The 56,604-nt window shown below is 59.7% G+C and carries 52 protein-coding genes (2 of these 52 running past the window's edge); 23 read left to right on the top strand and 29 right to left on the bottom strand.

Annotated elements, in window-relative coordinates; genetic code table 11:
* Nucleotides 1-177 carry the beginning of an excinuclease ABC subunit A gene (locus ACO07T_RS14995; RefSeq protein WP_422050066.1) on the bottom strand. The gene continues 270 nt to the left of window position 1, outside the view, so only the first 177 of its 447 coding nucleotides appear in the window; the start codon lies at nt 175-177; the stop codon falls past the left edge of the window.
* Nucleotides 178-301: 124 nt separating this feature from the next.
* Between ACO07T_RS14995 and ACO07T_RS14990 the strand changes: the two genes are divergently transcribed.
* Nucleotides 302-1,069: a helix-turn-helix domain-containing protein gene (locus tag ACO07T_RS14990; RefSeq protein ID WP_422050065.1), complete on the top strand. Its 768-nt coding sequence runs from the start codon at nt 302-304 to the stop codon at nt 1,067-1,069.
* A 13-nt stretch (nt 1,070-1,082) separates the two neighbouring features.
* Here ACO07T_RS14990 and ACO07T_RS14985 read toward each other — a convergent pair whose 3' ends face one another.
* The 7 genes from ACO07T_RS14985 to ACO07T_RS14955 form a co-directional block, all read right to left on the bottom strand.
* The gene (locus tag ACO07T_RS14985; RefSeq protein ID WP_422050064.1) at nt 1,083-2,660 is read right to left on the bottom strand and encodes a Hint domain-containing protein; all 1,578 of its coding nucleotides are present in this window, start codon (nt 2,658-2,660) and stop codon (nt 1,083-1,085) included.
* A gap of 233 nt (nt 2,661-2,893) precedes the next feature.
* A complete protein-coding gene (mmsB, locus tag ACO07T_RS14980) occupies nt 2,894-3,766 on the bottom strand; it encodes a 3-hydroxyisobutyrate dehydrogenase (RefSeq protein WP_422050063.1) in 873 nt (290 codons plus the stop codon).
* A 14-nt stretch (nt 3,767-3,780) separates the two neighbouring features.
* Entirely contained in the window at nt 3,781-4,812 is a 1,032-nt protein-coding gene (locus ACO07T_RS14975) for an enoyl-CoA hydratase/isomerase family protein (protein WP_422050513.1), read from the bottom strand.
* A 20-nt stretch (nt 4,813-4,832) separates the two neighbouring features.
* A complete protein-coding gene (locus ACO07T_RS14970; protein WP_209086362.1) occupies nt 4,833-5,972 on the bottom strand; it encodes an acyl-CoA dehydrogenase family protein in 1,140 nt (379 codons plus the stop codon).
* Nucleotides 5,973-6,198: 226 nt separating this feature from the next.
* Nucleotides 6,199-8,145 carry a sensor domain-containing diguanylate cyclase gene (locus ACO07T_RS14965; protein ID WP_422050062.1) on the bottom strand — a complete coding sequence of 649 codons (1,947 nt, stop codon included), beginning with the start codon at nt 8,143-8,145 and terminating at the stop codon, nt 6,199-6,201.
* A 130-nt stretch (nt 8,146-8,275) separates the two neighbouring features.
* Nucleotides 8,276-8,695, bottom strand: a complete 420-nt coding sequence (locus ACO07T_RS14960) for a hypothetical protein (RefSeq protein WP_209062330.1) — start codon at nt 8,693-8,695, stop codon at nt 8,276-8,278.
* Between the two features lie 77 nt (nt 8,696-8,772).
* Nucleotides 8,773-10,272, bottom strand: coding sequence for a CoA-acylating methylmalonate-semialdehyde dehydrogenase (locus ACO07T_RS14955; protein ID WP_209078978.1), 1,500 nt, complete (start codon nt 10,270-10,272; stop codon nt 8,773-8,775).
* 101 nt (nt 10,273-10,373) lie between these two features.
* Here ACO07T_RS14955 and ACO07T_RS14950 point away from each other — a divergent pair, with 101 nt between their 5' ends.
* From ACO07T_RS14950 to ACO07T_RS14930, 5 genes are all read left to right on the top strand, one after another.
* Nucleotides 10,374-11,270 (top strand): LysR family transcriptional regulator, encoded by an 897-nt coding sequence (locus tag ACO07T_RS14950; RefSeq protein WP_209062334.1) that lies wholly within the window; start codon nt 10,374-10,376, stop codon nt 11,268-11,270.
* A gap of 57 nt (nt 11,271-11,327) precedes the next feature.
* Nucleotides 11,328-11,762, top strand: coding sequence for a CBS domain-containing protein (locus tag ACO07T_RS14945; RefSeq protein WP_422050061.1), 435 nt, complete (start codon nt 11,328-11,330; stop codon nt 11,760-11,762).
* 104 nt (nt 11,763-11,866) lie between these two features.
* Complete coding sequence (gene coaD, locus ACO07T_RS14940) at nt 11,867-12,364, top strand: pantetheine-phosphate adenylyltransferase (protein ID WP_209062338.1); 498 nt, start codon at nt 11,867-11,869, stop codon at nt 12,362-12,364.
* 284 nt (nt 12,365-12,648) lie between these two features.
* Nucleotides 12,649-13,629: a DUF808 domain-containing protein gene (locus tag ACO07T_RS14935; RefSeq protein ID WP_209062341.1), complete on the top strand. Its 981-nt coding sequence runs from the start codon at nt 12,649-12,651 to the stop codon at nt 13,627-13,629.
* 123 nt (nt 13,630-13,752) lie between these two features.
* Nucleotides 13,753-14,634 carry a lysophospholipid acyltransferase family protein gene (locus ACO07T_RS14930; RefSeq protein WP_209062343.1) on the top strand — a complete coding sequence of 294 codons (882 nt, stop codon included), beginning with the start codon at nt 13,753-13,755 and terminating at the stop codon, nt 14,632-14,634.
* Nucleotides 14,635-14,658: 24 nt separating this feature from the next.
* On the opposite strand, the gene ACO07T_RS14925 is transcribed toward ACO07T_RS14930, so the two are convergent.
* On the bottom strand, nt 14,659-15,405 hold the full coding sequence (locus ACO07T_RS14925; RefSeq protein ID WP_422050060.1) for a lysophospholipid acyltransferase family protein: 747 nt from the start codon (nt 15,403-15,405) through the stop codon (nt 14,659-14,661).
* Nucleotides 15,406-15,611: 206 nt separating this feature from the next.
* Between ACO07T_RS14925 and ACO07T_RS14920 the strand changes: the two genes are divergently transcribed.
* Complete coding sequence (locus tag ACO07T_RS14920) at nt 15,612-16,025, top strand: hypothetical protein (RefSeq protein WP_422050059.1); 414 nt, start codon at nt 15,612-15,614, stop codon at nt 16,023-16,025.
* Nucleotides 16,026-16,140: 115 nt separating this feature from the next.
* Here the strand turns inward: ACO07T_RS14920 and tkt are convergent, their stop codons facing one another.
* The gene (gene tkt / locus ACO07T_RS14915) at nt 16,141-18,162 is read right to left on the bottom strand and encodes a transketolase (protein ID WP_209078972.1); all 2,022 of its coding nucleotides are present in this window, start codon (nt 18,160-18,162) and stop codon (nt 16,141-16,143) included.
* Nucleotides 18,163-18,443: 281 nt separating this feature from the next.
* Between tkt and ACO07T_RS14910 the strand changes: the two genes are divergently transcribed.
* The 3 genes from ACO07T_RS14910 to ACO07T_RS14900 are packed head-to-tail and all read left to right on the top strand — an operon-like array spanning nt 18,444 to nt 20,220.
* Nucleotides 18,444-19,208, top strand: coding sequence for a hypothetical protein (locus ACO07T_RS14910; protein ID WP_422050058.1), 765 nt, complete (start codon nt 18,444-18,446; stop codon nt 19,206-19,208).
* Complete coding sequence (locus tag ACO07T_RS14905) at nt 19,208-19,603, top strand: cell division protein ZapA (RefSeq protein ID WP_209062353.1); 396 nt, start codon at nt 19,208-19,210, stop codon at nt 19,601-19,603. The genes ACO07T_RS14910 and ACO07T_RS14905 overlap by 1 nt, the downstream gene beginning before the upstream one ends.
* Entirely contained in the window at nt 19,600-20,220 is a 621-nt protein-coding gene (locus tag ACO07T_RS14900; RefSeq protein ID WP_422050057.1) for a YiiX/YebB-like N1pC/P60 family cysteine hydrolase, read from the top strand. The genes ACO07T_RS14905 and ACO07T_RS14900 overlap by 4 nt, the downstream gene beginning before the upstream one ends.
* A 73-nt stretch (nt 20,221-20,293) precedes the next feature.
* On the opposite strand, the gene grxD is transcribed toward ACO07T_RS14900, so the two are convergent.
* The 7 genes from grxD to ACO07T_RS14865 all read right to left on the bottom strand — a co-directional run bounded on the left by grxD (nt 20,294) and on the right by ACO07T_RS14865 (nt 27,779).
* Nucleotides 20,294-20,656: a Grx4 family monothiol glutaredoxin gene (gene grxD, locus ACO07T_RS14895; protein ID WP_209062357.1), complete on the bottom strand. Its 363-nt coding sequence runs from the start codon at nt 20,654-20,656 to the stop codon at nt 20,294-20,296.
* A gap of 106 nt (nt 20,657-20,762) precedes the next feature.
* Entirely contained in the window at nt 20,763-21,017 is a 255-nt protein-coding gene (locus ACO07T_RS14890) for a hypothetical protein (protein WP_422050056.1), read from the bottom strand.
* The gene (locus ACO07T_RS14885) at nt 21,017-21,253 is read right to left on the bottom strand and encodes a BolA family protein (RefSeq protein ID WP_209062359.1); all 237 of its coding nucleotides are present in this window, start codon (nt 21,251-21,253) and stop codon (nt 21,017-21,019) included. The genes ACO07T_RS14890 and ACO07T_RS14885 overlap by 1 nt, the downstream gene beginning before the upstream one ends.
* Nucleotides 21,254-21,331: 78 nt before the next feature.
* Nucleotides 21,332-21,787, bottom strand: coding sequence for a hypothetical protein (locus tag ACO07T_RS14880; RefSeq protein WP_422050055.1), 456 nt, complete (start codon nt 21,785-21,787; stop codon nt 21,332-21,334).
* Nucleotides 21,788-21,860: 73 nt separating this feature from the next.
* Nucleotides 21,861-24,020 (bottom strand): phosphoribosylformylglycinamidine synthase subunit PurL, encoded by a 2,160-nt coding sequence (purL, locus tag ACO07T_RS14875; RefSeq protein ID WP_209078968.1) that lies wholly within the window; start codon nt 24,018-24,020, stop codon nt 21,861-21,863.
* A 221-nt stretch (nt 24,021-24,241) separates the two neighbouring features.
* A complete protein-coding gene (locus tag ACO07T_RS14870) occupies nt 24,242-26,509 on the bottom strand; it encodes a mechanosensitive ion channel family protein (protein WP_422050054.1) in 2,268 nt (755 codons plus the stop codon).
* 364 nt (nt 26,510-26,873) lie between these two features.
* Nucleotides 26,874-27,779, bottom strand: a complete 906-nt coding sequence (locus ACO07T_RS14865) for a LysR family transcriptional regulator (protein ID WP_422050053.1) — start codon at nt 27,777-27,779, stop codon at nt 26,874-26,876.
* 370 nt (nt 27,780-28,149) lie between these two features.
* Between ACO07T_RS14865 and ACO07T_RS14860 the strand changes: the two genes are divergently transcribed.
* The 11 genes from ACO07T_RS14860 to ACO07T_RS14810 all read left to right on the top strand — a co-directional run bounded on the left by ACO07T_RS14860 (nt 28,150) and on the right by ACO07T_RS14810 (nt 41,617).
* Nucleotides 28,150-29,754 carry a putative bifunctional diguanylate cyclase/phosphodiesterase gene (locus ACO07T_RS14860; protein WP_422050052.1) on the top strand — a complete coding sequence of 535 codons (1,605 nt, stop codon included), beginning with the start codon at nt 28,150-28,152 and terminating at the stop codon, nt 29,752-29,754.
* A 224-nt stretch (nt 29,755-29,978) separates the two neighbouring features.
* Nucleotides 29,979-33,395 carry an indolepyruvate ferredoxin oxidoreductase family protein gene (locus tag ACO07T_RS14855; RefSeq protein ID WP_422050051.1) on the top strand — a complete coding sequence of 1,139 codons (3,417 nt, stop codon included), beginning with the start codon at nt 29,979-29,981 and terminating at the stop codon, nt 33,393-33,395.
* Between the two features lie 157 nt (nt 33,396-33,552).
* Complete coding sequence (locus ACO07T_RS14850; RefSeq protein WP_422050050.1) at nt 33,553-34,431, top strand: lysophospholipid acyltransferase family protein; 879 nt, start codon at nt 33,553-33,555, stop codon at nt 34,429-34,431.
* A gap of 19 nt (nt 34,432-34,450) precedes the next feature.
* Nucleotides 34,451-35,263 carry a glutamate racemase gene (locus ACO07T_RS14845; protein ID WP_209078962.1) on the top strand — a complete coding sequence of 271 codons (813 nt, stop codon included), beginning with the start codon at nt 34,451-34,453 and terminating at the stop codon, nt 35,261-35,263.
* Between the two features lie 139 nt (nt 35,264-35,402).
* Entirely contained in the window at nt 35,403-36,431 is a 1,029-nt protein-coding gene (gene argC / locus ACO07T_RS14840; protein ID WP_422050049.1) for an N-acetyl-gamma-glutamyl-phosphate reductase, read from the top strand.
* Nucleotides 36,432-36,458: 27 nt separating this feature from the next.
* A complete protein-coding gene (gene ccmE, locus ACO07T_RS14835; RefSeq protein ID WP_209062379.1) occupies nt 36,459-36,908 on the top strand; it encodes a cytochrome c maturation protein CcmE in 450 nt (149 codons plus the stop codon).
* A gap of 147 nt (nt 36,909-37,055) precedes the next feature.
* The gene (locus ACO07T_RS14830; RefSeq protein WP_422050048.1) at nt 37,056-37,667 is read left to right on the top strand and encodes a holin-associated N-acetylmuramidase; all 612 of its coding nucleotides are present in this window, start codon (nt 37,056-37,058) and stop codon (nt 37,665-37,667) included.
* Nucleotides 37,658-38,245 (top strand): holin family protein, encoded by a 588-nt coding sequence (locus ACO07T_RS14825; protein ID WP_422050047.1) that lies wholly within the window; start codon nt 37,658-37,660, stop codon nt 38,243-38,245. Before ACO07T_RS14830 ends, ACO07T_RS14825 begins: the two co-directional genes overlap by 10 nt.
* A 74-nt stretch (nt 38,246-38,319) precedes the next feature.
* Nucleotides 38,320-40,293, top strand: a complete 1,974-nt coding sequence (locus ACO07T_RS14820; RefSeq protein ID WP_422050046.1) for a heme lyase CcmF/NrfE family subunit — start codon at nt 38,320-38,322, stop codon at nt 40,291-40,293.
* Between the two features lie 8 nt (nt 40,294-40,301).
* The gene (locus ACO07T_RS14815) at nt 40,302-40,775 is read left to right on the top strand and encodes a cytochrome c-type biogenesis protein (protein WP_422050045.1); all 474 of its coding nucleotides are present in this window, start codon (nt 40,302-40,304) and stop codon (nt 40,773-40,775) included.
* A 65-nt stretch (nt 40,776-40,840) separates the two neighbouring features.
* Nucleotides 40,841-41,617 (top strand): enoyl-CoA hydratase-related protein, encoded by a 777-nt coding sequence (locus tag ACO07T_RS14810; protein WP_422050044.1) that lies wholly within the window; start codon nt 40,841-40,843, stop codon nt 41,615-41,617.
* A 53-nt stretch (nt 41,618-41,670) separates the two neighbouring features.
* On the opposite strand, the gene ACO07T_RS14805 is transcribed toward ACO07T_RS14810, so the two are convergent.
* The 4 genes from ACO07T_RS14805 to gltX form a co-directional block, all read right to left on the bottom strand.
* Nucleotides 41,671-42,180, bottom strand: coding sequence for a DUF2087 domain-containing protein (locus ACO07T_RS14805; protein WP_422050043.1), 510 nt, complete (start codon nt 42,178-42,180; stop codon nt 41,671-41,673).
* Nucleotides 42,181-42,444: 264 nt separating this feature from the next.
* Nucleotides 42,445-43,305 carry a calcium-binding protein gene (locus ACO07T_RS14800; protein ID WP_422050042.1) on the bottom strand — a complete coding sequence of 287 codons (861 nt, stop codon included), beginning with the start codon at nt 43,303-43,305 and terminating at the stop codon, nt 42,445-42,447.
* 336 nt (nt 43,306-43,641) lie between these two features.
* Complete coding sequence (gltA, locus tag ACO07T_RS14795) at nt 43,642-44,937, bottom strand: citrate synthase (protein ID WP_209078954.1); 1,296 nt, start codon at nt 44,935-44,937, stop codon at nt 43,642-43,644.
* A 100-nt stretch (nt 44,938-45,037) separates the two neighbouring features.
* Nucleotides 45,038-46,438 carry a glutamate--tRNA ligase gene (gene gltX / locus ACO07T_RS14790; protein WP_422050041.1) on the bottom strand — a complete coding sequence of 467 codons (1,401 nt, stop codon included), beginning with the start codon at nt 46,436-46,438 and terminating at the stop codon, nt 45,038-45,040.
* Nucleotides 46,439-46,525: 87 nt separating this feature from the next.
* On the opposite strand from gltX, the gene ACO07T_RS14785 reads away from it, so the two are divergent.
* A complete protein-coding gene (locus ACO07T_RS14785) occupies nt 46,526-48,562 on the top strand; it encodes a ComEC/Rec2 family competence protein (RefSeq protein ID WP_422050040.1) in 2,037 nt (678 codons plus the stop codon).
* Here ACO07T_RS14785 and lexA read toward each other — a convergent pair.
* The 7 genes from lexA to ACO07T_RS14750 form a co-directional block, all read right to left on the bottom strand.
* Nucleotides 48,556-49,269 (bottom strand): transcriptional repressor LexA, encoded by a 714-nt coding sequence (gene lexA / locus ACO07T_RS14780; protein ID WP_209062398.1) that lies wholly within the window; start codon nt 49,267-49,269, stop codon nt 48,556-48,558. The two genes, ACO07T_RS14785 and lexA, sit on opposite strands and share 7 nt — an antisense overlap.
* Nucleotides 49,270-49,395: 126 nt before the next feature.
* Nucleotides 49,396-50,571: a gephyrin-like molybdotransferase Glp gene (glp, locus tag ACO07T_RS14775; RefSeq protein ID WP_422050039.1), complete on the bottom strand. Its 1,176-nt coding sequence runs from the start codon at nt 50,569-50,571 to the stop codon at nt 49,396-49,398.
* Complete coding sequence (gene moaC / locus ACO07T_RS14770; protein ID WP_422050038.1) at nt 50,568-51,056, bottom strand: cyclic pyranopterin monophosphate synthase MoaC; 489 nt, start codon at nt 51,054-51,056, stop codon at nt 50,568-50,570. Before moaC ends, glp begins: the two co-directional genes overlap by 4 nt.
* Nucleotides 51,056-51,871 (bottom strand): indole-3-glycerol phosphate synthase TrpC, encoded by an 816-nt coding sequence (gene trpC / locus ACO07T_RS14765; protein WP_422050037.1) that lies wholly within the window; start codon nt 51,869-51,871, stop codon nt 51,056-51,058. The genes moaC and trpC overlap by 1 nt, the downstream gene beginning before the upstream one ends.
* On the bottom strand, nt 51,868-52,533 hold the full coding sequence (locus tag ACO07T_RS14760; protein WP_422050036.1) for a uracil-DNA glycosylase: 666 nt from the start codon (nt 52,531-52,533) through the stop codon (nt 51,868-51,870). Before ACO07T_RS14760 ends, trpC begins: the two co-directional genes overlap by 4 nt.
* 49 nt (nt 52,534-52,582) lie before the next feature.
* The gene (trpD, locus tag ACO07T_RS14755) at nt 52,583-53,602 is read right to left on the bottom strand and encodes an anthranilate phosphoribosyltransferase (RefSeq protein WP_422050035.1); all 1,020 of its coding nucleotides are present in this window, start codon (nt 53,600-53,602) and stop codon (nt 52,583-52,585) included.
* Complete coding sequence (locus ACO07T_RS14750) at nt 53,599-54,192, bottom strand: anthranilate synthase component II (protein ID WP_209062412.1); 594 nt, start codon at nt 54,190-54,192, stop codon at nt 53,599-53,601. Before ACO07T_RS14750 ends, trpD begins: the two co-directional genes overlap by 4 nt.
* Nucleotides 54,193-54,337: 145 nt before the next feature.
* Between ACO07T_RS14750 and ACO07T_RS14745 the strand changes: the two genes are divergently transcribed.
* Entirely contained in the window at nt 54,338-56,026 is a 1,689-nt protein-coding gene (locus ACO07T_RS14745) for a divergent polysaccharide deacetylase family protein (protein WP_422050034.1), read from the top strand.
* 161 nt (nt 56,027-56,187) lie between these two features.
* On the opposite strand, the gene ACO07T_RS14740 is transcribed toward ACO07T_RS14745, so the two are convergent.
* Nucleotides 56,188-56,604, bottom strand: partial view of an Lrp/AsnC family transcriptional regulator gene (locus ACO07T_RS14740; protein ID WP_209062445.1) — the 3' portion only. It continues 45 nt past the right edge of the window; 417 of the gene's 462 nt are visible here — the last part of the coding sequence; its start codon lies off the right edge, out of view; it ends in the stop codon at nt 56,188-56,190.

Here is a 56,604-nt window from a genome sequence, read left to right as displayed (position 1 = left end):
CTGATCCGTTTTGTCTGAAAAACGCTGCTGGTCATCCAGTGGCAGGTGGACCAGATCGCTGAACCAGCTGAGCAGGCCGAAGGATTGAGTGAGCAACGCGAGCAGGGCGCCGAGCCCCATGGCGATGGAGAGGCCGCAGCCGCATTTGAGAGAGGTGATGACGCGATCCTGTGTCATTTGAGGTGCTCCTTTGTCTGATGACCGAAGGCTGCGCGGCTTCATGCGGCAAAACAATTACCTCTGAGGTAAGTGCGCGGGCGCAGATCTGCGGTATGGTGACGGGAGAGCAGGGAGGGGCGCTGTGGGGCTGGAGTTTGGAGCAACCTTGAAGGAATGGCGGCAGGCACGGCGGGTGAGCCAGCTGGATCTGGGGCTGTCTGCCGGGGTGAGTGCGCGGCACATCTCGTTTCTAGAGACAGGGCGTTCGCGACCCAGCCGCGGGATGGTGTTGCGGCTTTGTGAGCAGTTGGATGTGCCGATTGCGCAGCGCAACCGCCTGCTGATGGCGGCGGGATTGAGCCCGGCTTATGCCAAGCGCGATTTGAGTGCCGAAGAAATGGCACCGGTTCAGGCGGCAGTGGACTGGACGCTGAAACGTCATGAACCTTATCCAGCGGTGGCGATCGACAGGCACTGGAATTTGGTGGCTGTCAATGGAGTTGCTGAGCGCATTCTGGCCGGGTTGGGAATGGCGCGCGGAGACAGTCTGATTGAGATGATGATCAACTCGAATGTCCTGAGGCAAGCCCTTGTGAATTATCAGGAAATTCTCGCGCATATGGTGGCACGCCTGCGTGTGGAAAGCGCGCATTTTGGGCATGACGATGTGCTGGAAAGTGCCATAACGCGGATGTCTGATCTGCTGACATCCGAAGGATGGGCTCTGGAAGGGATGAAGCCTGCGATTATCCCGGCGATTTATGAGTTCGGTGGAGTCAGGATGTCCTTTTTCTCCACCATCAGCCAGTTTGGCTCGACAGAGGATATTGCGCTTTCGGAACTGCGCATAGAGATGATGTTCCCGGCAGACGAAGAGACGAGGCTGGCGCTGGAAGCGATGGCAACTTGAGCGTTGTCGCTGATCAAGCCGCCATCAGCGCGCGCGTCTCGTAGCTGCGCAGGCTCGGGCGGGCTGAGATGTCGCTCAGGCCGATGCCGCGGCGGTTCATCACCGCGCGCAGGGAGCGGTTGGCGATCGGGTCAAAGCTGCGCAGGGTTTGCATGCCGGGTTGAAAGCTCTCGCTCCACTGGCCTTCGGACAGGAGCAGCTCATGCTGGGACATGAGGATGTGGAAATAGGTGACCGGAGATGTGCTCTCGCAGATGGTGACATCACGCCCGTCCACGAGGTCTTTGGCTTTGACCAGAACCTCATCACAGCCAAACAGCAGCTCCGCGCGCGCGCCATAGATCAGCACGCGATGTTGAGGGGAGACCACCAGATCGCGGTCGTTGTCCAGCACGCCGGCCTTGATGCGGATCGGCAGGGATTCCGGGCGGGGTGGCATTTCGGATTTGCCGATCCAGACAATGGGTTGCAGGCCGGAGTCTAATGTTTCCACCAGCATGCCTGCGCGCAGGTCCTCGACCAGAATATCGCCCTCTGCGGTACGGATCAGGGTGCCGGGTGTGAAACAGGGCGGGCGCTGTTCGATCTCCACAAGCGCGGTGTCGGTCTCGCCTGCGGAATCCTCAATGGTGTAGTTGAAATAGACGGTTTCATTGTCGGTGTCAGCATCCACGGTGAGGGTGCCATCGGGGTTGAGGGTCACCTCCTGACCGGTGTCGAGGATCACGCTGTCGGGAAGGCCGGTGGTGGGATCCGCGCTGACGGGAATGCCATTGATATGGGTGATGGTCAGGGTTGGGCCTGCGGTGGAGTTGTCGTTGTCCAAGACATCGAGGGTCTTGCTGCCGCCGAATTTGATGGAGACCTCGTCATCCTGCGCCACAATGGCGGTCTGCACCGAGCCGCCTGCGATCAGAAGGTTGGAGTCGTAGTTGCTGTCGGTTGCGTCCGCGATGCCGATGACCAGTTCGTTCACCCCGTCCTGTAGAGGAGCCACGAAGGTCAGGGTAACGGTGAAGCCGTCCATTTCGGTGTTGAACTGATCATTGCTGTTGTCGACGTAGATGTTTTCATTGGCGTCGTTGATGTTGCCGATGGAGGCTGAGCCGTCGCCGACGGAGATCTGGGCTTCCACCCCGTTCACCCAGACCCCGATGGCGTCATTGTAGCTGAGAAATTCGGGGTATTCTTCGGAGGAGAGCACGAAGTCGATGGTGAGCAGTTCCCCGGCGGAGCCGTTGAAATCAATCACCATATAAGAGGCGTCAAAGGTGTTGGTGCCAGCGGCGGCGTTGAACAGCGCGTTGTTGTTTTCGCCGGTGGTGTTGGTGGAGGTGTTGCCGCGCACATTGGTGTTGGTGGTGCCGCTGTTGTTGGTGAAATCACGCGCATAACCAGTGGAGAGGATGACCCCGCTGTCCGCCGGGGCGACGCCGGGGCTGGTGCTGTCGGCGCCGGTGTAGATGCCCGAGCTGAGCGTGTCTCCGACATACTGTGACGAGACGATGCGGGAGGGATCGCCGAAGATTTCGGCGGCCATGGCATCGGCGGTGGCCGATGTGTTGATGTTCAGTTCCGTTGCGATCGCCATCTGATGCCCCTCTCAGCGGTCTGCTCTTGTGCCGTGCGATTTTTGTTTCCGTTTCGGCAACAACAGCTATGCGGTCAAAAAAGGCGCAAAAGGGGCAATGGTAGGGAAAGATTAACCAATTTTGGGGGCAGGCACGGGATTTGGTAACCAAGAAACGGCCTGTAAAAATAAGAAAAGCCGCGCCTTTGGGGGCGCGGCTGTTAACTTTGACTGATCGCTGTGCTGGCGCTTTGTTAACCGCGTCCGCGTTTCTCAAAGCGTGGCAGCATGGCGGAGAAATCGGTGCCAAGGCCGCCTTCGTTTTCCACAAACTGCTCATAAAGCGCGGCGGCGGCTTGCCCCATTGGCGTGTCTGCATCCGCGCTTTCCGCGGCCTGTTGGGACAGACGAAGGTCTTTGAGCATGAGCTCGGAGGCGAAGCCCGGCTGATAGTCGTTGTCGGCCGGTGATTGCGGGCCAACGCCGGGGGCAGGGCAGTAGGCATTCATGGTCCAGCTGTAGCCCGAGGAGGTGGAGACCACGTCAAACATCGACTGACGGTCAAGCCCGAGCTTGTCGGCCAGCGCAAAGGCTTCGCAGGTGGCAATCATGGTCACGCCCAGGATCATGTTGTTGCAGATCTTGGCGGCCTGACCAGCGCCCGCGTCGCCGCAATGCACAGCCTTTTGCCCCATGATGTCAAACAGAGGATCGGCCTTGGCGAAAGCCTCTTGGGAGCCGCCCGCCATGAAAGTCAGCGTGCCACCGGCTGCGCCGCCAACACCGCCGGACACCGGCGCGTCCACGGGCAGGAGGCCAGCGGCAACGGCGTGGCCTGCGACCGCACGGGCGCTGTCCACATCCACGGTGGAGCAGTCCACAAAGCCTGCACCTGGGGACATCACGGGGATGATTTCCGCCGCCACAGCGCGCAGGATCGCGCCATTGGGCAGCATGGTGATGACCATATCAGCGCCCGCAGCGGCCTCGGCTCCGGAAGGGGCCATGGTGACGCCTTCGATGGCTACATCTGCCATGTCAAAGCCTGTGACCTCGTGGCCTGCCTTGGCCAGATTGGCCGCCATGGGGCCGCCCATGTTGCCAAGTCCAATAAATCCGATCTTCATGGCGATTGCCTCCCTTATTCAAACGTCAGCTTATCCGCGCCAAGGGGCAGCACCATATTGGTGACAGCCATGGGCGGGAGCGCTTGCAATGTGTATTTCCATTGCGGATTGCGGTCTTTGTCGATGATTTGTGCGCGGATGCCCTCCAGAAAATCGCCATTTTCCATGGCGCGGAAGGTGAAGCGGTATTCCTGATCCAGCGCGAAGCGGATTTCAGGCAGGCCGCGTACGCGGTGAATGATCTCAAGAGCCGCCCCCATGGCGATGGGAGAGTTGCGCGAGAGTTTCTTGAGCGCGTTTTTGGCAAAGTCGCTGTCACTGTCTTGCAGTGAAGTGAGAATGTCGCTCAGGCGCTCGCCGCCGAAATGGGCGTTGATCTGATCGCTCTGTTGTTTCAGCGGGCCGGAGGCCACGGGCTGTGCGGCGGCGTCGATCAGCTCCCAATCGCCGGTCTCTTCCAGCCGGGAGATGAGGTCTGGCCAGCTGTCTTCGGGGATGTAGTAATCGGCAAAACCTGCGTAGATTGCGTCTGCCGCGCTCAGACGGGCCGCGGTGAGGCCGAGGTATTCGCCCAGACGCCCCGGGGCCTGCGCCAAAATGAGCGAGCCACCCACATCAGGGACAAGGCCGATGCCAACCTCGGGCATGGCAATCTGGCTGCTGTCGCCCACAATGCGGTGGGAGCCGTGACAGCCGACGCCCACACCGCCGCCCATGGTGAAACCCTGCATGAAGCTGGCCACAGGCTTGGGGAACTCAAACAGCTTGGCGTTCATGCGGTATTCATCGGCCCAGAAGGTCTGGCCAAAGGCAAAATCGCCCTTGGTGCCGGTGTCATAAAGTTCGGCAATGTCGCCGCCCGCGCAGAAGGCTTTGTCGCCTTCCGCATCAATCACGATCATCTTGACCGCGTCATCCGCGCGCCATGTGTCCAACGCGGCCTCAATCGCGCGGCACATGTCATAAGACATAGCATTGAGCGCTTTGGTGCGGGTGAAGGTGATGCGGCCGGTCTGGCCAGCCTTGCGGATGTGGATGTCAGACACGTCTGCGCTCCGTCTTTGGGTCACGCCGCGATCATCTGGCGGGAAATGATCAGGCGCATGATTTCGTTGGTGCCTTCCAGAATCTGGTGCACGCGCAGGTCGCGCACGATTTTCTCGATGCCATAGTCCGCGAGATAGCCGTAGCCGCCGTGCAGTTGCAAACAGCCGTTGGCCACTTCAAATGCAGCGTCGGTCACCATGAGCTTGGCCATGGCGCAGAATTTGGTGGCCTCGTGGTCGCCGTTGTCGAGCTTCCATGCGGCTTGACGCAGGAAGGTGCGGGCGGCCTGAAGCTTGGTTTCATACTCAGCCAGACGGAACTGGAGCGCCTGAAACTGGTTGATGGATTTGCCGAAGGCTTTGCGCTCTGACATGTATTGCACGGTCATATCGAGTGCTTTCTGCGCGCCGCCAAGGGCTGAGGCGGAGATGTTGAGGCGGCCGCCGTCCAGACCGTTCATGGCGTAGCTGAAGCCTTTGCCTTCTTCGCCGATCAGATTGTCGGCGGGCACTTTGCAATCGTCAAACTGTACCTGAGAAGTGGGTTGGGCAAGCCAGCCCATTTTCTTTTCCAATGCGCCAAAGGACAGTCCTTCGCTGCCGTCTTCAACCACCACAGTGGAGATGCCCTTGGGGCCGTCCTCGCCGGTGCGCACCATGCAGACGTAAGCATCTGAATAGGAGCCGCCGGAGATGAAGGCTTTGGTGCCGTTGAGCACATAACCTTCGTTGCTGCGTTCAGCGCGGGTTTTGAGGGCGGAGGCGTCAGAGCCTGAGCCGGGCTCCGTCAGGCAATAGGAAAAGACTTTGTTCATGGCGCAGAGGTCGGGCAGCCATTTCTGTTTGGTCTCCTCAGAGCCGAATTTGTCGATCATGCCGCCACACATGTTGTGGATCGACAGGAAGGAGCCAACGGAGGGGCAGGACATGGCGAGGGCTTCAAAGACCAGTGTGGCGTCAAGGCGGGAGAGGCCGGAGCCGCCGTAAGCCTCAGACACATAGATGCCGCCCAGACCCAGCTCTGCAATTTGCGGCCAGAGGGTTTTGGGGATGGTGCCTGCGGCTTCCCAGTCTTGGGCAAAAGGGGCGATGTGCTCTTCGCCAAAGCCTTTGGCCATATCAAAGATCAGGGTCTGTTCTTCGGTCAGTGCAAAATCCATGTCTCTTCCTCTGGTCACAACCCGGGCGCAGGGTGCGCCGGATGCGGTGCTGATGCTGGAAGAGACCGAAGCCGCCAAAAGCTGCGCGCTTCGCGGCCTCCCCTCCGCGAATTGAACAGTTGTTAAATTAACACCGATCCCGATGCATTGCAAAGGGAGAAAGCGGCAAAATACCAAGGATTGCGCGGCGAAAACGCAGAGTGGTTTTGCAAAAATGCAGAGGGTGTTAGCTGGCCTTGGTCCAGCTTTGGCTGTGCTGTTCGACGTGTGCGGCCTCGATGTCACTGTTGGCTTCGAGCGAGGTCAGCCGGTAGTGCAGCCGCGCTTTCTGGGCGGTGGTCAGCGCATCAAAGCCCGCGATCATGCCAGTGCCACAGGTCTGGGCGTGGTCCAGTGCCAGCTGGGCCTGTTGGACCAACTGATGGCAGTGGCCTTCGGCATTGGGCTCGGCTGTGGCGTGGCCAAAGCTGGCCTGCAGGCGCAGGTGGACACCGGCGTCGAGGGTGACTTCGTGCAGTTTTATGCGGTGGCGCACCTGTTCGGCGATCTCTCGGGCTTTGCTGCCATTGGCGCAAGGCAACAGAAACATGAAAGAGGCCTCTTGGTAGCGGCAGATCCGATCGGTTTTGCGCAGCAGTGAATGGCTGAGCAGCTCGGCAACGCTGCGCAGGGTCATGTCGGCGGCTTCTTGGCCGTGGGTGGCTGCGATGGCCTGAAACGACTCGATTTCCAAAACCACAAGAGAGAGGCCATCGTCGCAGCTGTCTTTCTCCTGCCAGGCCAGTAGCAGCTCATCGTCAAAGGCGTGGCGGTCCAAGAGGCCGGTGAGCTGGTCGTGACGCGCGGAGGCCATGGCGTTTTGATGCAGCTCTGTGAGGTTCTTGCGGGCCTGACGCAGGAATTCCGCGCGGTTGAGTTCGGTGATCACGCGGTGGCCGACCTTCCAGCTGTAGACCGAGATGAAGATCACAAACGCCGGATTGGCGAGGTAGACGCCGCCAAAGTGGTTGCTGCTGTAGATGTCATGGAGACCAGCAGTCATCGGCAAAAGCCAACCAACGGAGTAGAACCATGCGTCCGGCTGTTTGAGCCTGATGGCGCGGGCGCTGGTGGCCAGGATCAGCACAAAGGTTGCGAAACAATAGAGATGCACCAGAGAGATGGCTTCGGTGACCTGCGGCAGAGGCGCAGTGAAGATGAAGGCCGCGCCGAGCATGCCCACCATACCGATCAGGATCGGGCCTTTCAGATTGCTGAAGCGACGCCACAGCAGGGCCTGATGCATGGCGTAGGTGGTCCAGGCAATGAGCAGGACGTCTGCGATTTCCAGCCGTGTCAGGAAGCTGCGCAGGTTCATGCCAAGGATGATCTCCAGCGTGCCGGTCATGGTGAGCGCGCGCAAAAACAGCGCGAAGCCACCCAGCGCCAGGATCAGCGTGGCCGGGTCTTTGCGGTAGAGCAGGAACAGGAACAGGTTGAAGATGGAGACAAAGAGCGTGATGCCCATGACCATGCCGTCACTGAGGCGCAGCATCTGCAGATAGTTCTGATACGCGCCGGATTGCGCGATATAAGGCGCGCGGAGAATGCCGCCGTAGCTTTGCAGCTCTTTGCGCACATGTACCATGAGGTAGCCGTCGCTAAAGTCTTCGAGGCTGTAGGCGCGCATGGTGTGGGCGGGCACAATGGGGCCGCTGAGGGTGCCATCTTCGCCAAGTTCGTGCCAGTTCGCGGGATCATTCGCGGGGATCCAGTAAACCACATAGGCGTCGGCCACGCGGGGCAACACGAGGATCAGATGGTTGTGGGGATCATCCGGCAGGGAGATGCGGCTGAGATAGGTGGCGATGCCGTGGGAGAACGGGTTGGTGTTGGCCTCAGTGAGCGTGTCGCGCCAGTCCGATGGCACCGCAATGGCGTCCAGATTGTCTGCTATGAAAGCATCATGGGCCTCTTCCGGTGTCAGATGCGCGCCAAATTCAAACCACCAGTCGCCGTTGAGCATCGCATAAGGCGTTTCGTGAAAGTCACGCTCTCTCAGATCAAAATGCGCGCCGGAAACGGCGTTTTGCGCCTGCGCGGACTGGGGCAGGCTGAACATGAGGGCAGAGAGCAGAAACGCCTGAATGAAGGCTGTGACTGTGGAGAGGTTTGGGAGTGTCGCGCGCGCCATAGGGACTCTTCGTGTGGTGACGAACTGGCGATCACTACTGAGGTGGCGGGTTTAACGCCACCTTAAAACGCAGGGGTATGGGCGCTCCAATACGGACAAAATGTCTAAAAGTTTAAGAGCTGACGGGCGCTCAAACAGCGCGGCTCAACAGCTGGTTGATCGTGTCATATGGCAGGCCAAGGATCGACAGGGCGGGCTGCTCTTTTTCCTGCACCATGGGCACCACGGCGGGGAAAGGCTCCCAGCTGCGCAGGGCGATGCGGGCGAGTTTCTGGCCTGCGGGTGTGGGGGCGAGGTAGACGATCAGGGTCTGGGCGTTGTTGCCGGTGAAGGCGTCGGCCTTTTGGGCCTGAATTTTCATGAGTTCGAGAAAGTCTTCGTCCCATCCGGTGAGATGGGTGAGATCCACCAGTTGTTTTTGGCCGGGGCGGAACTCCGGATGTTGGGCGTATTCGGCAAAGGCGGTCAGCGTGTCAGACATATTGGCAAAGCCCTCATAGCGTACATAGACCACGCCCAGAGAGGACAGTATTTTGAAAGAGACCGACATTCACACCCCATGTTTGACCCCAAAAAGGGGCGGCCAAGCCGCCCCTTCCGGTAGATGAACACAGATTGGTTTTTCGATCAATCCATCTGCTTAAAGTGGAACTCGCCGCCTTCTTTGATGCCGGATGGCCAGCGGGAGGTCACGGTTTTGGTGCGGGTGTAGAATTTGAACGCATCCGGGCCGTGCTGGTTCAGGTCACCAAAGGCGGATTTCTTCCAGCCACCAAAGGTGTGGTAAGCCAGTGGCACAGGGATTGGCACGTTCACACCCACCATGCCGACGTTCACGCGGTTGGCAAAGTCACGGGCGGCGTCGCCGTCACGGGTGAAGATCGCGGTGCCGTTGCCGTACTCGTGATCCATCGCCAGACCCAGCGCTTCCTCATAGGATTTTGCGCGCACCATGGAGAGGACCGGGCCGAAGATCTCGGTTTTGTAGATGTCCATGTCTTTGGTGACATTGTCAAAAAGATGCGGCCCCACAAAGAAGCCGTCTTCATAGCCCTGCAGGTTGAAGTCGCGGCCATCAACCACCAGATCCGCGCCCTGATCCACGCCGGATTGCACCAGACGCAGGATGTTTTCTTTGGCGGCGGCGGTCACAACCGGGCCGTAGTCCACATCGTCACCGGCGGTGTAAGGCGCGATTTTGAGCTTTTCGATGCGTGGGATCAGCTTGTCGCGCAGCTTGTCTGCGGTCTCTTCGCCCACAGGCACGGCCACGGAGATCGCCATGCAGCGTTCGCCTGCCGCACCGTAGCCTGCACCAACCAGCGCATCTGCCGCTTGGTCCATGTCAGCGTCGGGCATGATGATCATGTGGTTCTTGGCGCCGCCGAAGCACTGTACACGTTTGCCTTGTGCGCAGCCGGTGCCGTAGATGTATTCGGCAATCGGGGTGGAGCCCACGAAGCCAACAGATTGGATCACGTCATCATAGAGGATCGCGTCGACGGCTTCTTTGTCGCCGTTCACCACCTGAATGATGCCTTTTGGCAGACCCGCTTCTTCGAGCAGTTCGGCAAGCATCAGAGGCACGGATGGGTCGCGCTCAGATGGTTTCAGGATGAAGGCGTTGCCGCAGGCGATGGCCGGGGCAAACATCCACATCGGGATCATGGCGGGGAAGTTGAACGGGGTGATGCCCGCGGTCACGCCCAGCGGCTGGCGCATGGAGTAGATGTCGATGCCCGGGCCTGCGGCGTCGGTGTATTCACCTTTGAGCATCTGCGGTGCGGAAATGCAGTATTCCGCCACTTCCAAACCGCGCTGGATGTCGCCTTTGGCGTCCGGGAAGGTCTTGCCGTGCTCAGAGGACAGCGCTTCGGCCAGCTTGTCCATGTCGCGGTGCAGCAGGTCCACAAACTTCATCAGCACACGTGCGCGGCGCTGCGGGTTGACCGCGCCCCATGCAGGCTGCGCGGCGGCGGCGGCGGCCACGGCGGCGTCCATTTCCGCCTTGTTGGCCAGCGGCACTTTGGCCTGAACTTCGCCTGTTGCCGGGTTGAAAACATCGGCAAAGCGGCCGGATGTCCCTTTGACGTGTTCGCCGTTGATATAATGCGTGAGCTCTTTCATGGCATCCTCCATTGAACTTTGGCGACACAATAGGCTTGCAAAAATGTGTGGAAAAGAGACAACTGTTCAAAACTGTTTTGCAAAAATACAGAGGGGACAGGGTGATGGTTCAGTGGGATGACATGCGGGTGTTTCTGGCGGTGGCGCGCGAAGAGAGCCTTTCGGCGGCCGGGCGGCGGCTACAGGTGGATCCGGCAACGGTGGGGCGGCGTGTGGCGCGGCTGGAAACCGCGTTTGAGGCACCGCTGTTTGTGAAATCGCCAACAGGCTATGCGTTGACGGACGCAGGGCAGCGCCTGATGAGCCACGCGCTTCGGGTGGAGCAGAGCCTGCAGGAAGCCACCGAGGAAATGGTGGGGCAAAGTACAGGGCTGTCCGGGCAGATCCGTATCGGGGCCCCGGACGGTGTGGCCAATTTTTTGTTGCCGCAGGTCTGTGCGCGGATTGCGGAGGACAACCCGGATCTGGATATCCAGATTGTGGCGCTGCCTCGCGTGGTGAGCCTGTCGCGCCGTGAGGCCGATCTGGTGGTCGCCGTAAGTGCGCCCACGGCCGGGCGACTGACGGTTCAGAAGATCACTGACTACAAGCTGCATCTGGGGGCGGCGCGCTGGTATCTGCGCAATCATCCCAAGATCAATGAGGTGGCCGACCTCAAAGACCATCTGGTGACCGGCTATATTCCGGACATGATTTTTGACAAGGAGCTCGACTACCTCAGCGAGGTGGGTGTGGAGCGGGTGCGCCTTGCGTCAAACTCGGCCTCGGTGCAGTTCAACTGGGTGCGCACGGGATCGGGCATCGGGGTGGTGCATGACTTTGCCATTCCCTCAGCACGGGGTGTGGTGAAGATATTGCCGGATCAGATTTCCCTGACCCGGAGCTTTTATCTCATACGGCATGCGGATGATCGGCGGCTGGAGCGGCTCAACCGCTTCTCTGAGGCGCTCTGTGAAGGCATGCGGCAAGAGGTGGCCCATCTGGAAGCGCAAGCTTGACATGCGTTTAAGGAGCGGCAACGCTTGACTTACTTATAGTTTATATCGGAGGTCACTATGCTCGTTCATCAGATACTCAAGTCCAAAGGGTCCGAAGGTGTGCTGACGGTGAAGCCCGGAACCTTGGTGTCTGATGCGGCAAAAATCCTTTCCGATAAAGGCATTGGCACGGTGATCGTGTCTGAGGACGGCGTTGTGCCGCTGGGCATTCTGTCTGAGCGCGACATCGTGCGCCAGCTTGCCAAGCGCGGGGTGGGCTGTCTGTCTGACAAGATCGACGACTATATGACAACCGAGCTTGTCACCTGTACGCGCAATGATGATGCGGTGAGCGTGCTTGAGAAGATGACCCAGGGGCGGTTCCGCCACATGCCGGTGATGGAAGACGGCGCACTGGTAGGGCTGATTTCGCTGGGCGATACGGTCAAGGCGCGCCTCTCGGAACTGGCGATGGAAAAGGACGCATTGGAAGGCATGATCATGGGGCACTGAGGTGCCGCAACGTCTTACTCCCGCAGAAATACCTATCCTGAAAACAGGTCTTGCAAATGGCCGCGCAATAATGTTGCGTGCGCGCAGGACCACGGGAGGATGCCATGCGCACAGCGCTTTACCCAGGCACGTTTGACCCTATCACTTTGGGTCACATCGATATTATTCGCCGCGCCACACAATTGGTGGACCGGCTGGTGATTGGCGTTGCGATCAACCGCGACAAAGGCCCGCTGTTTTCGCTGGAAGAGCGTGTGGCGATGATTGAGGGGCAATGCGCCAAGCTGGCGGAAGAGACCGGCGTCGAAATTCTGGTGCATCCCTTTGAAAACCTGCTCATTGATTGTGCCAAAGAGGTGGGCGCTCAGATCATCGTGCGCGGCCTGCGGGCGGTCACGGATTTTGAGTATGAATATCAGATGGTCGGCATGAACCGTGCCTTGGATGCGAGCATCGAGACCGTCTTTCTGATGGCCGATCTGAAGCATCAGGCGATTGCCTCTAAGCTGGTGAAAGAGATCGCGCGGCTGGATGGGGATGTGTCCAAATTTGTGCCGCCTGCGGTCAATGAGGCGCTGCTGGACCGGCTCGGCAAACGCTGAGATTGTCGGCGGGTTAACCCTTAAATTGATGCGGTTTTGGCCTGCGGTATCGCGGCTGTATCCCGTCGGTATTGCGTCGGTGCCATTTCGGCTCCGCGCATAAAACGCCTGTGTTAAGCGCTGGGGCGTCGCAACGGGCACAGGCGCAACACCCGGGACCCTTCCTGTCTGCGCTGCGCAGGGTTGGCATCTTCGGGTCAGACTTCCCCCTAGGCAAATCTGCACAGATCAGGCATCTAGGATCAAACACCCGATAAGGGAACAGGGCGACAGGAGAGGTGCAGATGGCTGGCGGATTGCTTGCGTTGTTGGATGATGTGGCAGGCATTGCCAAAGTGGCGGCGGCCTCGATTGACGATGTGGCGGCAGGCGCGGCGAAGGCCAGTGCCAAGGCGGCGGGCGCGGTGATCGATGATGCGGCGGTCACACCGAAATACCTGCATGGGTTTGAGGCCAAGCGCGAGCTGCCGATCATCTGGAAAATCGCCAAGGGCTCGATCCGCAACAAGCTGTTGATCCTGCTGCCGGCGGCATTGCTGCTGGCGAACTTTGCGCCCTGGCTGATTTCGCCGCTGTTGATGCTGGGCGGGGCCTATCTGTGTTTTGAAGGTGCTGAAAAAGTGCTGCACGCCTTTGTGCCGCATGACACCCATCATGGCGCAGAAGACGAGGCTGAGGGCGATCCGGCGCATTTGGAAGAGAAAAAAGCCGCAGGCGCCATCAAGACGGATTTCATCCTGTCTGCGGAAATCATGACCATCATCCTGTCGGGCATTCCGGAGAGCAATTTCTGGATGGAAGCCTCCACATTGGCGCTGGCCGGGGTGGGCATCACCGTGGCGGTCTATGGCTCTGTGGCGCTGATCGTGAAGATGGATGATGTGGGGCTGGCGATGTATGCGGGCGGTGATTGGTCGCTGACCCGTGCGATTGGCCGCGGGCTGGTGCGTGGCATGCCCTATTTCATGAAGCTGCTGACCCTTGTTGGCACGGCAGCGATGCTGTGGGTTGGCGGCTCTATTGTGATCCATGGTCTGGAAGAGCTGGGCTTTGGCTGGCTTGGCCATCATATCCATGATTGGGCCTATGCGGCGGGCCATGCGGTTCCGGCGGCCTATGAGGGCTTTGTGGAATGGACCAGCAAGGCGGCGATGGATGGGGTCTTTGGCCTCGTGCTGGGCGCGGCTTTGATCCCGGTGGCGACCAAGGTGATTGGCCCGATCTGGGGCGCGATCTTTGGCAAAGGTGAAGAGGCTGCGCATTAAGCATGAAGCGCGCATTGGCGTAAGATCGCCGATCACGGCGTTTTTTAAACGCGCATTTCAGATTTTTGCGGGTGTGACACTTATTGGATTGGACATACCCGCAAACTAGCCCATACAGAGCAAATGCTTGCACGTCCTGTAAAATACATCTGGCAACATCTCCGCTATATTCCTTTGTGGACCGCGCTGACCTCGTCGAAATGGCGCAGGTATGACAAGCGGGCGCGCAGCCTTGGCAATATGATTGGCTGGGTCATGCGCTGGATTCCGATTGCGCGGCGGCGGTTTGACCGGGAGGTTCTGCGCATCTATCCGGATATGCCGCGGGCGGAGCGGTTGGCCCTGAGCCGGAAGATGGGGCAGAACATGGGGCGCACCCTGTTTGAGGTGTTCCACAACACCGAGTTTCAGGCAGGGCAGGAGCATTTCCACATCTCAGGCCCCGGTCTTGAGATTTTGGAGAAGGCCCGCGCCGAAGGCAAAGGGGCGATCCTTGTGTCCGGCCATTTCGGGCAATGGGAAGCTGTGCGCGCGGTGCTGAAGCATCGCGGTATGGAAACCGCCGGGGTCTATCGGCGTCAGAGCAACCGCCACTATCAGCGGCTCTTGTCACGCGGCATTGAGCAGGGCGGACGGCCTGCGCTGACCACGGGGCCAAATGGCACCAAGGCGATGGTGCGCCATCTGCGCGCCGGTGGATTTGTGGCGATCCTGCTCGATGAGAAAACCGTGGACGGTGAGATGATGCCGTTTCTGGGGTTTGATGCGCTGACCTCGCTGGCGGCGGCACGGCTGGCGCTTAAATACGATGTGCCGTTTATGCCGGTGTTTGGCACGCGGCGGGACAACAGCAGCGATATCGATGTGGAATTTGAAGCGCCGATTGAGCCCAGCGATCCGCGTACCATGACGCAGGCGTTCAACGACAATCTGTCGGCCCGTATTCTGGAAAAGCCGGATCAGTGGTATTGGCTGCTGCGCCGCTGGAAGGACATGCGCCGCTAAGCTGCGGCACGGGGCGGCGTTTGATCAGACCTCAGGCGTTGTTTCACCGGTTTGCGCGTCATAGGCGCGGGCCATTGCAGCGCGCAGTCGGGCGACCGCCGCGTCGGCGTTCTCATCCTTGGCAAAGCTCATCTGATCGAGCACGTCGATATGGACGGTGCCTTTGAACGGGAAAAATTTGCCACGTGGCAGGAGCTTGTCGGAGTGGCTGATCACAAAGGGACGGATGGCGCGGCCGGTTTGCTGGGCGATCAGAACAGCGCCTGCTTTGAACGGTGCAAGCCCCGGCTTGGTGGAACGGGTGCCTTCGACAAAGAGGATTGGCGAGCGGCGCGCGGGCATCTCTGTGATCGCCCCTTTGAGGGAGGACAGCGCATCACGGCCCTTTTGGCGGTCAATCTTCAGAAGGCCCGCACCCTCAAAACCACGCTTTAAGAGTGCAGCCTCGCAGAGCTCTTTCTTGGCCCCGAAGGTCACCCATTTTTCGTCGGGGATCACATGCAGCATGGTGAACCCATCCAGATGGCTGCGGTGGTTGACCGCGATGATGGAGTTTTCATCGGTGCGCAGCGCCTCGCGGGCGGCGTCTGAGATTTCGACTCTCACATCCAGAAACCACAGCAGCAAGGAACAGGCGCGCGACACCCGCCGCCAGTACCAGCCGCGAAAGCCTTTCCTGGTGCCGCAGACCGTGGGGGCAAAAGCCAGAAACAGAAAGATGGCTGGGCCGACGGGCAGCAGGAGGATCCGCTTGGCAAGGGTGAGCAGCATGTTGGGGTCCTGAGCTGGGGCCTTGGCCCATTGGCGTTCCGCTGCTGATAGAGGGTTACGATGCGGAAGGATAGGGGGAATGTGGAAACATGTGCTGTTAGGGCAAAAGCGCGCGATCTGTTTCTATGCACAAAGTCGCCTTAATCGTACCGCAGTGATGAAGGAAACCCGCTTGAGTAGATTAACGGGTTTGGGAAACGGGCATTATGGAAGACTTGATTTGGTACGCTTTTCTCATGGCGAGTTTTGCGCTGGTATTTTGCTTTGTCTGGGGGATGCTGGTTTTCGGTCTGGCGCAGAGGCAGGCCAAAGAGGGCACTCAAGGCGGTGAGGCCGCTTTTGTCTTCAGGGGAAACAAGCGTAGCAAAATCTGCATCGCCCTGATCGTCGCTATGATGATCTATGTTGTTGTGACGGGGGCATTTGACAGCGTCTTCTTTGCGACGCTCACACTCGGCTTTGGACTGGGCGCTTCTGCCATCTGGAGCGTCACGAATGCTTTTGGGCGCGCGTGTTATTCATCCGAGGCATGGCCACAGCTGCGTCTTAAGACATACGGTCAGGCGCTGCTGCTTGTTTGCGCCATCTCTGGGATGCAAATGGTGACGTCCTACATTTGACGCCATCAGGTTTCCTCTTGCCCCAAAAATCCCCGCCGGAGGCATTAAGTTGTGCGTCAGCACCAAAAAAAGACGCCCTTAATAGGACGCCTTTTCAATAGGTTATGTTCCGCTCTTACAGCAGGGCTTTGGCTTTTTCCGCCACATTGGCTGCGGTGATGCCGAACTTTTCAAACAGCTCACCCGCCGGGGCGGAGGCACCGAAGCTTGACATGCCGACGAAGTCGGATTTGCCAGCGCGGGCGCGTTCACCCAGCAGCCACTGATCCCAGCCACCTGCGCGTACTGCGGCTTCGACGCCAACGCGCACGGCTGCGCCGGCTGGCAGGACCTTGCGGCGGTAGGCTTCGTCCTGCTGAGCGAAGAGCTCCATGCAGGGCATGGAGACCACGCGGGTGCCGATGCCTTCCGCTTCCAGAAGCGCCTTGGCTTCCATCGCGGTGGAGACTTCAGAACCGGTGGCGATCAGGATCACCTGACGTTTGCCCTCGGCCTCGGCCAGCACATATGCGCCTTTCTCGGTCAGGTTTGCCAGTTTGTGCTCGGTGCGCACGGTTGGCAGGTTCTGACGGGTCAGGGCCATCACGGAAGGGGTCTCTTTGCTGGTCAGCGCGATTTCCCAGGCCTCTGCGGTTTCCACGGAGTCTGCTGGACGGAACACATAGGTGTTCGGGGTCGCGCGGCAGATCGCGAGGTGTTCAACCGGCTGGTGGGTTGGGCCATCTTCGCCCACACCGATGGAATCGTGGGTCATCACGAAAACGGTGGGGATTTTGCTCAGAGCGGCCAGACGCATGGAAGGACGCGCATAGTCGGTGAAGCAGAAGAAGGTGCCGCCGTAGGGGCGGATACCGCCGTGCAGCGCCATGCCGTTCATCGCAGCGGCCATGCCGTGCTCACGGATGCCCCAATACACATAGCGGCCTTTGCGGTTGTCGGTGTCAAACACGCCGAGGTCGCCGGTCTTGGTGTTGTTGGAACCGGTCAGGTCAGCAGAGCCGCCCACGGTCTCCGGCATGATCGGGTTGATCGCTGCCAGCGCCATTTCGGAGGATTTCCGGGTGGCCACGGAAGGCTGATCCTCGGAGATCTGCTTTTTCAGCGCCTTTACGGTTGCGGAAAGCTTTTTGGGTGCTTCCAGCGCGTAGGCGCGGTTGAAACGGTCCTGCTTCTGCTTGGAGGCCTCCGCAAAGCGGCCTTCCCATGCGGCGCGCTCTTCTGCACCGCGCGAGCCGATGGCTTCCCACTGGGATTTGATGTCGGCAGGCACTTCGAAAGCCGCACCCGGCCAACCGTAGACCTCTTTGGCGGCAGCGAGCTGCTCTGCGTCGGTCAGGGCGCCGTGGCCTTTGGAGGTGTCCTGTGCCGCGTGGCCGATTGCGATGTGCGTTTTGCACGCAATCATGGACGGTTTTTTGGTTTTCTTGGCAGCTTCGATCGCGGCGTCGATCGCTTCGGGATCGTGGCCGTCGATTTCCAGCACATGCCAGCCGGAAGCTTTGAAACGCTTGACTTGATCGGTGCGGTCAGAGAGCTCAACAGTGCCATCGATGGTGATGTTGTTGTTGTCCCAGAGCACGATCAGATGGCCGAGGCTGTGGCGGCCCGCAAGGCCGATGGCCTCCTGGGAGATGCCTTCCATCAGGCAGCCGTCGCCTGCGATCACATAGGTGTAGTGATCCACCAGCTTGCGGCCATATTGCGCGCGCTGGATCTCTTCAGCCATGGCAAAGCCCACAGCGTTGGAGATGCCCTGACCAAGCGGGCCGGTGGTGGTTTCCACGGCGTCGATCAGGAAGTTTTCCGGGTGGCCCGCAGTCAGCGCGCCCATCTGGCGGAAGTTCTTCACCTGCTCCAGCGTGACCTGCTTGTCACCCATGAGATAGAGCAGCGAATAGATCAGCATGGAGCCGTGGCCAGCAGACAGGATGAAACGGTCGCGGTCCGGCCAGTTTGGCGCGGCAACGTCAAACTTCATGTGCTTTTCAAACAGCACTGTTGCCACATCCGCCATGCCCATCGGCATGCCAGAGTGACCGGAGTTTGCGGCGGCCACAGCGTCCAGTGTCAGAGCACGAATGGCGGTGGCTTTCATCCAATGTTCAGGGTTCTTTTCACGCAGGGCGGCGATGTCCACGTCTTGCGCTCCTCTGGGTTGGGGTTTTGGTTGCTGGGTCAATAGCAGGATTATGGCCAATAGCAACACGCCACGCCGCCGGAATGCCGTTTTTTAAAGGCTTTGCCGGGCTCAGAGCCGCTTTCGGAACCTGACGGGATTTCAGGCCTTGGGGGGGCGCATTTTGCCTGTCCATTGGATAAGATCGCGACATTATGCGCTTGGCGGCGATTCGCGACTGCGATAGCTGTATCGGCGCGATACACGGGTCAATAAGAACCGGACCAGAAAGGACGAGGCAAATGAGTGACATCAGCGAACTTGAAGGCAGGTTGAGCGCTGCGCTGGAGCGGATTGGACGCGGCGTGGATGCGATGCAGGCTGTGGTTGCTGAGCCTGATGAGGGTGAAGATGTTCAAGCCTTGCGGCGGGCGCTGGAAAATGAGGCGCTGGTCACCGCACAAATGGAAGAGCGCGTTCGGGCATTGACCGCGCGCCAATCGGATCTGGAAGCAGAGCTGGCCGCGGAGAAAGAAGCCCGCGCCGCCGCCGAGGATACCGTAAAGATTGCTGAAGCCGCTCAGGAAGAGGCCTCTCAGTCGCTGATCGCCGCTGAGGCCCGTGCCGAAGCTGCAGAAACAGCGGCGGCTGCGGCTGCGGATGCGGCGGAAGAGGCTGCAGAGGCTGCGAGCGCGGCGCCGAGTGCTGCGGATGCGGGGGGCGTGAGCCCTGAGGTTGAAGCCAACCGCGCCTTGCTTGACGAGCTTGCCAAACGTCTGCGCCGCTTGCGCCAGATGGCGCGCCGTGAGCGTACCACCAATCAGGTGCTGCGCGATCAGGTCGAGAAAGGCGAGATGGTCGATCCATCCGCTGTGAACGAGGCGCTGAAAGCCGATCTGGCGACGCTGACCGCTTTGCGCGAAGCTGAAGTGACCGAAACGGCGCTGATCCTCGCAGAGCTGCGCCCGCTGGTGCAGGGCACCGCGGCAGAAGAGGCCGCTGAGGCAGACGAGGCACAGGTAGAAGAGGCGGCTCCGGCCATGGCAGATGAGACAGGAGAAGCTTGATGCCTGAGGTACAGATTGAGATTGGCGGACGGGTTTTTGAGGTCGCCTGCCAAGATGGAGAACAGCATTTCCTGCGCGCAGCGGCGCAGATGCTGGACGAGCAGGCCAAGGTTCTGATTGAACAGGCGGGCCGCATTCCCGAAGCGCGGATGCTCTTGATGGCGGGTCTGATGCTGGCGGATAAGACTGCGGGTCTGGAAGATCAGCTGCGTGAGGCGGAGGCCAAGCTGGCGGCGCGCGACGAAGAGATCAAAGCGCTGAAAGACGCGCCAGCTCCAGAGCCTGAGCAGGTGGAAGTGCCTGTGATCCCTGAAGCTGTGACCCAAGCCATGGCCGAAATGGCCGCACGCGCAGAAGCGCTGGCGGATCTGGTGGAAGAGAAAGCCGCTGGGTGAGCCGCCCATCCGTGCCGCAACTGGCCCCGGGTGATTTGATTTTCGCCGCTTTGGGCGCGGAGGACAATCTGATCTCTGCGGTGGTGGAAGGCCACCGTGGAGCACGGGTCAATCATGTTGGGATTGTTGTCGCCCAAGACGGGGCGCTGTCGGTTCTGGAGGCGATTGACCCGGCGGTTCGTGTGACCTCGCTGGCAGAGTATTCAGACCGGAGCCTCTGCAGTGAGGCGCGGCCACGCTTGATGTTTGCGAGGCTGCGCGCGCCTTATCGTCCGTTGATCCCGGCGGCGCTGACTTTTGGGCTGTCGCGCCTGGGTGTGCCTTATGATCCTTACTACACCAGCAGCCCCGAGGCGCTCTATTGCAGTGAGCTAATCCTTGAGATGTTTCGCCATGCCAACAATGGGGTGGCGGTGTTTCCCAACACGCCATTGAGTTTTCGCGATGTGCAGAGCGGTGCTTTGCTGGAAGACTGGGTGGCGCATTATGCGGAAGTGGGCCGCGAGGTGCCGGAAGGGGCTGCGGGGTCACACCCTGCCGGGCTGAGCCGTGATGCGCGGCTGGAGGTCTATAACGTGGAAGGCCGCGTTCCCGGCTATGCAAGTGATCTGCGCTGACGCGGCAGACCTTTAGACAACAAAAAAGCCCCGCCGATTTGGTGGGGCTTTTCAATAAGATATGTCCGGAAGCTTATGCGTTGGCTTCGCGGATTTTGTCTGCGGCGTCTTTGTCGTAGGTCACGCCATTGTCGTCAAACATGGTGTCGAGCTCGCCGGACAGGGTCATCTCGGTGATGATGTCGCAGCCGCCTACAAACTCGCCTTTGACGTAGAGCTGCGGGATGGTTGGCCAGTCGGAGTAATCCTTGATGCCCTGACGCACGTCTTCGTCGGCCAGCACGTTCACGTCGGTGTAGTCCACACCCATGTAGTTCAGCACGCCAGCCACGCGGGAGGAGAAGCCGCACTGGGGCATGTCTTTGGTGCCTTTCATGAAGAGCACCACATCGCTGGCTTTGACGGTTTCGTCGATACGGTCTTTAACGTCGGTCATTTTGATTTCCTTTTGGCGTTGGCCGCGTTCCTGTTGCCTTACATATAGGTCAGGCACTTGCGAGATGCCAATGGGTAGCTTTTGTTTCGCTGGCTTTGACGCGGGGCTATTTCGGGCTGTTGCCGTCTGAGGTGTCCTTTGGGACAAACAGGCGGGCGTATTCCTGCGGGTCTTTGGGGACTTTCCATGTGCGGGTGTCCCCACCCCCAACTCCGGATTGATATTCAGAGCGCAGGTGGTGGTAGTCGGGATCGTCCTCGTCCTGCACAAGCGGGCTGCGGTTGCGGCTGAACCACGCGACCAATGCGCCAAGGGCGCAGACCGCAAAGATCAGCCCACCGGCCAGCCCGCTGAGGGGCATTATTCCGGTGCCTTTGTGGTCAGGGCCAGGGCGTGCAACTCGCCCGACGGCCCGTCCATCTTGCCCTTGAGGGCGGCATAGACGGCGCGCTGTTGTTGCACGCGGTTCTTACCGCGGAAGCTTTCGTCAACCACCATGGCGGACATGTGCACACCGTCCGAGCCGCCGACTTGGATTTCGGCATCCGGAAAGGTCTCGCGCAGCAGTTCCTCAATTTGGTGAGCTGTCATTGGCATGGAGGCGTTCCTTTGTCTTGTTCAGAAAAAATGTAGGGCTTGGCCGAATGCTCCGCAAGTCGGTTTCGGCGGAAGCTTTTAAACAAACGGTGCGAGCGATTGCAGAAAGGCCGGCACATCGGCGAGAGCGTCCTGCACCTCCGGCTCCTCAAAGTCGTAGATGGACTTCGGATCCTCGGGGCAGAGCGCGGCCACAAGGGCCTCGCGCTGTGCAGCAACGCTGGCAGGGACGGAGATCTGGGCGGCCTGCTGCAGGAGCAGGAGTGCTTCGTGAATGGGGCGTACGACGCGCAGCGCATAGGTCATATGGCCCAGAAGGTCGGGATCTTCGCGCCAATGCTCGCCGTCAAACAGCTCTTGGGTGATACGCTGGCCAGCCCCCGCACAGGAATAGGCGACGCAGCCGCCAAAGCCGCGCGGGATCAGATCGGCGTGGATCGTGCAGTTGAAACAGCTGTCGGAGAGATTGGGGCAGGGATCGTCTGCGCGTTTGATGAGGGCGAAATCTTCATCTGCATCAAATGGATAAGCCACGCAGCAAAGCGCTGCGCAGCTTGCACAGTCATCCGTGAGGGGCGGAAGCGTGGGGCGCCCGCCCTCCATGAGATCAGGCAACGGCGGCAGCGAAGCTGCTGCGGAAGGTGTCTGACAGTTCGGCCAGCGTGGCTTCAGAGCCGCCAAATTTCACGGTGTCGCCGCCAAATTTGCCAACGGTGGTGATGGTGATACCAGCCTTGGAGGCGTTGATCATCAGCGCTTCGGCCTGATCGAAGTTGCAGGCCACCAGATAGCGCGCCTGATCCTCGCCAAAGAGGGTCGGGGTGTCGTCCACATCAAGTTGAACACCGACGCCAGCGCCTTCGGCCAGTTCAAAGGCAGCCAGCGCAAGGCCGCCGTCTGCGAGGTCGGTGCAGGCTTTGATCCAGTCGCGGTTTTCGCGGATGAATTCGCCGTTTTTGCGCTCGGCTGCCAGATCCACATGTGGGGCATCGCCGTCTTCGCGGTTGAAGACTTCTGCAAGCAGAGCGGATTGGCCGAGGTGACCGGTGGTGTCCCCGATCAGCAGGGCCACGTGACCGTCGCGCACTTCGCCCAGAATAGGCTCTTCGTTTGCCGCGATGAGGCCAACCGCACCAATGGTGGGGGTTGGCAGGATCGCGGACCCGTCGGTTTCGTTATAAAGGCTGACGTTGCCGGAGACGATGGGCATATCAAGCGCTGCCACAGCCTCGCCGATGCCTTTGATCGCGCCGACAAACTGGCCCATGATCTCTGGCTTTTCGGGGTTGCCGAAGTTCAGATTGTCTGTTGTTGCCAGAGGCTTGGCGCCCACAGCTGAGAGGTTGCGGAAGGCTTCGGCCACCGCCTGTTTGCCGCCCTCAACCGGGTTGGCTTTTACGTAGCGTGGGGTCACGTCAGAGGTGAAAGCCAGTTTCTTGTCGGTGCCATGCACGCGGATCACGCCGGAGCCCATGCCGGGACGCTGTGCGGTGTCGCCCATGACGGTGGTGTCATATTGCTCATAGACCCACTGTTTGCCAGCGTAGTTTGGCGAGGAGATCAGCGCCTTGAGACCGTCAATGCCGTCGATCTGTGGCACTTCGGCCAGCTCTTCGGCGGCTGGGGTTTCCACCCATGGGCGGTCATATTCCGGCGCACGGCCAGAGAGCGGAGACAGCGGCAGGTCGGCTTTGACTTCGCCGTTGTGCAGGATCAGGAAGCGGTCTTCTGCGATGGTTTCGCCAACGATGGCGAAGTCGAGATCCCATTTCTCAAACACGGCGCGGGCTTCAGCTTCAAGTTCTGGCTTCAGCACCATGAGCATGCGTTCCTGAGACTCAGACAGCATCATTTCATAGGCTGTCATGTTGTCTTCGCGCTGTGGCACGTCCTCCAAGTTGAGCTTTACGCCAAGCTGGCCTTTGTCGCCCATTTCCACGGCGGAGCAGGTGAGGCCTGCGGCGCCCATGTCCTGAATGGAGATCACGGCGCCGGTCTGCATCAGCTCCAGCGTGGCTTCCATCAGGCGCTTTTCGGTGAAGGGGTCGCCAACCTGAACGGTGGGGCGCTTTTCTTCGATGGTGTCGTCAAACTCTGCAGAGGCCATGGTTGCGCCGCCCACGCCGTCACGGCCGGTTTTTGCGCCCAGATAGACAACAGGCATGCCGACGCCGGAGGCTGCGGAATAAAAAATGCCGTCGGTCTTGGCGAGACCGGCGGCGAACGCATTTACAAGACAGTTGCCGTTATAGGCCGGGTGGAAGCGCACTTCGCCGCCCACGGTTGGCACGCCGAAACAGTTGCCGTAGCCGCCGACACCTTCGACCACGCCATTGACCAGCTGTTTGGTCTTGTGGTGGCCGGTTTCGCCAAAGGACAAGGAGTTCATCGCCGCGATGGGACGGGCCCCCATGGTGAAGACATCGCGCAGAATGCCACCTACGCCGGTCGCCGCGCCCTGATAGGGCTCGATGTAGGAGGGGTGGTTGTGGCTTTCCATCTTGAAAACAACCGCGTCGCCGTCGCCGATGTCGACGATGCCCGCGTTTTCACCGGGGCCGCAGATCACCTGAGGGCCATCGGTGGGCAGGGTGCGCAGCCATTTCTTGGAGGATTTGTAAGAGCAGTGCTCGTTCCACATGGCCGAGAAGATGCCCAGCTCGGTGAACGTTGGTTCGCGGCCAATGATCTCTAGGATCAGCTCGTATTCGTCAGGTTTCAGTCCATGGGCTTCGATGAGATCGGTGGTGATGGCCGGTTCCTGCATGGTGCGTGCTTCCCCCAAAAAGTAGCGTTTGAAGGGCTTTTAGGGCAGGCGGGCGCAAAGGGGAAGAGGGTTTGACGTTATCGGTATCATGGCGTGTTTCCGGCGCGGCCTGTGCCGCCGCTTTGAGCAGGTGAAATGCGGGTTTGGGCGTACGTCAACGAAAAGAGCCGCCCCGAAATGAGGGCGGCTCTTTGTTTGCTTGCTGTGCTTTGGGTTAAGCCTTAGCCGTCAGGGCCTTTGGGCGCGGCGGCGGGGGCTTGTTGCTCCTGCTGCTGGGCGGCGGCGGCCCCTGCGGCGGTGAGCGCGGCTTGCTCTGCTGCGGGCAGCTCTTTGGCGGCCTCGGGCAGGGCAACACGCACCTCGCGGCGGGCAAAATCAATGCCGTTTTCAGCAAAGGCGGATTTGACGCGGTTGTAGATCTCTTTGCGGATCATGAACTGCTTGCCCGGCTTGGCCATGAATTTGCCGCGGATGATCATGCCAACATCGTCGATGTCCAGCACGCCCTGAGATTTGAACGGCTGCAGGAAATCATCCTTGTAGAGCTCTTCGGTGAGCATCTCCTGACCGATTTTTTTGAAGATCTTTTTGACCTTGTTGGGATCGGTATCAAACGGCACGGTGAACTTGAGTTTCATGATCACCCAGTCACGCGAGTAGTTGGTGAGCTTGGGGATTTCGCCGTAAGGGATGGTGTGGACCGGGCCAAGGTGGTGGCGCAGCTGCATGGAGCGGATCGAGATTTTCTCAACCGCGCCCATAGTGCCGTCGATCTCGACATATTCGCCAACGCGGAAGGCGTCATCCACGAGGAAGAACACGCCGGAGACCACGTCTGTTACCAGTTTCTGGGCACCAAAGCCGATGGCCAGACCGGCGATACCGGCACCAGCCAGAAGCGGTGTGATGTCGATGCCGAGGTTGCCGATGGACAGAAGGCCGAAGATCACGATGATCACGCCCTGTGCGGTCACCAGAAGCAGTGGCAGCACAGTGGAGAGGCGTGTGGCACCGCCGCCGCCCATTTCGTTGTCGGCATCTTCCTGGCTCATGCCAAGTGCGGTCATCTCTGCCGCAAGGCGGCGGTTGATATAAAGGCTGACACCTTCATAGACCACATAGCCGACGATTACGGTCATGGCGAAGCTGAAGAGGTTGTCTGCGATGCCTGCGCGGTCCTGCAGCAGGCTGAGCAGCGACACGTTCCAGGCGCTGGTGATCAGCGCGAGCACGGCGCCCACGGCAACCACGCGGCCGATGCGCACGTAGCTGCGTTTGGTGGCCATATAGGCCTCCTCGGCGGTTGCGCCTTCGCCCTGCATCGGTGGTACAAGATGGCGGACAAGGCCGCGGATGCCGGTGTCGATGACCGGCACCATCAGGAGCCAGAACATGGTGGTGTAATGCGCGCCACCCAGCAGCAGTTTGACCTGTTGCAGGCCAATCAGCGTGGAGACCAGCACCCATGTGAGGCCCGCTACGGCCAGCGCATAATAGGGGTAGATGCGCGCCAGTGCTTCGTCAAATTCAGTGCGGTCCGGATCATCGCCGCGCATCATCTCGCTCAGGCCTTCGCGCGCGGTCCATGCGATGAAGGCGATGTAGAGATAGACCATGGAGTCGATCCAGAAGCCGATGCGGGTTGTCACCGGCGGGACGCCGTTGGTGGCGTTGAAATCCACCACAAAGATGGTTGCGCCACCCAGGATCACCACGCCGATGATGTGGCGGTGAATGAAGCGGGCCCAGCGGTCGCTGATGTGCACAAGGCGCAGGTCAGGGCGGTTGGGGGCCATCAGGAAGCGAGAGAAGGCTGCCGCGATGCGGGGCATCCAGATCATGTAGCCAATAAACGGCGCCACAAAGGTCACCTGCTGTGGATCCAGCAGGGTGCGACCCATAATGCGCACAGTGATATAGAAGATCACCAGTCCGAAGATCTCGCGCAGGAAGCGCTTGAAAAGGAAGGTCAGGGACTCACGCAGTGTGGCCTCACCCTGTGTGGCTTCGGGGTTGCGGATCTTGATGAGCCAAGTGCGCACGCTGTATTCCACGGCCAGTGCGACGGCCAGGATCAGCGCGACAAGGCCAAAGAGGCCCATGACGCCGCCAACTCCGCCATATGAGGCGGTGAAGTTGGAGAAGGCCTGAAACTGCGACGGCACAAGCACAGGCAGTTTGCGCAGCGCATCAAGCAGCGGCGTGGAGAAGGCGGCCCAAAGCGCGGCACCGCGGTCGATCAGCGATTGCGGTGCTTCGCCAGAAGTGCTGCCGGTGGCGACCGCGTCCAGACGGTCCAGCAGGACAGCGCGCACCTGATCGTCGGACATGCGGGCCACCATCGAGGTGATGGCCTCCGGTGACATCTCAGACGGATCGATTTCCGGAGCGTCGGCGTTGGTTGATGATATTGTGGTGGTTGGCAGTGTCTGTGCCTGCGCCACCGCGCTTAATCCAATGCTTAAAAGCAGCACGGATGCTATGGACAAAATGAGTTGTCTCATGGGGAACCCTGAAGTGATCAAAAAGTTGTGAACAGCAGATGCTCTTTGCCTGCAGAGGTCAAGGACCGACCTGTAAATGAAAGGTTAATTTCAGAAGGTGAAATCTGAAAGGCACATTACCCGCAAAAAGCGTGTTGAGAATGTGTTGGTCGAAATGATCCCGAAATTGGGTTTGGCCAAAAAAAAAGGGCCGAGCATGAAAGCTCGGCCTTAGTCCAACAGGGAGGTGAAGATGATGCGCATCTAAGCAATCATCGTCTTCGAGTGTCCAATTAGTAGTCAGTTTATAAACCTTCAAGGTTTTTTATGTCGCAGGTCCATCATTGCTGCTATGCGCAATCTGCATAGCTTAGCGATTTTCCTTATCCCGCAATTGCTTGCGGTGTGAAATGATCTCTTCCTGAACGAAATCACGGAAGGCTGCGATGCGCTTGGATTGGCGCAATTCCTCAGGATAGGCCAAGTATACTGGCACTTCGCTGGATTCCACCTCGTCCAGAATCCGCACCAGATCAGGGAAATCCTGCATCAGATAGTTGGGCAGAACGCCAATCCCGAGATCGTTGCGCACGGCCTGCAGCACGCCGTAGTAGTTGTTGACGTAGAGCATCTTGCTCACGTCATTGGCCAGCAGGCTGGTGACAAAGTTGGCGCCGGCGCCGACCTGCTCGGAGTTGACGTTCTGGCAAATCAGGCGGTGCGCGGACAGATCGCTGAGCGATGTGGGCTCGCCATGCGCCTCGATATACTTGCGCGACGCATAAAGGCGCATGCGCACGCTCATCAGGCGTTTGCGGATCAGATCGGCCTGACTTGGCTCTTTCATGCGGATGGCCACATCAGCTTCGCGCATGGGCAGGTCGAGCACGCGCTCTTCCAGCATCAGGTCGATGTTGAGATCCGGATATTGTTCATAGAGCTTGGCCAGACGCGGGGCGAGCCAGAGCGTGCCAAAGCCGATGGCCGTGGTCACGCGCAGTTCGCCAAAGACCTCTTCTTCGCTGTCGCGGATGCGGGCGGCGGCGGCATCAAGCCGTTTATTCATCGCAGCGGTTGCATCAAACAACAGCTCGCCTTGCTCGGTCAGGATCAGACCGCGGGCGTGGCGGTGAAACAGGGTGGTGTTCAGAGATTCTTCCAGCGCGCGGATCTGGCGGGACACAGCGGACTGCGACAGGTGCAGCACATCACCGGCGTGCGTCAGGCTGCCCGCATCGGCAACTGCGTGAAAAATCCTGAGTTTGTCCCAATCCATGACGGCTCCATTTTGTTGTTTTGTGTCATGTGGTTAGTTGTCAGTCAAAACATTTCGACCTGTTTGGACCCAACGAAAGCAGCCAGATACGCCGTCAGGCCCCATATGAAAAGCACAGTTTTCCCTTGTTTCATAGCTTTACAGGTGTTTGGTGCCGTTCTTGGGCGCGCGGGCCGCATCACCTGAAAGCCCTGTCGTTGCGAAAACTGCCCAAAATCTCACCTTTTCTTTCGCTATGCGTCTTTTAATTGAAATAAATGTAAGAGGTTACAATTTTAAATACGCCTGTTACGGTGCGCGCACAGCATTTAGTGAATAGAACGTCAAAAATTTCCGAGCCCTTTGATGAGAGGCGTTGAGCCAACTTAACATGCGGTACTTTTCTACGTTACGAGCGCGGTTTGCGCCTCATTACTGTATTTACATCGGATTTTTTCTGTCGGCGCTGATCACCTGGCCGATACTGGCCCGGCTTGAAGCGTTTGAATGGTTTCATGACTACAGCCGCGCGCATGAAGATTGGGATCTTGATGAATTTGCGATGCTGATCATCAACCTGACACTGGCTCTGTTGTTCTCGGCCATTTATCAAGCGCGGCGATTGAAGCGGTTGTGGCGGGAGCGGGATGCGCTGCGCACACAGGCGGAGATTTCGGCGCGCTATGACCCGCTCACCGGGGTCTTTAACCGGCGCGCCTTCAAAGAGGTTTTGGGAGAGGCCATTCAGAAGCAAGCCACAGACGGGGATTCGGCAGACGGCGCGCGCTTTCTGGCGTTGCTGGATCTGGACCGGTTCAAACCCGTCAACGAGCTGCATGGCCATTCGGTTGGGGATGCGACGCTTGTGGCGGTCAAGGAGCGGTTGGTGCGCGAGATCGGCGCTGCCGGGGTGGTGGCCCGCTTGGGCAGCGATGAATTTGTGATGCTGTTTGATGAATTCAGTGATGCGCGCAAGGTGGAGCGGGCGACGCAGCGGCTGGTCTATGATCTGGCGCAGCCGATCCAGATTGGTGAGGTGATGGTGCATGTGGGGGTCAGCGCGGGGCTGGTGCAAATCCAATCGAAATACGATGTGACTGAGGTGCTCCGGCGGGCGGATAAGGCGCTTTTTCAGGCGCGCTCACAGGGGCGCGGGCTTTACGCTTGGTATGATGAGACGCAGGATCAGCAATCCCGTAACCGCACGCAGATCACCGCTGATCTGCGCGAGGCGATTGCCAATGGTGACCTCAAGCCCTGGTATCAACCCATTGTTTCGGCAGATGAAAACAAGATCAGAGGGCTGGAGATTCTGGCGCGCTGGCAGCATCCCGTGCGCGGGTTTGTGCCGCCCGATGTGTTTGTTGAACTGGCAGAGGATTGCGGGCTGATTGGCGCCATGGGGCAGAGCATTCTGCGCCGCGCCTGTCTGGATGCGCGGGATTGGGATGAAAACCTGACGCTGTCGTTCAATGTGTCCGGTCTGCAGTTCAATGACCCAAACCTGATCCCCTCGATCCAAGAGATTCTTGTGGAGACAGGGTTTCCGGCGGGACGGCTGATCCTTGAGGTGACAGAGCGCTCGGTGATTGATGATTTTGAGGAAGCCGGGCGCAAAATCGAGGAGCTTAAAGACATAGGCGTGTCCATTGCGCTCGATGATTTTGGCACCGGTCATTCCAGTTTGGCCTGTCTGCAGAGACTGCCTTTTGACGGGCTGAAGATTGATCGCAGCTTTGTGACCGACATTTCTGAGCAGACCCAGAACCAAAGCATTGTCGCGGGTATTGTGACATTGGCGCGGGGGCTGGCGCTTGAGGTGACTGCGGAAGGGATCGAGACCGCTGAGGATCTGGCCTTTGTGCGGGAGTTGGCCTGTGAAAAAGCGCAGGGCTTTCTTTTTGCAAAAGCTGTTCCAGCAGAGCAGGTTACAGCGCTTTTGCAATCTGATTGGGCGGCGTTTGGACAGGATGCGGAGACCGCGCAGGGCGTCTGACACTCGGGGCATTTTGCCGCCGGATCGGTTTAGAAATTTGCCTCTGAGCCGCAACGCTTGAGCTGTGAAAAATTTTCTTTGATCCAAAGTCGTTGCTTTGCGTACTATCTCTCATAGGTGAGAGGAAAAGAACGCTTGTTCAAAAAAATGTTTACATAGGTCAGCAATTACGACTTATTATAACGCCTATATTGGAAGAGACCGTCCAGCGAGGGGAGCGCAAGATGAGTATCCAAAAAGTATCCTTAAACGACCGGTTTGACCTGTCCAAAGACAGTGTGATGCTCAATGGCACGCAGGCTTTGGTGCGTTTGATGCTGATGCAGAAGGCGCGTGATGCGGAGGCGGGGCTGAACACGGCCGGGCATGTGACCGGGTATCGGGGCTCGCCGCTTGGGGCGGTCGACAGCCAGATGACGAAGGCTGAGAAGGTGCTGCGGGAGTCCGATGTGCTGTTTCAGGCCGGGTTGAATGAGGATCTGGCGGCCACGGCGCTGTGGGGGAGCCAGCAGGCGGAGCTGCGCGGGGAAGGCAAATTCGACGGGGTTTATGGCCTTTGGTACGGCAAGGGGCCGGGCGTGGACCGCACCGGGGACGTGATGCGCCATGCCAATATGGCGGGCACCTCCAAACACGGCGGCGTGCTGATGGCGATGGGGGATGACCATACGGGTGAGAGCTCGACCGTGCTGCACCAATCGGAATGGGCGATGGTGGATGCCTATATGCCGGTTGTGTCGCCAGCGGGTGTGCAGGAGATCATGGATTTTGGTCTTTATGGCATCGCGCTGAGCCGCTTTGCCGGGGTCTGGGTTGGCCTGAAAACCATGAAAGACACGATTGAGGCCACTGCAGTGGTGAACGGTGATCCGCATCGTTTGAGCTTTGTGGAGCCTGAATTTGATATGCCTGAGGGCGGGCTGAACATCCGGCTGGCCGACACGCCACACGCGCAGGAAGCGCGGATGATTGACTACAAACGCTTTGCTGCGGAGGCCTTTAGCCGGGCCAACCGCATGGACAAGCGGGTTTGGGGCAAGCCGGGGGCTAAGATCGGCTTTGTTGCGGCGGGCAAGAACTGGCTTGATCTGGTGCATGCGCTGCAGCTTCTGGGCATCAACGAGGTGGAGGCCGCGCGGCTGGGGATCACCACCTATAAGGTGGGCCAAACCTTCCCGATGGATATGACCACCTTTAACGAATGGGCCGAAGGGCTCGATCTGATTGTGGTGGTGGAAGAAAAGCGCAAGCTGATTGAGATCCAGATCAAGGAGGCGATCTTTGATGATCGCCGTGGGCGTCGGGTCTATGGCTGGTACAAAGGCGGAGCGGGGCTGATGGGGCGTGAAGAGCTGTTCCCGACGCGCGGCGCGCTGGACCCGATCATGATTGCCGAGAAGCTCGGTGAGATCCTGATTGAGGAAGGGCGCGGCACCGATGCGGTGAAGGCCGGGATGAACACGCTGCTGGAGGCCAAGCGCTCTGACAATGCCGAGGATATTGCGGCGCGCACGCCGTGGTTCTGTTCGGGTTGTCCGCACAACACTTCCACCAAAGTGCCGGAGGGCAGCCGCGCCTATGCGGGGATTGGCTGTCACTATATGGTGCAGTGGATGGATCGCGAAACCACCGGCTACACCCATATGGGGGGCGAAGGTGCGAACTGGATTGGCGAAGCGCCGTTTTCCAAGACCAAACATGTGTTTCAGAACCTTGGGGATGGCACCTATAACCACTCCGGCATTCAAGCCATCCGCGCGGCCATGGCGGCGGGCACCAACATCACCTACAAAATCCTGTTCAACGACGCGGTGGCGATGACCGGCGGGCAGACCAATGAGGGCGATTTGAGCCCGCAGCGGATTGCCAGTGAGCTGCGCGCCATCGGGGTGCAGGATCTGGCTGTGGTCTATGATGAAAAGGAAGAGGTGGATCAGAGCCTTTTCCCAAGCGGCATCAGCTTTCATGAGCGTGTCGACCTCAAGTCGGTTGAAAAGAAGTTCCGTGATATCAGCGGTGTAACGGCGATTGTTTACGTTCAGACCTGCGCCAGTGAAAAGCGTCGCCGCCGCAAACGGGGGGCGTTCCCGGATCCGGATCGGCGGGTGTTCATCAACACCGATGTCTGTGAGGGCTGCGGGGATTGCGGGGTGCAATCAAACTGTATTTCGATTGAGCCGGTGGAAACCGAGCTGGGGCGCAAGCGCAAGATCAATCAATCGAGCTGCAACAAAGATTTCAGCTGCCTCAATGGGTTCTGCCCGTCTTTTGTGACCGTGGAAGGCGCAAAAATCCGCAAGGCTGCGACGACGGCGGTGGATCTGCCGGAGATGCCAACGCCAAAGCTCGCGAAGATCAATGGCACCCATAATGTGGTGATCACAGGCGTTGGCGGCACGGGGGTGGTGACCATCGGTGCGATCCTGTCACAGGCAGCACAGATCGACGGCAAGGCTGCCGCGATGATGGAAATGGCAGGGCTGGCCCAGAAGGGCGGCGCGGTGCATATCCATTGCCGGATTGCTGAAAGCAGCGATGACATCAGCGCGGTGCGCGTGGCCACGGGGGAATGTGATGCGCTGATCGGCGGCGATCTGGTGGTGAGTGCCGGGGCAAAAACCCTTGGTCTGACCAGCACCGGGCGCACCGGGGCCGTGGTGAACAGCCATGAGATCATCACCGGCGATTTCACGCAGAACACCGAATTCAAACTGCCCAGCGGGCGGCTTGAGGTGGCGCTTCAGGCGCGGTTGCGGGAACAGCTGAGCATGTTTGATGCCTCGGAACTGGCGCGGGTTGTGCTGGGGGATGGGATCTTCTCCAACATGATGATCTTTGGCGCGGCCTGGCAGCAGGGGCTTGTGCCGCTGAGCCATGAGGCGATTACGTCCGCGATCGAGCTGAACGGGGCGGCGATTGAGAAAAACCAGCGCGCCTTTGAAGTGGGTCGCTGGGCGGTGCTTTATCCTGAGGATGCAGAGGCTTTGCTGACCCCGAAAGTGGTGCAGATGCCCAAGAGCCTTGAGGAAAAAATCGCCTTCCGTGCGGATCATCTGGTGAAATACCAGAACAAGCGGCTCGCGAAGCGATACCGCAAGCTGGTGGACAGCGTGTCTGATAAACGTCTGAAGGAAGCGGTGGCGAAGGGCTATCACAAGCTGCTGTCCTATAAGGACGAATATGAGGTGGCGCGCTTGCATCTGGAGAGCCGCGCCAAGGCTGAAGAGGTGTTTGAGGGGGATTTCACCATGAAATTCCACCTGTCGCCGCCCACACGCGCGAAGATGGGCGCCAATGGTCGACCAGAAAAATCGGAGTTTGGCCCAAAAACTCTTCGTCTCTTTAAGCTGTTGGCGAAGCTCAAAGGCTTGCGCGGCACGCCGCTGGATCTGTTTGGCCGCACAGAAGAGCGCAAGATGGAGCGTGCGCTGATCAAGCAATATGAAACGGATATGGCGATGGTGATCGCGGAGCACGGCGAAAAGCCGCATGAGGCGGCTGTGGCGCTGGCGGCATTGCCGCTGCAAATCCGCGGCTTTGGTCCGGTGAAGCAGGAAAACGAGGCCAAGGCGGCAAAGCGGCGCGAGGAGCTTCTGGCGGCGCTGCGGGATGGCGATGAGATGAAGGCGGCGGCGGAATAAGGTCGCGACCCATCACTTTAGGAACTGAGACGCCTGCCGCTTTTGCGGTGGGCGTTTTTCTTGGATGCGCCAATTTTCGCAAGGCGCAGGCAAAGGGGTTAAAAAACTGTCGCATTTCTGACATATGATGCGCGGACACAGAGACCAGAGAAGACCCATGCCGTCCAAACGCCAAGTTGCCCGCGACATCAGTTATGCTTACTCCGCACAGACCCGCAGCGGGCGTGCGATGATCCGTGTGATGGAGAACGCCACAGGGCGGCTGCGCCTGATCAAGCGCGCCGAGGGCTATGAGACGGAAGTGGCCGCAGGGCGGGATTTCTGGGCGGTGATGCGCGAGCGCTATGGGCTGTCGCTGGATGTGGTGGGCGGTAGCCTCACCAATATTCCCAAAACCGGCCCGTTGATCATGATCGCCAACCATCCTTACGGGATCCTGGACGGGCTGATGATGGGCAATATCCTCAGCCAGACGCGCGGCGATTTCCGCATTCTGGCGCATCAGGTGTTTCGCAAGGCCGAAGACCTCAACCGCGTTATTCTGCCGGTCAGCTTTGATGAGACCAAAGAGGCGGTGAAGCAGAATCTGGAAACCCGCAAGACCGCGCTGAATTACCTGAAAGAGGGCGGGGCCATCGGGATTTTCCCCGGCGGTACGGTCAGCACGGCAGAGACACCTTTTGGCACACCGCTTGACCCCGGCTGGCGCGGGTTTACGGCGCGGATGGTGGCGAAATCGGAGGCCACGGTGGTGCCTGTGTTCTTTGACGGGCACACCAGCCGCCTGTTTCAGATCGCCAGCCATCTGCATTATACGCTGCGCATGGGTTTTCTGATCCGGGAGTTCAAAAAGCGGGTGGATACGCCGGTGCGCGTGGTGATTGGCGAACCGATTGACCGCAATGCGATCAACAGCCGCGCCAAAGACACCAAGGCGCTCATGGACTTTCTGCGAGACAGCACTTATTCTCTTTCTCCCAAGCCCATTGCCAATTTTGGCTATGGATTTGAGTTTGAAGAAAAATACCGCGCCTGATCGCGGATAGAGGTGTGTTGTGGCAGTTGGGATTTTTGACAGTGGTCTGGGCGGTCTGACCGTTTATGACGCGGTGAGCAAGCGCTTGCCGGAGGTGCCGATTGTGTATTTCGGCGATAATGCGCATGCGCCTTACGGGGTGCGCGACGCAGATGATGTGTATGATCTGACCACCAAGGCGGTGGAGCGGATGTGGGACGCGGGCTGTGATCTGGTGATCCTCGCCTGTAACACCGCAAGCGCGGCCGCGCTGCGCCGGATGCAAGAAAGCTGGGTGCCGACAGACAAGCGGGTGCTGGGTGTTTTTGTGCCGCTGATTGAGGCGCTGACCGAGCGCAGCTGGGGGGACAACTCTCCGCCGCGCGAAGTGGATGTGCAGCATGTGGCGCTGTTTGCGACACCGGCCACCGTGGCAAGCCGTGCGTTTCAGCGCGAGCTGGCATTCCGCGCGATTGGCGTGGATGTGGAGGCACAGGCCTGCGGCGGCGTGGTGGATGCCATTGAAGATGGCGATATGATCCTGGCGGAGGCGCTGGTGCGCAGCCATGTGGATGCTCTGAAGCGAAAAATGCCAGAGCCACAGGCGGCGATTTTGGGCTGTACCCATTACCCGATTATGCATGACACCTTCCAAGATGCTTTGGGCGCAGGGGTAAAAGTGTATAGTCAGGCCAATCTGGTGGCAGAATCACTGGCGGATTATCTGGAGCGGCACCCAACCATGATCGGGACGGGCGAAAAAAATATGTTCCTGACCACAGGCGACGTGCGCAAGGTCTCAGACCGGGCGACGCAGTTTTTGCGACGACGAATTACCTTTGAATCGGCCTAACACCCGATCGTGAAGAGAGCCACATGCGACCTGCGGGCGCAGGCTCTCGCAAAACTCCCAAATTTTGATTATTTACCCCGCAGGTGACGGGGTGGCCGGCTGAACAGCTGTGGCCAACAACAGGAAAGAGGTCTTTGAGATGACCCATAAAATCGCAATTCTTGGTGCCAGTGGCTATACCGGAGCCGAATTGGTGCGTTTGATCGCCACCCATCCGAGCATGGAGATTGTGGCCCTGTCCGCAGATCGTAAGGCGGGCATGGAGATGTCTGCGGTGTTCCCGCATCTGCGCCATCTGGAATTGCCGACCCTGTGCAAGATCGACGAGATTGAGTTTGCCGATGTGGATCTGTGTTTCTGCGCCTTGCCGCACGCGACTTCTCAGAAGGTTATCAAGGCGTTGCCTTCTGACGTTAAGGTTGTCGACCTGAGCGCGGATTTCCGTCTGCGCGACCCGGAAGAATACGCCAAATGGTATGGCGGGCAGCATGATGCACTCGAAATTCAGCAAGAGGCTGTCTATGGCCTCACCGAATTTTACCGCGAAGAGATCAAGGCGGCGCGGGTTGTGGCCGGGACTGGCTGTAACGCGGCAACGGGTCAGTTTGCGCTGCGTCCGCTGATTGAAGCCGGTGTGATTGATCTCGATCAGATCATTCTGGACCTGAAATGTGCAGTATCCGGTGCAGGGCGGTCCTTGAAAGAGAACCTGCTGCATGCGGAGCTGAGCGAAGGCTACCATGCCTATGCCATTGGCGGCACGCACCGGCATCTGGGAGAGTTCGATCAGGAATTCTCCAAGATTGCGGGGCGCGAGGTGAAGGTACAGTTCACCCCGCATCTGGTGCCTGCCAACCGGGGCATTCTGGCGACGGTGTACGTGCAGGGGGATGCGGCAGAGATCCATGCGACCCTCGCAGCGGCCTATGGTGATGAGCCGTTCATCGAAGTGCTGCCCTTTGGCGAAGCGCCGAGCACGCGCCATGTGCGGGGTTCCAACTTCTGCCATATCGGCGTGACCGGAGACCGGATCGAAGGGCGCGCGATTGTGATTGCGGCGCTGGACAACCTGACCAAAGGGTCCAGCGGGCAGGCGTTGCAAAACGCCAACCTGATGTTGGGAGAAGAGGAAACCGCCGGCCTGATGCTGGCGCCTTGCTTCCCGTAAAATGCGCTGTGGCGCGGGAGACTAAAAATGAAGAGCCTGAAAAAGCAACGTCGGATCCAGGTGATCATCCTGACCTTCGTAGCCATGATCGTATCCACCGCCTTGATCGGCTATGCGATGCGAGATGGGATCAATTTCTTCCGCTCACCTTCTCAGGTGCTTGAAGAGCCGCCCGCGGCCAACGAGGTGTTCCGCATTGGCGGGCTGGTTGAGGATGGCACGCTGGTGCGGGCCGATGGCGAGACCGTGCGATTTTCCGTAACAGATGGCGGCGCGTCGGTGCCGGTGACCTTTACCGGCATCCTGCCGGATCTGTTCAAAGAGAACGAGGGCATGGTGGGCACAGGCTCTTATGTGGACGGGGTGTTTGTTGCGACGGAAATCCTCGCCAAACACGATGAGACCTACATGCCCAAAGAGGTGGTGGACGCGCTGAAAGAGCAGGGCGTTTATCAGGAGCCTGAGAGCGAAGGCTGACCCCAGCCCATTACAACAGAGTTTTGAACCCGCAGGTCTGACGGCCTGCGGGTTTTTCTATGTGCGCAACAGCAGCGTGCGGCGGGCTTGGAGGGGCTTAACGCAGGCGTGCCAGCTTGGCCGTGTCAGGCACAGGAGGGCGACAGAATGTTGAATGTGCAGCAAATCGCGCGGGAGATCGTGGCCCGCGAAGGGGGTTTTGTGGATGATCCGGATGATCCGGGCGGGGCGACCAAATTTGGCGTGACCATCCATACGGCGCGGCGGCTTGGGTTGGACAAAGACGGGGATGGCGATGTGGATGTAGCAGACATTCGTGCGCTCACCCGGGAAGATGCGGAACGGGTTTTTCTGAAACACTACTATGAGGCCCCGGGGATCAGCAGTTTGCCGGAGGTTTTGCAGGCCTCGGTCTTTGACATGTATGTCAATGCAGGCGGCAATGCGGTGAAAATCCTGCAGCGGTTGCTTGTGCAGATGGGGCAGCAGGTCACGGTGGACGGTCAGATCGGCCCGCAGACCATCGCCGCCTGTGAGGCGGCTGCCGCGCTGGCGCCGCATCATCTTGCCGATGCTTACGGGGTGGCACGGCGGAATTATTATTTCCGGCTGGCGGATCTGCGCCCCAAATCACGCAAATATGCGCGCACACGGGCGGGCCACAAAGGTGGATGGATCAAGCGGGCGGAGGAATTCATCTCGCCCCGATACCACCTGAGTGCCGAGGAATTTCAGAAACGGGTGGCGTCATGGGGTTGATTGAACGGGCGCTGACCTTTGTGTTTGGCGGCGGGCGCAATGTGATTGCAGAGACCGCCGAGGTGTTTCGGGAGAACGCGGAAGCAGGGGCGCAGCGGGCGCAGGACGTGCAGATCGCGGCGATGCAGAGCCATGCGGAAGAGTTCCGGCAAGCTGACCGCGGGGTGTTTGACCGGCTGATGGACGGGGTCAACCGCCTGCCGCGCCCGGCCATGGCAATCGGCTGTCTGGCGCTGTTTGTGGCGGCCATGGTGGACCCTGTGTGGTTTGCGGCGCGCATGACCGGCATTGCGCTGGTGCCTGATCCGATGTGGTGGCTGTTGGGCGTGATTGTGAGTTTCTATTTTGGCGCGCGGCATCAGGCGAAAGGGCAGGAATTTCAACGCATTATGTCGCAAAACTTGAAGCAGGTGCCGCAGGTTGTGGAGGCGATTGAGGTGTTGGAAAACATCCAGAAACGAGAGAATGATGCAGGCGCGGACAAGCGGGCAGACGCCCGTGCGCCAAAGCAGAGTGCAGAGGGGCCGGAAGGCCTGAAGAACCCTGTCCTAGATGATTGGCGCAAAACGGCAGGCTGAGGGCGCGACAATCTGGACCGAGATTCACGCCGAATTGCATTGGACCCTCGGGGAGGCAGGTCTATATAGACGCCATGATAGTAGAGCTCGGCCATTTCGCACTGATCCTAGCCGCCGTCACCGCCGTGGTGCAGGCAATCGTTCCTCTTGTTGGCGCGCATAAGCGATGGCCCGGTTGGATGGCTGTGGCCGAACCGGCCGCGGGCTTGCAGTTCCTGTTCACAGGCTTCTCTTTTGCGGCGCTGACCTATGCCTTTGTGGTGTCTGATTTCTCCGTGCAGCTGGTGGTGAGCAACTCCCACACGCTGAAGCCCATGCTTTACAAAGTGAGCGGTGTCTGGGGGAACCATGAGGGCTCTATGTTGCTCTGGGTGTTTATCCTGACCATCTTTGGTGCCTGTCTGGCGTGGTTTGGCGGCAATCTTCCCGCAACCTTGCGCGCCCGTGCTTTGGCGGTGCAAGCCTCTGTGGCGGTTGCGTTTTTTGCCTTTATCCTTCTAACGTCTAACCCGTTTTTGCGGATGGATGTGGTGCCGTTTGACGGCGGCGATTTGAACCCGCTTCTGCAGGATGTGGGCCTCGCGCTGCACCCGCCGTTCCTCTATCTGGGCTACGTGGGTCTGAGCATGGCGTTCTCCTTTGCAATTGCTGCATTGCTTGAGGGCCGTGTGGATGCGGCCTGGGGGCGCTGGGTGCGGCCCTGGACGCTGGCGGCCTGGGTGTTTCTGACCATCGGCATCGCGCTTGGCTCTTGGTGGGCCTATTACGAGCTCGGCTGGGGCGGCTTCTGGTTCTGGGATCCGGTGGAAAACGCCTCCTTCATGCCGTGGCTTCTGGCGGCCGCGTTGCTGCACTCCGCCATTGTGGTGGAAAAACGTGAATCGTTGAAAAGCTGGACGATCCTGCTGGCGATTATGGCCTTCAGCTTCTCCCTGATCGGGACCTTTATTGTGCGCTCCGGTGTGATCACCTCTGTGCATGCCTTTGCCAATGACCCGGAGCGCGGTGTGTTCATTCTGGCCATTCTGGCGGTGTTCACCGGCGGGGGGCTGACCCTGTTTGCGGCACGGGCCGGGGCGATGGAAGCGAAGGGCGTGTTTGGTGTGGTCAGCCGGGAAACCGCGCTGGTGCTCAACAATATCCTGCTGGCGGTGTCCTGTTTTGTGGTCTTTATCGGCACCATCTGGCCGCTGGTGAGCGAGCTTGCCTTTGCCCGCAAGCTGAGCGTGGGGCCGCCCTTCTTCAATATGGCGTTCACGCCTTTCATGGTGCTGCTGGGTGCGATCCTTCCGATTGGTGCGATGCTGCCGTGGAAGCGGGCCAAACTTGGTAAGGCGATGAAGCCGCTGGTGCCTGCATTGATGCTGGCGATTGCGCTGGCCGGGCTGGTCTGGGCGATGCAGAGCGGACGGTCGCTTCTGGGGCCGGTGGGGCTGTTCCTCGGCGCATGGCTGGTCTTTGGTTCGGCCACGGACCTGCTCTCGCGCACCGGGCGGGGCGATCTGAAGGCGCGATTGGGCCGGATGACGCGGCTCCCGCGCGCGGACTGGGGCAAGGCGGTGGCCCACGCGGGGCTTGGCGTTACGATGTTTGGTGTTGCCGGTTTGATGGCCTGGGAGCAGGAAGACATCCGTGTGGCGCAACTCAATGAGCCATATACCGTCGGCGCGTTTGAGATCACGCTTGAGAATGTGCGTGAGGTGGAGGGGCCGAACTACCTGAGCACCATGGCGGACATTCGGGTGCGCAGCGGTGGCCGCGAGATCGCCATGCTGCATCCGGAAAAGCGGGTCTATCCGATTGCGGGGATGCCAACCACCGAGGCGTCGATTGACTATCGTGTGCTGCGTGATGTGTATCTGGCGCTTGGCGATGAACAGCCGGGCGGGGCCTATACGGTGCGCACCTATATCAAGCCCCTGACCAACTGGATCTGGATGGGATCGTTCCTGATGGCGCTTGGCGGTTGTCTGAGCCTGAGTGACAGGCGTTACCGTGTGGCTGCGGGCGCGCGCAAAGCGCCAAGCGGCGGTGTGCCGGCGGAATGAGGTTTGAGATGTTGAACGCCCTACGCAAATTCGGAGCCGCCCTGACAGTGGCGATGCTGGTGGCGGGGCCAAGTGCGGCTGTGCAGCCTGATGAGGTTTTGGCCGATCCCGTTCTGGAAGAGCGGGCGCGGGAAATTTCCAAGGATTTGCGGTGCCTTGTGTGCCGCAATGAAAGCATCGACGAAAGCAACGCGCAGCTGGCGCGTGATCTGCGCCTGTTGGTGCGTGAGCGTCTTGTGGCCGGGGACAGCAACGACGGCGTGGTGGATTTTGTGGTGGAGCGCTACGGCGAATATGTGCTGCTGCGGCCACGCACCACTGGCTCCAACCTCGTGCTTTATCTTGCAGGTCCGGCGATGCTGATCATCGCGCTTGGCATGGGGCTGGCCTATGCGCGGCGGCGCTCTCAGGCGCGCGCGCCGACCGAACGCAAGCTCAGCGCAGAAGAGGCGGCCCGATTGAAGGAAATCCTTGAAGACTGACGCAAATTCCCCCTTGAGGAACCGCACAATTTAGCGATGAATTGTCGGGGAGAGGGAGAAACTTCATGGATTATCAGACGATCACTTATGCCGTAGAGGACGGCGTGGCCGTGATCACGTTCAATCGACCTGAGACGTTGAACGCGATGACGCAGCAAATGCGTGCGGAAATCACGGATGCCATCATTGCCGCCGGTGAAAATGCGCGCGTGCTGGTGCTGACCGGTGCCGGAGGCGCGTTCTGTTCCGGGCAGGATCTGGGGGACGGTGCCAATGCCGCGCATGTGGATCTGGAGCGCACGCTGCGGGACGAATACATGCCGATGCTGCGCGCGCTGCGCGACCTGTCGATCCCGACCATCAGCGCGGTGAACGGAGCGGCCGCCGGGGCGGGGGCCAATCTGGCGCTGGCGGCGGATGTGGTGATCGCGGCGGAGAGCGCCTATTTCCTGCAGGCCTTCAGCCGTATTGGATTGATGCCGGATGCAGGCGGCACCTATGAGCTGCCTCGCCGTATGGGCACGGCCAAAGCCATGGGCGCTGCGCTCTTTGGCGAGCGCATTTCAGCCACGCAGGCAGATCAATGGGGGATGATCTGGGAAGCGGTGCCGGATGAGGGCTTTGAGGCCCACTGGCAAGCGCGGGCGAAGCATTTGGCGAGTGGCCCGACGCTGGCCTACAAGGAAATCAAACGCGCCATTCAGGAGAGTTCGGCCAACGACTGGACCAAGCAGATGGAGCAGGAAGCCAAGCGGCAGGGCAAGCTGGGCAAGACCCGCGATTTTCAGGAAGGCGTGGTGGCCTTTCTGCAAAAGCGCCCCGCGCAATATGAGGGGCGCTAAAGTCTGTTACCCCACGCCCGCCACAGGCGCAGGCATAGGGATCAGAGCGGCATTCAGCGCTCTTTGAGACGTCGCATGAGGGCCAGCGCTTCGGGCGTTGGCCTTTGTTCTATGCGGCGGTAGATGCGGCCATCAATGGTGCGCTCGGCCAGTTTGTGGTCGATCAGGGACCGGCGCAGAAGCACGTGATCGTCAAAGGCCAGCCCGTCTTTCAGGACGGCGTTGACCTCTTTTTCGCTGAGATCCTGATGCGCAGGCATGCGCGCCCAGAAGGGCCAGAGGCAAAGACCCTGTACCTTGGTCCATTTGGGCCAGCGAAACATTCTGCCGTTTTCGTCAAACACCCGCAGGGCGCGTTTGAGGGCCAGTTCGTCCAGCGCAGGCGGCGCTTTGGCGGCGGCGTTGCGCAGGTGCTGATGGTTCTGAAATCCGGCGGCCTTGGCCACCAGTCCCATCATGGCCGCATGACCGGGCAGGGTGTCTTGCCCTGCAAGAGAACGGCGCAGCTGTTTGGTGAAGGCCGAAACATCGGCCACATAAAGCGGGGTCACGTCTTTGGACATGAGCGCATCCTTTTGGCTGGCGTGTGTCCCGAGAGGCAAAAGCCCAAGCCGGGGTCGATGGCCGCCCTTGTCGACGACACGCTCAAAAGCATGCTGTCGGCTCATAAAATCGCAGGTTTAGCAAAGTCAGACTGACCGGCGGCGCCTGGGTGAACTGCGGACCCTGACGCCACCCTAGTCATCGCGCGAAACGCATGCAACGGGTTTTGCGCGTGGCAGACCGCAAGAGGTTCCCTGCGGCCTGCTGGTTTGGTTGGGGGGCTGTTAGGCTATGGTTAGAAGCACATCGGATGCGTCCAAGCCTGCCGCATCGCCTGCGATACGTGCCATCACCACACCATTGGCCAGAACCTGGGTTTCGCCTCCAGTACGCTCAAGGGTGATCGTCGGTGACGGTTGATCATCTTCATAAAAGACTGAGAGGACATCTTCGTTTGCGTCAAAATCGGTGATCAGCGGCGCATCCTCGTCAATCCAATGCCCGATTTGAAACAGGTCCATTCCTTCGCCACCGGTTGCGGTATCCCCTTCGCCGAGCAGAAGCTCGTCGTTGCCGCCGCCGCCGTCCAGCACGTTGGCTTCGTCTTCCGTTGGCTCCTCGAACGCGAGCGGACCTGAAGCGGCACGATCTCTGTAGACATCGCCAATCTCGATTTCGCGGTTCGAGATGTCGGCGCCTATGAGTACGTCATTGCCCGCGCCACCGTTGAGTGTATCGTTTCCAGAATACCCGCGAAGAGTGTCATTGCCCTCGCCACCGCTCAGGAGGTCGTCGCCTTCGCCCCCAGCTAGAACGTCGTCGTCCAAGTCGCCGCGCAGGGTGTCATCTCCGGTGAAGCCGAACAGGAAATCTCGTCCTTCACCGCCATTGAGCGTGTCATTACCGCCTTCACCCGAGAGGATGTCGTGGCCAGATGTGCCCGAAATTGCGTTATCGCTGTCGTTGCCCTCACGCAGCAGGCCGGTTTCACCCTCATCTTCGCCTTCGGTCACCCCAATTAGGGTGTCGGAAACCTCTTCATCACTCTCACCTTCGCTTTCGATCATATCAATTTCGCTATCATCATCGTCGCTGATTAATCCGCCAGCAGCCAGTCCGAGAAGCAAAAGGCTCAACATCCACATTCTAAAATCTCCAAACAAACAGGCGCAAATGGCGCCGAGGTATGCCTATGATGTCCCCGAACGGGCGCGCGTCTCTTGGCCCAGAGGCCGCTCCAAGCCACCGTCAGTGCCGTTGGCACCGTGATGGTTTGGCTGGGATCTCTCACAAGGCACAGGGACAGGAGGTTGGCCTGTTCAGGTAATGTCAGGAGATGATTTGCACGTTAAACGTGTCAAAACTTAGGCTTAAATTTTACATTTTCACACCCATAAGGCGATCTCAGTAAGCCTTTGATGCCAAAAGAAAACGCGCCGAAGGGGATCGGCGCGTTTGAAAATGTCTGGTTGTGCTGTCGTTTAGCGGTTTTCGATGTCCACGTAGCCACGCACGTCTTCGCCGAGGTACAGCTGGCGCGGACGGCCGATTTTGTGGGCTGGATCGGACAGCTGTTCTTTCCACTGGGAGATCCAGCCAACTGTACGAGACAGGGCGAAGATCGGGGTGAACATGGAGGTGGGGAAGCCCATCGCCTCCAGAATGATGCCGGAGTAGAAGTCCACGTTCGGGAAGAGCTTCTTGTCCTTGAAGTACGGGTCGTTCAGAGCGATGTGCTCGAGCTCTTTGGCGACCTGCAGCAGCGGGTTGTCTTCGACACCCAGCAGCTCCAGCACTTCGTCGGCACTTTCTTTCATCACGGTCGCGCGTGGGTCCATGTTCTTGTAAACACGGTGGCCAAAGCCCATCAGACGGAACGGATCGTTCTTGTCTTTGGCGCGGGCGATGAATTCCGGGATGCGATCCACGGAGCCGATTTCTTTCAGCATTTCCAGGCAGGCCTGGTTTGCGCCGCCATGTGCCGGCCCCCAGAGGCAGGCGATGCCCGCTGCGATACAGGCAAATGGGTTTGCGCCGGAAGAGGAGGCCAGACGCACGGTCGAGGTCGATGCGTTCTGCTCGTGGTCGGCGTGCAGAGTGAAGATACGGTCCATCGCGCGGGACAGGATCGGGTTCACCTCATAGTCTTCGGCAGGCACGGCAAAGCACATGCGCAGGAAGTTGGAGGCATAATCCAGATCGTTGCGTGGCGACACAAACGGCTGACCGATGGTGTATTTATAGGCCATCGCCGCGATGGTTGGCATCTTTGCGATCAGGCGGTGGGACGCGATCTCGCGCTGGCGTGGATCGTTGATGTCGGTGCTGTCGTGATAGAAGGCAGACATTGCGCCAACCACACCCACCATGATCGCCATCGGGTGCGCGTCGCGACGGAAGCCGCGGAAGAAGTTCACCATCTGCTCGTGCAGCATGGTGTGGTGCGTGATGGTGTTCTCGAATTCTTCCAGCTCGGTTGCGGTAGGCAGGGTGCCGTAAAGCAGCAGGTAGCAGACTTCGAGATAATGGGATTTGCCCGCCAGATCACCGATTGCATAGCCACGGTGAGTCAGGATGCCTTCTTCGCCGTCGATATAGGTGATGGTGGATTCACAGGAGGCTGTGGAGGTGAAACCCGGGTCATAGGTGAACACACCGGCTTGGCCGTAAAGTTTGCGGATATCCAGCACATCCGGGCCGGAGGTGGGAGAATAGACCGGCAAGTCGTAGGACGCACCATCAATGGTGAGCGTCGCGGTTTTCTGTGTCTCGGACATGGCTGTTTCCCTTCTTATCGAGCCGGGGACGCGGAGTGCCCCGGCAGCTTTGTCTTCGCAGCGGATTAAAGTGGCGTAAACGCCACTAAAACCGTCACATTTAATTGGCGACGTCTGAAAGACGCGCGAGTGTTTCCTCGCGTCCCAACACCAGCATCATGTCAAACACGCTGGGGGTCGCAGCGCGGCCAGCCAGCGCAGCCCGAAGCGGGCCGGCCATCTTGCCGAACTTGATTTCCTTGGCTTCTGAAAAGCTGCTCGTTACAGCCTCAAGCCCTTCACGCGTCCAGCTAGCATTTTGCAGCTGCGGCGTCAATTCTTTCAGTATACCACGGGATACTGTATCAAGATTTTTTGATGCCTTTTCCTCAACGTCAAGAGGGCGTGAGGCGAGCGCAAAGTGAGCTTTTTCAAGCAGATCGGGGAAAGTTTTGGCCCGATCCTTCAGACAATAGAGCGCGTCCCGTAGTAATACGGTCTGGGCCTCAGACAGCGCGGGCAGGTCCGCGGCGGCGCGATAGGCCACGATTTCTTGCAGCAACGCAGCATCGTCAGTCACCGCGATGTGCTGGCCACAGATGTTTTCCAGCTTCTTGGTGTCAAAGCGCGCAGGGCTTTTGCCGATGCCATTGAGATCAAACCACTCTTTGGCCTGGGCGTCGGTAAAGAACTCGTCATCACCGTGGCTCCAGCCCAGACGGGCCAGATAGTTGCGCATGCCAGCAGCCGGATAGCCCATGGCCTGATATTCCTGCGCCCCCAGTGCGCCGTGGCGTTTGGAGAGCTTTTTGCCGTCTTGACCGTGGATCAGCGGGATATGGGCCCAGACCGGCACGTCCCAGCCCATGGCCTCATAGATCATCATCTGACGTGCGGCATTGTTGAGGTGGTCATCCCCCCGGATCACATGGGTCACGCCCATATCGTGGTCATCAACAACAACAGCCAGCATGTAAACCGGCGTGCCATCCGAACGTAACAGCACCATGTCATCAAGCTGGTCGTTACGTATGGTCACATCGCCCTGCACCTGATCGCGGATCACGGTGTTACCCTCGCGCGGCGCTTTGATGCGCACCACATAAGGCGCGTCCGGATGGGTTTCCTCTGCGGCGTCCCGCCAGGGGCTTTGATAGAGCGTGGATTTCCCGGCGGCGCGGGCCTCCTCGCGGAAGGTGGCGATTTCGTCCTGCGTGGCAAAACACTTGTAGGCTTTGCCCTCAGACAGCAGCTGCAGCGCAACTTCGGCGTGGCGGCTCGCGCCCTCAAATTGGCTCACAACCTCGCCGTCGTGATCCAGACCGAGCCAGGACATGCCTTCGAGAATGGCTGCTGTGGCCTCAGGGGTGGAGCGCTCGCGATCGGTGTCTTCGATGCGCAAAAGGAACTTGCCGCCGCGGCCACGGGCATAAAGCCAGTTGAACAGCGCCGTGCGCGCGCCACCAATGTGCAAGAAGCCGGTGGGCGAAGGGGCAAAACGGGTGACGACCTGGCCTGTCATAGCGGGCTTAACCTTTCAGTAACCATGTGTGATTTAGCGTTTTGCGCACTGTCTAGCGACACGGCTGGGAGAGGACAAGGCTTGCGCATGGTGACGCCGCTGCGCCAATCCGTTCTGGCACAGCGCGGGCATCTGTTTTGTTGGGTTCCTGTTGGGCTGGCGTTTGGGATTGGCCTGTATTTTGCACGGCCTGTTGAACCGACGGGCTGGGGGCTTCTTTTGGCGGGCTGCCTTGCCGCCTGTCTGATGGTTCTCACACGACATAAAGAGGCCGATGTGGCGGCGGGGCTTTGGGCGGCGACCCTGATCCTGGCAGGATTTGCACTGGCCGGGGGGCGCGCGCATCTGGTGGCAGGCCCGGTGCTGGAGTTTCGCTATTATGGGCCGATAGAGGGGCGAGTGGTCGCGATAGACCGCTCCGCCTCAGAGGCGCTACGGCTCACCTTAGAGGAAGTGCGGCTGTCGCGCGTATCTCCTGAGGAGACACCTCGAAGAGTGAGAATTTCTCTGCATGATGAAGGGTTTGGCGTGATGCCTTTACCTGGAATGTTTGTTGGGACAACTGGGCATCTGTCGCCGCCTTCCGGTCCGGTGGAGCCGCGTGGGTTTGATTTTCAGCGACATGCCTGGTTTCAGAAGATCGGGGCCATTGGCTATACCCGTGTGCCGGTGGTCCGGTTGATCCCGGGGCCGGTTGACGGCGGGATTTATGGTGTGCGAATGCGCCTGTCGGCGGCGGTGCAGGCGCGGATGCCGGAGGCGGTTGCGGGGGTCGCAGCGGCGATCACAACCGGGGACCGCTCCGCCATTCCCAAAGAGGTGACAGAGGCCTTGCGCGGCGCCAATCTGGCGCATCTGCTGGCCATTTCCGGGCTGCATATGGGGCTGCTCGCCGGATTTGTTTTTGGCGCGATCCGCTTTGGCTTTGCGCTTGTGCCGTATGTGGCGCTGCGGGTGAACGCAAAGAAGCTCGCCGCGGTGGGCGCTTGCATGGCCGCAGCGGGATATTTGATCTTGTCGGGCGGAAGCGTGTCCACCGAGCGGGCCTTTGTGATGACAGCCGTCGTGCTGGCGGCGGTGTTGCTGGACCGGCGGGCGCTGACCTTGCGGGCGGTGGCTGTGGCGGCGATTGTTGTTTTGAGCCTGCGGCCGGAGGCCTTGCTGGGGCCGGGATTTCAGATGTCCTTTGCCGCCACCGCCGCGCTGATCGGGGTCTTTGGTTGGCTGCGCGAGGCGCGGCTGTCTTATGGTCCGCGTTGGATGTCGCCGGTCTCGGCGGTGTTTATTTCCTCCTTTGTGGCGGGGCTCGCCACTGCGCCGTTTGCCGCGTTGCATTTCAATCATGTCGCCCACTATGGCCTGCTGGCCAATGTGCTGTCCGTGCCGGTGATGGGGCTGGCGGTGATGCCTGCTGCGGTGGTGGCGGCGGTGCTCGCGCCTTTGGGGCTGGAGCATCTGCCGCTCTGGGCGATGGGCCAAGGGCTTCAGTGGATTTTGACGGTGGCGGAGTTTGTCAGCGGGCTGGAAGGTGCGCGCGGGGCGGTGAAAACTGGCCCACCGATGGTTTTGCCGTTGGTTTCGCTGGGCGGCGTTGTTGTGCTGCTGTGGCAGGGGCATGCGCGCTGGGGCGGCACCCTGTTGATTGCGCTAGCCTTTGCGATCTGGAGCATGACGCCACGCCCGGATGTGCTGATCTCAGACACCGGCGGGTTGGTTGGGGTGCTGACGCCGGAGGGACGCGCACTGTCCAAAGCCAAAGGGCAGGGGTTTGTGGCACGCAACTGGCTGGAAAATGATGGCGACATGCGCACACAAGAGGCGGCGGCGGCGCTTTGGACAACGGAGGTGCCACAGACACCAACGGGGCAGATTGTCCACGTGCAGGGCAAAAGGGGCTTGGCGGCGTTTGAAGGGTGTCAGAGCGGAGACTTTGTTGTCTTTTCAAAAGACTATGGGGCGCAGTTGCCGTGCGATTTTGTCGATGCAAGCGCTCTTGAAGATACGGGTGCTATGGCGCTGTTTTTTGAGCCAGAGGGCCTCAAACGCATAACGGCCCGCGAGATCGCAGGCCGTCGACTGTGGAATGACGCGGCAGTGCGCACCGGAAAGTTTGGCGCTCAGTAGGTGCGGATCAGGCCGACCAGCTTGCCCTGCACCTTCACCTTATCTTCGGGATAGACGCGGGTTTCATAAGCCGGGTTGGCGGCTTCAAGCGCGATGGAGCTGCCGTTGTGGTGGAACTTTTTCAGGGTCGCTTCCTGATCTTCGACCAGCGCCACAACGATGTCGCCATTGTCCGCGGTTTTGGTCTCCGCGATGATCACCACATCGCCGTCGTTGATGCCCGCGTCGATCATGGAGTCGCCTTTGACCTGAAGGGCATAATGGTTTGAGCCAGTCGCCAGCATCTGACCGGGCACCGCCACGTGATGATCCACATGGCTGATCGCCTCGATCGGCACACCAGCCGCGATTTTGCCCATCACAGGCAGCTCACGGACCGACATCAACGCCGCATCTGGGCTGATGTTGGCGGGCACTGTGGGCGAGGGGTGCGGGCCGTCAATGACCTTGGGGTTAAACCCGGCTGTCGGCGCAGAAGGCGCGCCGCCCATGCTCTCGGGCAGCTTCACAATCTCGATGGCGCGGGCGCGGTGGGCGAGACGGCGGATAAAGCCGCGTTCTTCCAGCGCGGTGATCAGCCGGTGAATGCCGGATTTGGAGCGCAGATCGAGCGCATCCTTCATTTCGTCAAAGCTGGGCGGCACCCCGTCGCGTTGCAGACGGGTGTGAATGAACTCCAGCAGGTCCAGTTGCTTCTTGGTTAACATGCTCGACGACCCCCTTTTACAAAGTGTCTTAAGCTTGTTCTACGCATGTTCTTGTTTTGTGTCAAAACCTTTTGAGAACATAGCGGAAACACATGCTGAAAAGACGCGGCTGATCAGGTGGTTATGTCAGAGCGGGAGGTAGGATACCTCTGTTCCGGCGGGCAGTTCCGGGCTGTTTGGCTGGCAAATCAGCAAGGCGTTTGCGTCAGACAGAATGGAAAGCAGCGAGCTGTCTTGGTTATTAAAGGTCACAAGGCCGCGTGGGCTGACATGGGCGCGCATGTAATGTTCGCGGGGGCCATTGGCCGGAGCGGGGGCTGCGAGCGTGGTGGTCTGGTGCGGTGAGGGGGCTTGGCCAAGACCGAGCATGGCGCGGATCACGGGAAGGACAAAGACATGGCCGCAGACCATGGCAGAGACCGGATTACCTGGCAGGCCGATCATCATGGCACCATTGGCCATGGTGCCTGCCATCAGTGGTTTACCCGGACGCATGGCAATCTTGTAGAAGCTGCGCTGCATGCCCAGATCCTGCGCCACTTTGCCCACGAGATCATGATCGCCCACAGAGGCGCCGCCAATGGTGATCAGAAGATCGGCATCATCCACTAAGGCGAAGGCTGCTTTGAGAGAGGCTTCGGTGTCCCGCGCGATGGGAAGAAGGCGCGCTTCGGCACCCGCGTCGCGCAGCATTGCCTGAAGGCCGAAACTGTTGGAGGCGATGATCTGATCGGGGCCGGGTGTTTCGCCCGGCATCACCAGCTCGTCGCCGGTGGAGAGGATCGCCACTTTGGGGCGGCGGGTCACAGGCACGGAGGCGATGTTCATCGACGCCATGAGCGCGATGTCAGAGGGGCGCAGTGCGCGCGGGGCGTTGATGGTTTGCCCAACTTTGAAATCGCCACCCAAGGGGCGGATGTGAAACCCTTTGTCGAGGTTTTCAGACAGGGTGATGGTGTCGCCATCGCGGGTGACATCCTCTTGGATGATTACGCGCGTTACGCCCTCAGGCACAGGCGCGCCGGTGAAAATCCGCACGGCTTCGCCCGCGCCCACCTTGCCATCAAAGGCGTGGCCTGCAGCGGCCTCTCCGATCACCCGATATTGTGCGCCTGGCACAACCCCTTCGGCGGCCACCCCGTAGCCGTCCATCGCGGAGGCGGAAAACGGAGGCTGGTCGCGTTTGGCCGAGACGGGTGCAGCCAGCACGCGGCCATTGGCCTCTGACAGCGGGACAAGCTCGCTGTTCAGGGTTGGGGTGAGGGCAAACAGGTTGGAGAGCGCTTCGCTGACTGAAATCATTTCGCTTCGTAACGTCCTGATTTTCCGCCGTCTTTCAGAGTGACACGGATGCCGCCGATCTCCATATCTTTGTCTACAGCCTTGGACATGTCATAGACCGTCAGCGCGGCAACATTCACCGCGGTGAGGGCTTCCATCTCCACACCGGTTTGTCCGGTGGTCTTTACGGTGGCTTCAATGCGCACGCCGGGCAGGTCGGCATCCGGTGTCAGCTCCACAGCGACCTTGGTGATCGGCAGCGGGTGGCACAGCGGGATCAGGTCGGCGCATTTCTTGGCGCCCATGATGCCTGCAAGGCGGGCAACGCCAAGCACGTCGCCTTTCTTGGCGCGGCCTTCGGCGATGATGTCATAGGTGGCGGGCGCCATCTTGACCCAGCCCTCAGCGGTCGCAATGCGGGAGGTCACAGCCTTTTCTGAGACGTCCACCATATGGGCGTCGCCTTTGCCGTCAAAATGGGTGAGGCCAGAGCTGTGGTTGCTCATCACATGCCTCCCATGGCGTTGAGCGGGTTGGCCAAAAGTGTGCGGGTGGCGCTGGCGACATCGTCCTGACGCATCAGGCTTTCGCCGATCAGGAAGGTACGTGCGCCATAGCGTGCCATATCGGCGAGTTCGGCCGGGGTATTGAGCCCGCTTTCACAGACGATCAGGCGGTCTTCGGGCACCAGCTTGGAGAGATGGCGCGTGGTGTCGAGCGTGGTCTCAAAGGTTTTGAGATTGCGGTTGTTGATGCCCATCAGCGGGGATTTGAGCTGGCTTGCGCGCTCAAGCTCTTCGGCGTCATGCACTTCGAGCAGGACATCCATGCCCCACTCAAAAGCGCAGGCCTCAAGCTCTTGCGCCTGACTGTCGGTCACCGAAGCCAGGATGATCAGAATGCAGTCCGCCCCCAGCGCGCGGGCTTCGGCCACCTGATAGGTGTCATACATGAAGTCCTTGCGCAGCGCGGGCAGGTTGGTGGCCTCACGCGCCTCGGTCAGGAAGGATTTCTGCCCCTGAAAGCTTGGCGTGTCGGTCAGCACGGACAGGCAGGTCGCGCCGCCGTCTTCATAGGCTTTGGCAAGCAGAGGCGGATTGAAGTCTTCGCGGATCAGACCCTTAGAGGGGGATGCCTTTTTGACTTCGGCAATCAGGCCGTAGCCTGAGCGGCTGGCCTTGTGCAGCGCGTCGGAAAAGCCGCGTGTCGGGCTGGCTTCGCGTGCTTCGGCTTCCACGGCTTCCAGCGGCTTGGCGGCTTTGTCGGCTGCCACTTCCTCGAGTTTGTAGGCCTTGATTTTGTCCAGTACGGTCTCGGTCATGCGTGCGTCCAGTCTATTGGCGGCTCGCCGCGTTGCGTGAGCCATGAGTTTATTTTCGAAAACGGGCGGGAGCCAAAGAAGCCGCGGCGGGCGGACAGGGGCGAGGGGTGCGCCGTTTCGATCATCAGATGTTGGGCGCCATCTTTAGGCGCTTGGATGTGAGGTGCAAGGGCCTGCGCCTGTTTTCCCCATAAGACAAAAGCACATGGACGGCGGGAGACCTCTTTGAGCACCTGATGGGCGAGCGTTTGAAAGCCGAGTGCCTTATGCCCGTTGGCTTCTCCTGCAGGCACCGTGAGCACGGTGTTGAGCAGCAGAACACCTTGGCTGGTCCAATGGCGCAGATCGCCGGTCAGAGGGGCCGCGCCAATGTCGGCGATCATCTCTTTGTAGATGTTGTTGAGGGAGCGCGGCAGCGGGAGCACGTCTGGCTCCACCGAGAAGGCCAAGCCGTGGGCATGGCCGGGCGTGGGGTAGGGATCCTGTCCGAGAATGACCACGCGCACCTGATCTGGGCGCAGGGCCTCTAGCGCGGCAAAACGCTGGTCGGATGGAGGCAGGATGTCGCGCGGGTCTTGGGCGATGGTTTGCGCGATGCGCGGCCAGTCAGCCTCAAAGAAAGGCAGATGCGCCCAGGCGGAAGGGATGGGGGTGTCCATCATTCTGTCTCCCGCATGGGCGTTGGTGTTGTCGGTCTTTGCACAGCGCGGATCACGCGGCAGAGGTGACTTTGGCCAATGCGGCGACTTTGCCTTTGGCTGCGCCGCTGTCGATGCTTTCGCGTGCTTTTTCAACGCCTTCTTTCAGATCACTCGCTGCGTCTGCCACCACAAGCGCGGCTGCGGAGTTCAACAGGACCGCATCGCGATACGCGTTTTGTGCGCCGTCCAGAAGCGCGCGGAAGGCATTGGCGTTGTCCTCGGGCGTGCCACCGACGATGGCCTCAAAAGGATGCACGGGCAGACCAGCGTCTTCGGGGTGCAGCTCAACATCTTTGACGGTGCCGTCGGTCTCAAGTGCGGAAACCCAGCTCACGCCGGTGATGGTCAGCTCATCGGTGCCGTCAGAGCCATGCACCAGCCAAGCGCGCTCGCTGCCCAATTGGCCAAGTGTTTCGGCCATGGGGCGAATGAGGTCGCGGGTGAAAGCGCCGGTCAGTTGGCGTTTGACGCCTGCCGGGTTGGTCAGCGGGCCGAGGATGTTGAAGATTGTGCGGGTGCCAAGCTCTGCGCGGGTGGGCATCACATGGGCAATCGCCGGGTGATGCATGGGCGCCATCATGAAGGCGATGCCACAGCTTTCCAGAGCCTTTTCAACCACTTCCGGTCCGACCATCACGTTGATGCCCATTTGGGTTTGAACATCCGCAGTGCCGGATTTGGAACTGAGATTGCGGTTGCCGTGTTTGGCCACGGGCACGCCAGCGCCAGCCACAACGAAGGCCGTGGCGGTGGAGATGTTGAGCGTGTGCTTGCCATCCCCGCCTGTGCCAACGATGTCAATCGCGCCCGCAGGCGCGTTCACGGCGTTACATTTGGCGCGCATAACGGCGGCGGCGGCGGCATATTCATCCACCGTTTCGCCACGGGTGCGCAGCGCCATCAGAAGGCCGCCCATCTGGCTTGGTGTTGCCTCGCCCTCAAACAGAAGGGAGAAAGCGGCCTCGGCCTGGTCGCGCGACAGCGGACGATCCGCGGCTGCGCCGATCAGCGTCTTGATATCATGGCTCATGCGGCGGCGCCTTTCGGGGAGGGCATCATGTCCAGGAAGTTCTTGAGCATGGCGTGGCCGTGTTCAGAGGCGATGGACTCCGGATGGAACTGCACGCCCTGAATCGGCAGCTCCTTGTGCTGCAGACCCATGATGGTGCCATCCTCAAGTTCTGCCGTGATTTCAAGGCTATCGGGGAAGGTTTCACGGTCCACCACCAAAGAGTGATAGCGGGTGGCCTCAAAGGGGCTGGGCAGACCCGCGAACACGCCTTTGCCGGTGTGCTTCATGGTGCCCATCTTGCCGTGCACGATCTCATGACAGCGCACGACGTTGCCGCCAAAGGCCTGACCGATGGTTTGATGGCCCAGACACACGCCCATAAGCGGCGTGCGGGTTTCTGCTGCGGCTTCGGTCAGGGCGAGGCAAATGCCTGCCTGATCGGGATCACAGGGGCCGGGAGACAGCAAAATACCGGCCGGGTTCATCCCCATGGCGTCCTGTACCGTCAGCGCGTCGTTTCGCCAGACCTGCACATCGGCGCCCAACTCGCCCAGATAATGCACAAGATTATAGGTGAAACTGTCGTAATTATCGATCAGAAGCAGCATTTTGTCGGTTCTTATCCTAAAGATGCGAAAGGGGTGGAGGCGAAGGGCCTGCTCGCGGTATACATGCTCAGGCTTGGCGCAGAGGGTCAAGAGGGGCACAGGCAGGTTCGCCCCGTAAATTTGGAACAAATAAGGGCAGAGAACTATGTTGCGCGGATTTTTGGCTGGTGTGTTCTGGGGCGTCATCCTCATTGGGGGTGTGCTTGCGGCGGCGTCTTTGCTGTCTCCTTTGCCTGCAACGGTGCGCCCGCAGACAACGGCGGTGACCCCGCAGGAAACCCAGGAAGGGCTTGCACAAAGCACCACGTTGGATGCGACCTCGCAAACCGATGCGGAGGTTGATGCGGTGCCAGGGGCGGCTGTGCCTGAGGTGGAGGCCGATGATGCGGTGCCGCTCGGGATCACTGATTCTGCGCCCAAGCCTGAGCCGGAAGATCTGGAGGCTGAACTGGCCGCGCCACAGGAGATTGCGGACAGCGGAGCAGTTGAAATTGAAGGAGAAACTTCGGTTTTGCCGACACCGCAGGCGCAGACCCCAACGGCGCCTGAGGCGGAAGCGGAGCTGTCGATTTCTACAAATCCCGCCCAGCCTGCGGCGCCAGCGCCTCTGTCGGGTGAAGCCTTTGCCACGCCGGTGGCTCCTGAATTGGCCGAGGAGGGTGAGACTGCAGAAGCTGCTGAGAGTGAAGCGCCAATAGAAGAGATCGTGATTGAGGATCCTGCGGTGGAAGCGGAGGCGGTTGCGCAAGCTGCGACCGAGGAGGCAGCCGAAGAGACTGGCGCAGATGTGGTGGCGGATGCGGCTCCTGTTGAAGAAGTGGTGATCGAAGAACCTGCGCTGGAGACCGCGCCTGAGGGTGAGGCGGCGGAAGGCGAAGCCGATGTGATCATCGCCGAGGATGCGCCGGAAGGCGCTGATAACACTGAAGAAACACCGCTGGTCTCTGAAGCGGTGCCAAGCCCGGAGGCCGTAGACCTGACGCCAAATGCAGAGGCGGGGGAGACCCCTGTGGATGAGGCGGCGACGGCATCGCTGCTCAAACCGGCTGGCAATCTGAATGAAGCTTTCCCTCAGTTGAAATCTGCGCGGCTGCCCTCGGTTGGGGATGCGGCGACGGAAGAGGTTGTGATTGCGGATGCTGCGGCCGTCACGCCGGTGGCACGGCCGGTGGTGTCCAACGCGGAAGGCTTTGAAAACGCAGAGAATAAACCGGTGATGTCGATCGTTCTGGTGGACACTGGTGAGCATGAATTTGATATGGAGGCGCTTGAGAGCTTTCCCTATCCGCTGAGCATTGCGGTGAGCACGCTGGACCCGCAAGTCACTGAAAAGGCGGCGGATTACCGTCTGCGCGGCTTTGAGGTTCTGGCGATGGTGGATATGCCTGCGGAGGCAACCGCCTCAGATGTGGAGCAGGCAATGCAGGCGCATCTGTCGGTCTCTGATACGTTTGTGGGCGTGATGGAAGGGCTGAGCGACGGGCTGCAAGGCAGCAAGGTTGTGAGCGATCAGGTTGCACAAGCGCTGTTGGGCAGCGGCCATGGATTGCTGATGCTTTCCAATGGGTTGAACACGGCACAGAAGCTCGCCGCCAAGGAAGGCGTGCCCTCCACCAGCGTGTTCCGCGACTTTGATGACGCGGGGCAGACAGCGGTGGTGATGCGCCGTTTTCTCGACAATGCGGCCTTTAAGGCAGCGCAGGAAGACGGTGTTGTGATGGTGGGACGGCTGCGGGATGAAACCATCTCTGCGCTGCTGTTGTGGGCGCTGCAGGACCGCGCGGGCACCGTGGCCATGGCGCCGATTTCGGCGAGCTTTGACACCATCAACTGAGATCAGAGCCGGGCTGCGCGACTCAAAGGTTAACGCGCTTTTGGAGCCCTGATTTCACGTCGGTATCGCGTCGGTATCCCCACGGTATTGCGTAGGTGCAATTTTCAGCGCGCGTCCCATAAACGGGGCGCGCGCTGTTGCGTTGGACATGGCAACAGAATTCAGGCCTCAACCGGCAGGCTGCCTGCGGTTTTCATCTGGCGCAAAATGAAATTGGTTGTGGTGGTGCGCACCACGCCCAGACGCAGAATGCGCTTCATGATGAACTGCTCCAGCGCCTCCGGATCACGGGCCACAACTTTCAGCACAAAGTCGAAGTCCCCGGTGATCGAGGCGCATTCCAGCACCTGATCGCTCTGCGCGACAAAATCGTTGAACACTTTGATGGTCTCTTCGCTGTGGTCGATCAGCGAAATCTGCACATAGGCAAAGGCGTTCAACCCGAGCTTCTTGCCATCCAGAATGGCGGCATAGCGCAGGATGTAGCCTTCCTCCTCCAGCCGCTTCACCCGCCGCCAGCAGGGAGAGGGCGAAAGCCCCACGGAGTCGGAAAGATCCTGCGTGCTGGCGCGGCCGTC

This window comes from Shimia sp. (assembly GCF_965227725.1).
Lineage (GTDB): Bacteria > Pseudomonadota > Alphaproteobacteria > Rhodobacterales > Rhodobacteraceae > Shimia.
This window is presented reverse-complemented; position numbering and strand designations above follow the sequence as displayed.

Bases quoted from the DNA above. Each gene is read 5' to 3' on its own strand.
- ACO07T_RS14985 (WP_422050064.1), bottom strand. From the start codon at position 2,660: ATGGCGATCGCAACGGAACTGAACATCAACACATCGGCCACCGCCGAT.
- mmsB (WP_422050063.1), bottom strand. From the start codon at position 3,766: ATGAAGATCGGATTTATTGGACTTGGCAACATGGGCGGCCCCATGGCG.
- ACO07T_RS14970 (WP_209086362.1), bottom strand. From the start codon at position 5,972: ATGGATTTTGCACTGACCGAAGAACAGACCCTGATCTTTGATATGGCC.
- ACO07T_RS14965 (WP_422050062.1), bottom strand. From the start codon at position 8,145: ATGGCGCGCGCGACACTCCCAAACCTCTCCACAGTCACAGCCTTCATT.
- ACO07T_RS14960 (WP_209062330.1), bottom strand. From the start codon at position 8,695: ATGTCGGTCTCTTTCAAAATACTGTCCTCTCTGGGCGTGGTCTATGTA.
- ACO07T_RS14955 (WP_209078978.1), bottom strand. From the start codon at position 10,272: ATGAAAGAGCTCACGCATTATATCAACGGCGAACACGTCAAAGGGACA.
- ACO07T_RS14945 (WP_422050061.1), top strand. From the start codon at position 11,328: ATGCTCGTTCATCAGATACTCAAGTCCAAAGGGTCCGAAGGTGTGCTG.
- coaD (WP_209062338.1), top strand. From the start codon at position 11,867: ATGCGCACAGCGCTTTACCCAGGCACGTTTGACCCTATCACTTTGGGT.
- ACO07T_RS14935 (WP_209062341.1), top strand. From the start codon at position 12,649: ATGGCTGGCGGATTGCTTGCGTTGTTGGATGATGTGGCAGGCATTGCC.
- ACO07T_RS14930 (WP_209062343.1), top strand. From the start codon at position 13,753: ATGCTTGCACGTCCTGTAAAATACATCTGGCAACATCTCCGCTATATT.
- ACO07T_RS14925 (WP_422050060.1), bottom strand. From the start codon at position 15,405: ATGCTGCTCACCCTTGCCAAGCGGATCCTCCTGCTGCCCGTCGGCCCA.
- ACO07T_RS14920 (WP_422050059.1), top strand. From the start codon at position 15,612: ATGGAAGACTTGATTTGGTACGCTTTTCTCATGGCGAGTTTTGCGCTG.
- ACO07T_RS14910 (WP_422050058.1), top strand. From the start codon at position 18,444: ATGAGTGACATCAGCGAACTTGAAGGCAGGTTGAGCGCTGCGCTGGAG.
- ACO07T_RS14905 (WP_209062353.1), top strand. From the start codon at position 19,208: ATGCCTGAGGTACAGATTGAGATTGGCGGACGGGTTTTTGAGGTCGCC.
- grxD (WP_209062357.1), bottom strand. From the start codon at position 20,656: ATGACCGACGTTAAAGACCGTATCGACGAAACCGTCAAAGCCAGCGAT.
- ACO07T_RS14890 (WP_422050056.1), bottom strand. From the start codon at position 21,017: ATGCCCCTCAGCGGGCTGGCCGGTGGGCTGATCTTTGCGGTCTGCGCC.
- ACO07T_RS14885 (WP_209062359.1), bottom strand. From the start codon at position 21,253: ATGCCAATGACAGCTCACCAAATTGAGGAACTGCTGCGCGAGACCTTT.
- purL (WP_209078968.1), bottom strand. From the start codon at position 24,020: ATGCAGGAACCGGCCATCACCACCGATCTCATCGAAGCCCATGGACTG.
- ACO07T_RS14865 (WP_422050053.1), bottom strand. From the start codon at position 27,779: ATGGATTGGGACAAACTCAGGATTTTTCACGCAGTTGCCGATGCGGGC.
- ACO07T_RS14860 (WP_422050052.1), top strand. From the start codon at position 28,150: ATGCGGTACTTTTCTACGTTACGAGCGCGGTTTGCGCCTCATTACTGT.
- ACO07T_RS14855 (WP_422050051.1), top strand. From the start codon at position 29,979: ATGAGTATCCAAAAAGTATCCTTAAACGACCGGTTTGACCTGTCCAAA.
- ACO07T_RS14850 (WP_422050050.1), top strand. From the start codon at position 33,553: ATGCCGTCCAAACGCCAAGTTGCCCGCGACATCAGTTATGCTTACTCC.
- argC (WP_422050049.1), top strand. From the start codon at position 35,403: ATGACCCATAAAATCGCAATTCTTGGTGCCAGTGGCTATACCGGAGCC.
- ccmE (WP_209062379.1), top strand. From the start codon at position 36,459: ATGAAGAGCCTGAAAAAGCAACGTCGGATCCAGGTGATCATCCTGACC.
- ACO07T_RS14830 (WP_422050048.1), top strand. From the start codon at position 37,056: ATGTTGAATGTGCAGCAAATCGCGCGGGAGATCGTGGCCCGCGAAGGG.
- ACO07T_RS14825 (WP_422050047.1), top strand. From the start codon at position 37,658: ATGGGGTTGATTGAACGGGCGCTGACCTTTGTGTTTGGCGGCGGGCGC.
- ACO07T_RS14820 (WP_422050046.1), top strand. From the start codon at position 38,320: ATGATAGTAGAGCTCGGCCATTTCGCACTGATCCTAGCCGCCGTCACC.
- ACO07T_RS14815 (WP_422050045.1), top strand. From the start codon at position 40,302: ATGTTGAACGCCCTACGCAAATTCGGAGCCGCCCTGACAGTGGCGATG.
- ACO07T_RS14810 (WP_422050044.1), top strand. From the start codon at position 40,841: ATGGATTATCAGACGATCACTTATGCCGTAGAGGACGGCGTGGCCGTG.
- ACO07T_RS14805 (WP_422050043.1), bottom strand. From the start codon at position 42,180: ATGTCCAAAGACGTGACCCCGCTTTATGTGGCCGATGTTTCGGCCTTC.
- ACO07T_RS14800 (WP_422050042.1), bottom strand. From the start codon at position 43,305: ATGTGGATGTTGAGCCTTTTGCTTCTCGGACTGGCTGCTGGCGGATTA.
- gltA (WP_209078954.1), bottom strand. From the start codon at position 44,937: ATGTCCGAGACACAGAAAACCGCGACGCTCACCATTGATGGTGCGTCC.
- gltX (WP_422050041.1), bottom strand. From the start codon at position 46,438: ATGACAGGCCAGGTCGTCACCCGTTTTGCCCCTTCGCCCACCGGCTTC.
- ACO07T_RS14785 (WP_422050040.1), top strand. From the start codon at position 46,526: ATGGTGACGCCGCTGCGCCAATCCGTTCTGGCACAGCGCGGGCATCTG.
- lexA (WP_209062398.1), bottom strand. From the start codon at position 49,269: ATGTTAACCAAGAAGCAACTGGACCTGCTGGAGTTCATTCACACCCGT.
- glp (WP_422050039.1), bottom strand. From the start codon at position 50,571: ATGATTTCAGTCAGCGAAGCGCTCTCCAACCTGTTTGCCCTCACCCCA.
- moaC (WP_422050038.1), bottom strand. From the start codon at position 51,056: ATGAGCAACCACAGCTCTGGCCTCACCCATTTTGACGGCAAAGGCGAC.
- trpC (WP_422050037.1), bottom strand. From the start codon at position 51,871: ATGACCGAGACCGTACTGGACAAAATCAAGGCCTACAAACTCGAGGAA.
- ACO07T_RS14760 (WP_422050036.1), bottom strand. From the start codon at position 52,533: ATGATGGACACCCCCATCCCTTCCGCCTGGGCGCATCTGCCTTTCTTT.
- trpD (WP_422050035.1), bottom strand. From the start codon at position 53,602: ATGAGCCATGATATCAAGACGCTGATCGGCGCAGCCGCGGATCGTCCG.
- ACO07T_RS14750 (WP_209062412.1), bottom strand. From the start codon at position 54,192: ATGCTGCTTCTGATCGATAATTACGACAGTTTCACCTATAATCTTGTG.
- ACO07T_RS14745 (WP_422050034.1), top strand. From the start codon at position 54,338: ATGTTGCGCGGATTTTTGGCTGGTGTGTTCTGGGGCGTCATCCTCATT.